Here is a 57,671-nt window from a genome sequence, read left to right as displayed (position 1 = left end):
GGCATCGACGTCGGTTCGCCCTTCGACTACGGCAAGCAGGGCATCCTGTACGTCGCGAAGCACCTCGCGCGCCCCGCGCGTGACAGTGACCGCGGGGACATGCTCGACGAGCTCACCGAGCTGATCCAGGCCGCCGGCGGCCGCACGCTCGGCCTGTTCTCCTCGATGCGGGCAGCCCAGCTCGCCGCGGAGGAACTGCGCTCCCGCATCCCGGAGTTCCCCATCCTGCTCCAGGGCGAGGAGACACTCGGCGAGCTGATCAAGAACTTCGCGGCGGACCCGAAGACCTGCCTCTTCGGCACGCTCTCGCTCTGGCAGGGCGTGGACGTCCCGGGCGCCAGCTGCCAGCTGGTCGTCATGGACAAGATCCCCTTCCCCCGCCCCGACGACCCGCTGATGAGCGCCCGCCAGAAGGCGGTCGAGGACGCCGGGGGCAACGGCTTCATGGCCGTCGCGGCCACCCACGCGGCCCTGCTGATGGCCCAGGGGGCCGGCCGTCTCGTACGGGCGACGGGGGACCGCGGTGTGGTCGCCGTGCTGGACCAGAGGCTCGCCACGGCTCGCTACGGCAGCTATCTGAAGGCGTCACTGCCCGACTTCTGGTTCACGACGGACCGTAACCAGGTGCGCAGGTCCCTGGCCGCCATCGACGAGGTGGCGAAGAAGGCGGAACAGAACGCAGAAGCGGAACAGGCGACCGAAGAGGCGAAGCCAGAAGAGGCGTAGACGTCAGTAGCCTGCTCCCGGCTGAGGCGCGGGAGCAGGCTACTGACGTGCGCACGTGGGGACAGCACAGGGCCCCGGAACCGGCGCAGGGGTCCCGGGGCCCGGTCAGGGGCGGAGTCAGATCCGCCGCAGCACCGCCACGACCTTGCCGAGGATGGTGGCCTCGTCGCCGGGGATCGGCTGGTACGCGGAGTTGTGCGGGAGCAGCCACACGTGGCCGTCCTCGCGCTTGAAGCGCTTGACCGTGGCCTCGCCGTCCAGCATGGCCGCCACGATGTCGCCGTTCTCCGCGACCGGCTGGCGGCGGACCGTCACCCAGTCCCCGTCACAGATCGCGGCCTCGATCATCGAGTCTCCGACGACCTTCAGGACGAACAGCTCGCCGTCACCCACCAGCTGCCGGGGCAGCGGGAACACGTCCTCGACCGACTCCTCGGCGAGGATCGGGCCACCGGCCGCGATCCGGCCGACCAGCGGGACGTACGACGCGGCCGGCTTGCCCGCCGTGTCGGTGGGCTGCGCGGTGGACTGGTCGGACCCACGGACCTCGTATGCTCGCGGTCGGTGCGGGTCGCGGCGCAGGAAGCCCTTGCGCTCCAGTGCCATCAGCTGGTGTGCGACCGAGGAGGTGCTGGAGAGGCCGACGGCCTGTCCGATCTCCCGCATCGACGGCGGGTATCCGCGCCGCTGCACGGAGTCCCTGATGACCTCGATCACCCGGCGCTGCCGGTCGGTGAGTCCGGAGCTGTCCGCCCGGATACCTGGAGGTCGGCCCGGCAGGGAGCGTGTGGGCTTGGGCCCCTCCTGGTTCACTTCATTCATGGCATGCACCGGCTCAAATCGGCCCTGGGAGCGGTCCTGGGCAGTGATGGTGGCACTGTCTGCGGTGGTGGTCACGTCGGCCCCTCTCGTTCGTCTCCCTGCTGGACAACGGTAGTTGCTTTCGAAAGGTTGCGCCAAACACACGTTCGAGTGAAAAAGTGTGGATGGCCTGACGCGATCACGTGTCTGGGTGTATGGCTAACGCTGCACCGGGCGGACAAAAGCGCTCATTGCTGTACTCTTCACCGCCGGGGCGATGGCCTTGTGGGCCGGAGCGGGGCGAGGGCCAGTCTGCCACCAGGTGTCCCGTCGGCCGGGAACCGGCCCCCTGCCCCTGTGGCGCCCACCGTATCCCCGTACGCCTCTCACGGGTATGGCCGTGCGGCACATGCCAATACGGGTGCGACACGCGCACCGGGTGCGAATTTACGAGCCAATCCCCACATCTAGTGGTTGGATTGCAATAGCAGCCCAGAAGTTGTGGTCCCCCGGTCTTCCGGACCCATGGTCATCGCCTATGCTGGGGGCTGCTTCGAGGGGCCCAAGGGCCCTGACGAGGCTATTGAGTCGTGCTTGTGTGAGGAGGGTTGGAGTTCGATGCACTGCCCCTTCTGCAGGCACCCCGACAGCCGCGTCGTCGACAGCCGTACGACGGACGACGGTACGTCGATCCGCAGGCGCCGCCAGTGTCCCGACTGCTCCCGTCGTTTCACGACCGTGGAGACGTGCTCGCTCATGGTGGTCAAGCGGTCCGGAGTCACCGAGCCCTTCAGTCGTACCAAGGTCATCAACGGCGTGCGCAAGGCGTGCCAGGGAAGGCCTGTCACGGAGGACGCACTCGCTCAGCTCGGCCAGCGGGTCGAGGAGGCGGTGCGGGCCACCGGAAGCGCCGAACTGACCACCCACGACGTGGGACTGGCCATACTCGGCCCCTTGCAGGAGCTCGACCTCGTCGCCTATCTGCGCTTCGCGTCCGTGTACCGGGCGTTCGACTCGCTGGAGGACTTCGAGGCCGCCATCACTGAACTCAGGGAAGAGACGCAGCACCCCGCCGCGGCCGACGAAGACGCGGGCCAGGAGTGCCAGGGAATCGACCGCGGGTCCGGAGGGACTGTCGAAGTCCCCGTGCCCGCCAGCGCCGCCGACTGACGAGAGGGGCCTGCCCGGCCCGGACGGCGGCGACCACAGACCTGTTGCGAGCGGACGCGTACGCGGAGCTCGTGGCATTCAGACACACACCGTGCCACGGGAAGAACGAGGCACTTCTGGGCGTTTTAGCCCGATACAGGGAGGCGGCATGACAGAGACGGCGAGCGGTCCGGCACGGAGTTCCCGAGCCAAGGGGACGAAGGCGAACAAGGGCCTGCGCATCGAGCGGATCCACACGACCCCGGGCGTGCACCCGTACGACGAGGTCGAGTGGGCGAGCCGGGACGTCGTCATGACCAATTGGCGCGACGGCTCGGTCAATTTCGAGCAGCGTGGCGTCGAGTTCCCCGCCGAGTGGGCGGTGAACGCGGTCAACATCGTCACCAGTAAGTACTTCCGCGGCGCTGTGGGCACCCCGCAGCGTGAGGTGAGCCTCAAGCAGCTCATCGACCGCATCGTGAAGACGTACCGGAAGGCCGGCGAGGACAACAAGTACTTCGCCTCGCCCGCCGACGCCGAGATCTTCGAGCACGAGCTGGCCTACGCCCTCCTGCACCAGATCTTCAGCTTCAACAGCCCGGTGTGGTTCAACGTCGGTACGCCCCAGCCCCAGCAGGTCTCCGCCTGCTTCATCCTGGCCGTCGACGACTCCATGGAGTCGATCCTCGACTGGTACAAGGAAGAGGGCATGATCTTCAAGGGCGGCTCGGGCGCCGGCCTGAACCTCTCCCGGATCCGTTCCTCCAAGGAACTCCTCTCCTCGGGCGGCAATGCCTCGGGTCCCGTCTCCTTCATGCGCGGTGCCGACGCCTCCGCAGGAACGATCAAGTCGGGCGGCGCCACCCGCCGCGCGGCCAAGATGGTCATCCTCGACGTCGACCACCCCGACATCGAGGGCTTCATCGAGACCAAGGTGAAGGAAGAGGAGAAGATCCGTGCCCTTCGGGACGCGGGCTTCGACATGGACCTGGGCGGCGACGACATCACGTCCGTCCAGTACCAGAACGCCAACAACTCGGTCCGCGTGAACGACGAGTTCATGAAGGCCGTGGAGAACGGCGACAAGTTCGGCCTGCGCGCCCGCATGACCGGCGAGGTCATCGAGGAGGTCGACGCCAAGGAGCTCTTCCGCAAGATGGCCGAGGCGGCCTGGGCCTGTGCCGACCCCGGCATCCAGTACGACGACACCATCAACGCCTGGCACACGTGCCCGGAGTCCGGCCGGATCAACGGCTCGAACCCGTGCAGCGAGTACATGCACCTGGACAACACGTCCTGCAACCTCGCCTCGCTGAACCTGATGAAGTTCCTGAAGGACGACGGCCTCGGCCACCAGTCCTTCGAGGTCGAGCGCTTCTCGCAGGTCGTCGAGCTGGTCATCACCGCGATGGACATCTCCATCTGCTTCGCGGACTTCCCGACGCAGAAGATCGGCGAGAACACCCGCGCCTTCCGCCAGTTGGGCATCGGCTACGCCAACCTCGGCGCCCTCCTGATGGCGACCGGCCACGCGTACGACTCCGACGGCGGCCGCTCCCTCGCCGGCGCCATCACCTCGCTGATGACCGGCACCTCGTACAAGCGCTCCGCCGAACTCGCCGCGGTCGTCGGCCCGTACGACGGCTACGCCCGCAACGCGCAGCCGCACCAGCGCGTCATGAAGCAGCACTCCGACGCCAACGCCGTGGCCGTGCGAGTGGACGACCTGGACTCGCCGGTCTGGGCCGCCGCCACGGAGGCCTGGCAGGACGTGCTGCGCCTCGGCGAGAAGAACGGCTTCCGCAACGCGCAGGCATCGGTCATCGCCCCGACCGGCACCATCGGTCTCGCGATGTCCTGCGACACCACCGGTCTTGAGCCCGACCTCGCGCTGGTCAAGTTCAAGAAGCTGGTCGGCGGCGGCTCGATGCAGATCGTCAACGGCACCGTCCCGCAGGCCCTGCGCCGCCTGGGCTACCAGGAGGAGCAGATCGAGGCGATCGTCGCCCACATCGCCGATCACGGCAATGTCGTCGACGCCCCGGGCCTCAAGCACGAGCACTACGAGGTCTTCGACTGCGCCATGGGCGAGCGCTCCATCTCCGCGATGGGCCACGTCCGCATGATGGCCGCGATCCAGCCGTGGATCTCCGGCGCGCTCTCCAAGACGGTCAACCTGCCGGAGACGGCGACCGTCGAGGACGTCGAAGAGGTCTACTTCGAGGCGTGGAAGATGGGCGTCAAGGCGCTCGCGATCTACCGCGACAACTGCAAGGTCGGCCAGCCCCTCTCCGCGAAGACCAAGGACAAGGAGAAGGCCGAGGTCACCGCCAAGGCCGAGGAGACCATCCGTACCGCGGTCGAGAAGGTCGTCGAGTACCGCCCGGTCCGCAAGCGTCTCCCCAAGGGACGTCCCGGCATCACCACCTCCTTCACGGTGGGCGGCGCCGAGGGCTACATGACCGCCAACTCCTACCCGGACGACGGTCTCGGCGAGGTCTTCCTGAAGATGTCCAAGCAGGGCTCCACCCTCGCGGGCATGATGGACGCCTTCTCGATCGCCGTCTCCGTGGGCCTGCAGTACGGCGTGCCGCTGGAGACGTACGTCTCGAAGTTCACCAACATGCGCTTCGAGCCGGCCGGTATGACGGACGACCCGGACGTGCGGATGGCGCAGTCGATCGTCGACTACATCTTCCGCCGCCTGGCGCTCGACTTCCTGCCCTTCGAGACGCGCTCCGCGCTCGGTATCCACTCCGCCGACGAGCGGCAGCGCCACCTGGAGACGGGCTCGTACGAGCCGACCGACGACGAGCTGGACGTCGAGGGTCTCGCCCAGTCCGCGCCCCGCGCGCAGGAGCTGAAGGCCGTCGCCACGCCGAAGGCCGCGGTCGAGGCGGCCAAGCCCGCCCCGCAGCAGGCCCACACCAGCGCCGAGCTGGTGGAGATGCAGCTGGGCATCCAGGCGGACGCCCCGCTGTGCTTCTCCTGCGGCACAAAGATGCAGCGGGCCGGCTCCTGCTACATCTGCGAGGGCTGCGGCTCGACCAGCGGCTGCAGCTGATCCGCACCAGCAGTTGATCCACAAACCGTGAGGGGCGGTACGGCCATCGGCCGTACCGCCCCTTCGGCGTGCGTGAGCGCGTCGGGTCAGGACTCCTGGGAGCTGCCCATGATCCTGGCGAAGGTCGCCGGGTCGGCGTCGAAGCCGCGGATGTCCGACCGGAAGGTCCACTCTCCGGAGTCGTCGCGTACGAAGTCCGCGACCGTGGTGGCCGTCGACCCCGGAACGCTGCCGAAATCGCCTTCGGCCAGGACGTTGTAGCCCTCGCGGATCCGAAGGCCCGGGTTGTGCACGCCGACGAAGGTCGACCGTCCGGAGCGCTGCTGGATGGCGACGCCGACGACCACGCGCGCGTACCGCTTGTCGAGGCGGGTGAGCTCCAGGGTCATCACCTCGTCCCAGCCGAAGCCTTTGCCGTCCTTGCTGTCCCGGTTGAGATAGATCGTGCCGTCCGGCGAGCGGCTGTCGAAGTGCACTACGTAGTCAGGGTTTTTGTGTGTGTCGGTCGCGAGGTAGGTGGCGGCGACGATGTCGAGATCGGTGGCCGGTTCGCCTGCGGGACTGGGATCCCATTTCACCGAGATCTCGACCTTGTTGATGCCCTTGTTGAGGCCGTTCACCGGTTCTCCCCTCGTGGTCACCCTGTGTCGGGCGCCTCAACTGCCTGGCAGGTGAGGCGTGTTGCCCATCGTGCCACGCACATGGGGGCGCTCGGGCGGCCACAGTCCACCCGAGCGTGACCGACGCCACGTTCCTGGGCCGTACGATGGCGCGGTGCTGGTCAAGTGGATTCGCTGCACCGTGGTGGACCGCCGCGGTTTTGAACGGGGGCAGCGGAAATGGGCGGGACTTCTGGGGGAGCCGGGTTTCCGGGGGCAGGGCGGGGGCTGGAGCCGGGGAAGGCCCGGAGTGGCCCACATCTTCGCCTTCTGGGAGAGCCGTGCCTTCTACGACTCCTTCATGGCGCGCTCCCATGACCGGCTGGCCGCTGCCCAGTCGGGCACCTTCAAGGACGCGCAGAGCAAACTCTTCGATCACCGTTTCGACGTGAAGACCGGCTTCGAGCCGCGCTTCACGGAGACCGATCTGGTCCGGGTGGCGCACTGTCGCGTCCACGAGGAGCGCGCCGAGCACTTCGCGCTGATGCAGGAGAAGGTGTGGAACCCGGCGATGGCCGGCTCGCCCGGCATGGTGAGGGGTTTGTTCGGCGAGGCGCCCGGCCACGAGTTCCTGGTCCTGTCCATGTGGCAGTCGGCCGCCGAGCACGGCAAGTACCGGGCCGAGCGTGTGGAGCGGCTCGCCCTGCGGGCCCAGCTGGAGGCGGACGTCGCGGCGCTCACGGGCGACATCGTCCAGTTGGAACCGTCCTGGACGGTCTGAGACGCACGCGATTTATGTGACCTGTGCCGTATAGAGCCCGTACGAGTGCTCGATCGGGCGTAACTCGATCTAGGGTTCCGGTATGGCACGTCCACGGCGCATCGTCCTTGTCCGGCACGGCGAGTCGGTGGGCAATGCCGATGACTCGGTGTACGAACGCGAACCCGACCACGCCCTGGCGCTCACCGAGAAGGGGTGGCGGCAGGCGGAGGAGACGGGTACGCGGATCCGAGAGGTCCTCGGCGACGAGCGCGTAAGCGTTTACGTCTCCCCGTACCGCCGCACGCACGAGACCTTCCGGGCCTTCCACCTCGACCCCGGGAAGGTACGCGTACGCGAGGAGCCCCGGCTGCGCGAACAGGACTGGGGAAACTGGCAGGACCGGGACGACGTACGGCTGCAGAAGGCGTACCGCGACGCGTACGGGCACTTCTTCTACCGCTTCGCGCAGGGCGAGTCCGGTGCCGATGTGTACGACCGGGTCGGCGGCTTCCTGGAGAGCCTCTTCCGGAGCTTCGAGGCCCCCGATCACCCGCCCAATGTGCTTCTCGTGACCCACGGCCTCGCCATGCGGCTGTTCTGCATGCGCTGGTTCCACTGGACGGTCGCGGAATTCGAGTCTCTGGCGAACCCGGGGAACGCGGAAGTGCGCATGCTCGTTCTCGGGGAGGACGGCAAGTACACGCTCGACCGTCCTTTCGAACGCTGGCGTGATCCGGAACCGTACGGAGTCACCGGATAGACGCCTCACGGGTCCAAGTCGTCAAGTAGGCGGCACCGATGCCTCTGTAGCTTTGCCTGTTGTTCGATAACGGGCGCGAGGGAGTCTCGGTGGACGTGGTGCGGGTCATGGAGTTGCTGGCTGAGCAGGGAGTCACTGTCCTGTTCAAAGCTGATGCTGAGCGCATGCGTGAGGGCACAAGGCCGTGGACGTTCGTCGCGACCGGAGTCCCATTTCATGAGGACCTCCTGGTGCGCACGGACGCCGTCTCTGTGGAGGCATGCTTGGAGGTCTGCCTGCCTCAGCTGCGCGAGTACGGCCTGGTCATCCCCGAATGAAGGGCGCAGCATCTGCGGTCATGCAGCGGTCGCCTCGACTTCTGCCGACGGCATCGGGAAGGCCAAGGCCTCGTCGTAGCGATGTCCGTGCTGCATGCAGTGGGAGCTGGCCCACCATGCGGTTGAACAAGTGACGTAGGGCCGAGGCGTGCCAGTCGCCGTGCTTGTCGCGTCGTCGCCGGTAGTGAACCTTGGCTCCGGGTGATGCGGTGATCGCAGCGAAGGCCCACAGGTAGCCGGCATGGTTGAGCCGGTCGTTCTTCACGCGGCGGCGGGTGATGCTGGACTTCTTGCCAGGAACGGGGATGGCTGCGCTGATCACCTCGGGTGAGAGAAAATGGGGTGGGTGCCCCGGTCACGCCGATGGCTCTGCGATGCCGGTGAGCTCGTTTGTCCAGGATGGCAATGGGGGTCGCGCTGGGGACCACGGTTTGTTGCCAAGGCAGTGATCCGCTGCCGGGAGCACGCGTGTCAGATTCCGCTTCTTTCCCTGATCCCTCCGGGGTTCCCGCCAGGTTTTCGCTACGGGTGTTCAGGAGCGGGCGATGAGTCGGCAGGACGTGAAGGACGAGGTCATCCATCTGCGGTCCGCGGGAGTGGACCTGGGCAAGCGGTTCCTGCTCGCCTGCGTGCGCACGCCCAGTACGACTCGGGCGGGAACATGGAGCCTGGAGACCGAACGGTTCGGCACCACCCGGTCCGAACTACGTCGGCTCCTGGCCTGGCTGGTGGAACGCCAGGTCGACGTGGTGGTCATGGAAGCAACGGCCGACTACTGGCGCGGGGTCTACTACCTGCTGCAGCCGCAGCTGAACCTGATGCTGGTCAACCCCTCTCACCTGAAGGGGATCAGGGGCCGCAAGAGCGATCCGAGCGACGCCGCGTTCCTGGCCCGGGCCGGCGCGTCGGGAATGGTGATGGCGTCCTTCGTCCCCGGCCGCATGGTGCGGGAACTGCGTGACCTGACCCGGCGCCGCACCGAACTCCTGCGTTCTGCAGGCCGGGAGGTCCAGCGGCTGGAGAAGGAGCTGGAGGACACCGGGATGAAGCTCACCTCCGTGCTGACCGATGTGGCCGGGAAGACCGGACGGACGATCCTGGCAGCCCTGGTCGCCGGTGAACGCGACCGTGAACGCCTTGCGGATCTTGCCGTCGGCAAGGCCCGTGCCAAGATCCCCGCCCTGATCGAGGCACTGGACGGCGACTTCACCGACCACCACGCCTTCATGGTCCAGCACTACCTGGACGAGGCGGACCGGTTCAAGGAGACGGTCGCTGTCTTCGACACCCGTATCGCCACCCTGCTGAGCGAGCACGAGCACGACCTGGACCTCCTGGACACTGTTCCCGGCATCGGGCGCATGGCGGGCAGAGATCCTCTTTGCCGAAACCGGCGGAGACATGGGCCAGTTCGCCACGGCCCATCACCTCGCCTCCTGGATCGGGGTCTGCCCGGGGCAGAACGAGTCGGCAGGGGTGAACAAGTCCGGCCGGACCCGGCACGGCAACACCCATCTCAAACGCGTGCTCGGAGTCGCCGCGCTGGCCGCCATCAGAAGCCGGGACACCTATCTCGCCGTGTTCTTCCGCCGGATCTCGGCACGGCGAGGTGGCAAACGGGCACTGGTCGCGGTCATGCACAAGATCGCCATTGCTGTCTGGCACGTGCTCCACGACCACGTCCCCTACCTCGAGCTGGGCGCGGACTATTTCACCCGCCGCGATCCAGCACGCGCCATGCGCCGCATGCTGAAGGAAGCCAACACTCTCGGCCTGACCATCCGCTTCGAACCCGTCGCCACAGCCTGACCACCGAACTCAACCGCAGGCTCTTTTCGTGTCAGAGGCCGGGTGATGGGCGAGGAGCCCGCGTATGCCTTCATCAGCCGGAGTGGCAGAAGATGTCACGGTCCCAGAACTCGAACAGAACCAGCGGAACCACCTGGTGGTGCCGTATCCGGTAGCAACGAATTAGAGTGGCAGGGCGATGACCGCTGACTCCTCACCCGACGGGCGCCTGGACCGCGCCCTGGCCAGCCTGCGTGGACTCGCGGTCGGGGACGCGCTGGGCTCGCAGTTCTTCGTGCCCGCGAACTATCCACTGCTCAAGCGCCGCGGGCTGCCGCCCGGCCCCTGGCAGTGGACCGACGACACGGAAATGGCCTCCTCCGTAGTGGCCACTCTGTCCGTCCACCGACGCATCGACCAGGACGCGCTGGCCCGCTCATTCGCCGAGCACCACGACTTCGACCGCGGCTACGGCCCTGCGGTCAACCGGCTGCTGCGGCAGGTCCGGGAGGGCGGCGACTGGCGCGAGCTGGCCTCGGCCCTCTTCAAGGGACAGGGCTCGTGGGGGAACGGCGCGGCGATGCGCATCGCCCCCCTGGGCGCCTGGTACGCGGACGATCCGGAGCAGGCCACGCACCAGGCCGAGATCTCGGCGTACCCCACGCACCAGCACCGCGAAGCCGTGGTCGGCGCCATGGCGGTGGCCGCGGCGGCCGCGCTGGCCGCCGCACCGGGCGGCCCGCCGACCCCCGGGGCGCTGCTCGACGGGGTCATCGCCCTGGTGCCGCGCAGTGCCGTGGAAGCCGGTCTGCGGCGCGCCCGGGACATGCTCGACTACGGAGACACGACGACCGTCGCCGCGGTCCTCGGCTGCGGACGGCGTACGACCGCGCACGACACCGTGCCGTTCGCCCTGTGGTCGGCGGCGCGGGCCCTCGGTGACTACGAAGAGGGCTTCTGGGCGACCGCCCAGGTCGGCGGCGACATGGACACGACCTGCGCCATCGTCGGAGGCGTCGTGGCCGCGGGGAAGGCCGGGACGCCGCCCGCGGAGTGGGTGGAGCGGACCGAGGCGCTTCCGGAGTGGCTGTCGGCGAGGGTTGCGGGCCAAGGCTGTGGATTAGGGCGGCGGGACCGGGCTGCGGGGCAGGGCTGACGTTCGGCTGTCGGCGAGGGTTCTCTCCATGCCCGTTTCCTCCTGCCCCAAGCGTCTGCCACTGTCACAGCCCTGCCACAGAGAGCCGGTGACCGGCTGCGCCCCGTGTCCCACGGTTAACCTTTCCGCCACGCCGCCCGTTGATGATCACGGGCGGGCGCCGACGAGACACCGGTCCCTGGGCTTCCGCGGCGGCCACGAGCTGCGCTGCCCGGACCGGTCGGGAGGGGGTCCCGTGTCCGACACGCCGTCCGAGGCCGAGCCGAGAGGGCCGGCCTCGAAGGATTCAGTGGTGAAGCCAGGTGCCGATGCCGAGGAGCTTGAGGCACCCGAGGTGCCTGACGTACCGGAGGCGCCGGCGGACGAGGTGCCTGCGGCCCGTACCGGTGGCGCGCTCTCGAAGGGTGACTCCGTGCGGGGTGACTCCAGGGGGACCGGTTCAGGGGGGTCCGGTTCGGCCAGGGCCGGTTCAGGCGGGACGGGTTCAGGCGGGACCGCTTCCGAGAAACGCAAGGTCGACACGCGGAACGTCGACACGCGGAACGTCGACACGCGGAACGTCGACACGCGGAACGTAGACACACGGGACCTCGACGAGGACGAAGAGTGGGACGGCCCCGTCGTCGACTCCTGGTTCGCCGACGTCCAGGCGAAGCCCCCGGCACCCATCCGCGACGCCACGCTCTGGGCCGCCCTGGCCACCGGCGTCCTCAGCATGCTCCTGCTCGGAGACGGCCTGGCCCTCAACCTCCTGCTGGTGGCGATACCGGCCGCGCTGGGCGCGTACTACGCGGCTCAGGCAGCGGGCCGGCAGCCGCACCGCTGGACGCTGGTCTGGGGCGTGGGAGGGCTTGCGCTGCTGAGCGTGCCGGCGCTCCGCGACGCCGACTGGCCGTCGTTCCTCGCCGTCCTGGCCGCGGTGGCGGCGGGCTCGCTCGCCCTGCACGGAGGTCGTACCTGGACAGGAGTGCTGTTCGGCCCGATCGGTCTCTACACCTCGCTGGTCACCGGTCCCCGCTGGGGCTGGAACGGCCTGCGGGAGCGGTCCGGCGGCGCCCGGGGCAACGTGGGCCCGACGCTGCGCGCGCTCGCCGTTGCCGCGGTCCTGCTGGTGGTCTTCGGCGCGCTCTTCGCCGGGGCGGACGCCGCCTTCGCGGACCTGCTCGGCGGTCTAGTGCCGGACGCGTCGGTCTCCGGAGGGCCCTGGCACGTCGTCCTGTTCGTGATCGGTGTGGTCGGGGCGCTCATGGTGGCGCACACGGCCGCCGCACCCGTTCAGTGGGACCGTGTCGAGGTCCCGGCGGGCCGCCCTCGCGGACGTGTCGAGTGGGCGCTGCCCCTGATCGTGCTCGCCGCGCTCTTCGCGGTCTTCAACGCGGTCCAGCTCGCCGTCCTGTTCGGCGGCTACGACGCCGTACTGGAGAAGACCGGCCAGACCTACGCCGAGTACGCGCGCCAGGGCTTCTGGCAGCTGCTGCTGGTCACGCTGCTCACGCTGCTCGTCATCGTCTTCGCCCTGCGCTGGGCTCCTCGCGACAGCTCCGGCGACTGGACGCTGGTGCGTGCCGTCCTCGGAACCTTGTGTGTCCTCGCGCTCGTCGTCGTGGCCTCGGCGGTGCGGCGTATGGACATGTACGTGGCGGCGTACGGGCTGACGCGACTGCGGATCTCCGTGGTGACCGTGGAGCTCTGGCTCGGCCTGGTCATCGTGCTCATCATGGCGGCCGGCGTCTGGGGCGCCCGCTGGCTGCCGCGTGCGGTCCTGGCGAGCGCCGCCGCGGGAGTGCTCGCCTTCGGGCTGATGTCGCCGGACGCTCTGATCGCCGAGCGCAACGTTCAGCGGTACGAGGCGAAGGGCTCGTTCGACCTCGACTACGCGCGCGGGCTCTCCGCCGACGCCGCACCGGCTCTCGACAAACTTGACGAGCCACTGCGTTCCTGTGCCCTGCAGTCCATCGCGCAGGACCTGGAGGGGGCGGACAAGTCCTGGTACGCCACCAGCTTGGGCGAGGCGCGCGCCCGGGACATCCTCGACGGACGGCCGCTGTCCCCCGAAGCCGACTGGAGCGTGTGCAACCGACTGGGCACCGAGCTGGCGTACCGCTGAGGCGGGGGGCGCACACGGACCGCGTACACGCCTGCGAGGAATCCTCGTCGAGGGACACGGTTGAGGGATGCGAACGAGCGACAGGGCTGGACCGCCGTACTGAATACGGCGGTCCAGCCCTGTCGCTCGTTCAGCCCGCGGCGGGTCCGGCCCCGGCCGTGCCCGCCAGGGCGTCGAGGTCGCTCTTGCGGACCCGGATCACCAATGCGGCGACGGCCAGGGCGAGCACCGCCATCGCGACGGCCGGGATGAAGGCCGTGGAGATCCCCTGGGACAGCACCTCGTGGCTCCAGGGAGCGGGCAGCTGCTGGGTCCTGGCGAACTCCGCCTTCTGTTCGGCCGAGGCGGTGGCCATGAAGTCCGCGACCTGCTTCTCCGCCTCGTCACGGCTGGCCGTGCCGAAGACCGTGGTCAGGATGGAGAGGCCGAGCGAACCGCCCACCTGCTGCGTGGCGTTGAGCAGGCCGGACGCCGCGCCCGCCTCGTGCACGGCGACCCCGGAGACCGCGGTCAGGGTCAGCGTCACGAAGTTCAGACCCATGCCGAAGGCGAACAGCAGCATCGGACCGAGGATCCCGCCGACGTACGTGCTCCCGGGGTCCATGAAGGTCAGCCAGCCGAGCCCGAGCGCGACGAGGGCCGAGCCGACCATCATGAACGGCTTCGGGCCGAGCACCGGCAGGAACTTCTGCGACAGACCCGCTCCGACGGCGATCGCGACCGTCACGGGGAGGAAGGCCAGGCCCGCCTCGATCGGCGTGTAGCTCAACACGTTCTGCACGAAGAGAACGATGAAGAAGAACATGCCGAACATCGCCGCGGCCAGGCTCAGCATGATCACGTACGTACCGGAGCGGTTGCGGTCGGCGAACATCCGCAGTGGTGTGATCGGTTCCTTCGCCCGGGACTCGACCAGCGCGAACGCGGCCAGCAGGACCACCGCCGCGCCGAAGGAGCCGATAGTGAGGCTGTCCCGCCAGCCCTCCTCCGCGGCCCGGATGAAGCCGTAGACGAGCGATGCCATGCCGGCCGTCGAGGTCAGCGCGCCCGCTATGTCGAAGCGCCCCGGATGCCGTTCGGACTCGCTGATGTAGAGCGGTGCGAGCACGGCGATCAGCACACCGATGGGTACGTTGACGAAGAGCACCCAGCGCCAGTCGAGCCACTCGGTGAGCATGCCGCCGGCCAGCAGGCCGATCGCGCCGCCGCCGGCCGAGACCGCGGCGAAGACTCCGAACGCCCTGTTGCGCTCGGGCCCTTCGGGGAACGTCGTGGTGATCAGTGCCAGTGAGGTCGGTGACGCGATCGCGCCACCGACGCCCTGGAGGGCGCGTGCGGCCAGCAACTGCCAGGGTTCCTGGGCGAATCCGCCGAGCAGCGAGGCGAGCGTGAAGAGCAGGATGCCGGTCATGAAGACCCGGCGACGGCCGAGGATGTCACCGGCCCGGCCGCCGAGCAGCAGCAGACCGCCGAAGGTGAGTGTGTACGCGCTGACGACCCAGGTGAGGTCGGTGGTGGAGAACTCGAGCGCGTTCTGAATGTGCGGGAGGGCGATGTTCACAATCGTCGCGTCGAGTACCACCATGAGTTGGCAGGCCGCGATGACGGTGAGTGCGATGCCGGGATGCCCCTCCCGGCGGGCCGCTCCTGGCTTTGGTTCCTTAATCAACGGAGAGGTTGTCACAATCAAGTCCCCCACGAGTGCCTTAGTGAACGCTCGCGTTCACTGCCGCGTCAAACGGTAGTGAGTCCCCGACAGTGAACGCAAGCGTTCACTGAAGTCGCTGCCGCTTTGCGTCACTTGACCGCTTGCGGACCCTCCCGGTCCGCACGGCACGTATGCACGCGCGTGCGTGCCGCTTGCCCGCTCAGACGGAGACACGCTCATGGTTACTTCGAGTTGGACGGCCGCCTCCGCTCAGGCGGCCTCCCCGCGCCGCCGTGGTGCCGTACTCGAACGTGCGATCCTCGAAGCCGCGCTGGATCAGCTCAGTACGGTCGGCTGGAACGGACTCACGATGGAGGGCGTCGCCGCCGGCGCCCAGACCGGCAAGGCCGCGGTCTACCGCCGCTGGCCGTCGAAGGAGGATCTGGTCGCGGACGCACTCCGGGCGGGGCTGCCGTCACTTGAGGACGTGCCCGACATGGGGAGTGTGCGGGACGACCTGCTGGAGCTGTGTCGTCGGGCGCGTGAGGCGATGTTCTCCCGCCCTGGATTCGCGATGCGCTCGGTGATTCACGAATGTGACGCGGCGCAGGCCCAGCGCTTCCAGGAGGTGATCTTCGGAGGTGTCGTGGAGCCGACCATCCGGCTGCTCGGTGAGGTCGTCGACCGTGGAATCCAGCGGGGAGAGGTGCGGTCCGACGCGGCGAACTCGTATGTCTTCGACGCCATTCCGGCGATGATGATGTACCGGTCCAAGGTGTGCGCGAGTGAATGGAGCGAGCGGGACATCGAGGAGATGATCGACCAACTCATGGTTCCGCTGCTGCGGCCGACGAGTGTGTGAGCGGTCTCTGCGGCGGTGAGGCCGGAGCGCCGAGGTTGCCTGGGGAAACCTGGGTGTCGCGTGGGGTTCCGAGCGGCGTAGGCTGAGGGGGCCATGCCGTACGAACCCCCAACCCACACTGTCGAGCGCTCCCTGCGCGCCACGACCGGAGCGAAGGTCATCGCCGGTGTCGACGAGGTGGGGCGCGGCGCTTGGGCCGGCCCGGTCACCGTCTGCGCGGCGGTCACGGGCCTGCGCCGCCCGCCCGAAGGCCTCACCGACTCCAAGCTCCTGACCGTCAAGAGGCGCACAGCGCTCGCCGAGATACTGGCGAAGTGGGTGACGTCGTACGCCCTCGGGCACGCCTCTCCGGAGGAGATCGACGACATGGGGATGACGGCCGCGCTGCGGCTGGCCGCCTGCCGTGCCCTCGAAGCCCTGCCGGTGCGTCCCGACGCGGTCATCCTCGACGGGAAGCACGACTACCTCGGGGACCCCTGGCGGGTCCGTACGGTGATCAAGGGCGACCAGTCCTGCGTCGCCGTCGCGGCGGCCTCGGTGATCGCCAAGGTGCAGCGCGACAAAATGATGGCCGAACTGGGTATCGACCATGCAGACTTCGGTTTTGCGGCCAACGCCGGGTATCCGTCACCGGTGCACAAGGCCGCGCTGGAGATGCGGGGCCCCACCCCGTACCACCGGATGACGTGGGCGTATCTTGATGCGCTGCCCCAGTGGCGGCACCTCAAGAAGGTCCGCAGTTGGGCGGATGGAAGCGTTCCGGAGATCGAAGGGCAGCTCGGCTTCGATTTCTGACGGTTCCGCTCGCACTCATGTGCCACCCGCCGACGCGACTCGCACCGGCGTTTGATAAAAATCAGCTCATGCCTCTCATTCCCGAGGAGCCTCAGATTCACGAGAGTGCCCAGGGTCCCCGCGCCACTACGGCCACCGGCCGTACCGCGCCGACCCCCCGTCCCGTACCCGGACCCCGTCCCGTGGCTCCGCCGCGTCCCGGCCGTCCGGGTCCTGTCCGGCCTGCGCCGCCGGTGCAACGCGCGCCGCACGACACGGCCGTGGCCAAGCCGGGGCCATCCGCCCCGGCGGCCCCCACCGCCCCCTCGACTCCGCAGATCCAGCTGATCCCGGCCTCGGCCGAGGGCGCGCTGGACGCGGCCGAGGAAGCGGTCGACCTGCTCCTTGACTCGGGTCGCGTCCCCGGTGAGGTTCTGGTGATCACCACCGGCGAACCGCACCCGTGGGCCGCGCACGAGCTCTCGTTCGGCGAGGCCGCCTACTGGGCCCAGCACGACGCGGGAGACGACGTCTTCTACGCCGACGCGTCCGCCCTCGGCCGTGCCGCGTCCCGGCCCGTGGTCGTCGTCGCCGTCAACGGAGGACCTGACGCGACTGCCGCCACCGCCCTGCCGCTGGCTCTCCGCCGAGCCGGCACCCTGCTGATCGTCTGCGGGGATCCGCAGCAGATCAACTCGGTGCTGGGCGCGGGGGTCTGAGGACCCCCGTTCTTCTGGGGGTACTTGGGGGGTGGAGTGCCACTGCGGCCCAGGCTGCGGTGGCATGAGCACGGTGGACGGGCCGACGTGTGCCGGTACGGGGGACGTGCCGGCGTTGCTGTCATGGTCCGCGAGGTCGCCATGGCTGTTCAGCGTGGTCGTCGCACGTGCCTGAGGGGCTGTGCGGGTTCGAGAACGCGCGTGCGTGTCTCGGTGCCGTCAGGTGGGTGAGCTCGTCTCCGGGCGTGTGTCCTCCTGGTACGTGCTGAGCTCTGGTACGTGCTGAGCCTTTGCCCACGCTGAGGTTTGTACCCGGGTGCCCTTGTGCGGGTACGGGTGCTCCGGTCTGCCCTTCCCCTCGCAGCCTTCGGCCGACCGGTGTCGCGCCCGTCTCGCCTCGGCGAGGCCGGTGGTCCTCTGTGGCTGCGCGGCGGCCGGCGGGACCACTGCCGAGGGGCGGTCGGCCGGACGGACGGCCGACCTGTGCCTCGTCTGGCGGTCGCGGGCTCCGCCTCAGCGCGCCGCCGCGCGGCGCAGCACCTCCGAGGCCGAGCCACCGGTACGTGGCTGAATGGTCTCGACCGCGGCGAGGGCGTCCAGGGACTCCGGCTTCGAGTCCGCGCTCGGCCGGCGTCCGCCCCGCCCTTCGCCGAGCACCTGCCAGCCCTCACGCGTCAGCGTGATGTACGCCCCGCAACGCAGCCCGTGCAGCGTGCAGGCGTCTCGCAACCCCCACATCCACGCCCCGTCCTCCTCCGTCCATCGCCCGTCGCCCTCACGGCAGTAGAGCAGGACGGCCGTACGCACCGGTGTGCGGCGCCGCAGGTCGTGCGGGATGACCCGGCGCAGCTGCGCGAGCAGCGCGTTGCGGAACATCCAGCCGTCCGCCGGGGCCGGCCGTCGGACGAAGGACGCGCTGGCCCTGAGCCGTTCGTCCGGATCGAGGACGGCGACGATCGCGGTGTCCGGCCGGGGCAGATGCCGGGAGTGCAGCCCGCTGACGACTTCCCGGGGATTGCGCAGCAGCGGTATCCCCGCTGCGGCCCATTCGGCGGGTTCGAGCATCCGGGCGAGTGAGTTGGCGGAAGTGGCGGACGTCGACATCGATGCCGCCGAGGACGGAGCGAATCCGAAGGTCACGGTCCTCCCTTCGGCTACGCGCCCATACAACGGGCGGGGGTCGGACTTGGGGGAGCGCACCGCGGCACAGCCCGAACGGGCGGCCCAGGAAGGACCACGCGGGGCGCGAGGCCAATTCTTCCTGGCGAACTTGGTTGCGGCAACGAGCAATTGGGGCCACCGACCGTTATCCGGTGATCCGCCTCATATATCCCTGCCCGTTACCTCGAATGTCACGCTTGGATCAGGCTTGCACAGCAAGGACCAGCGGCAACACCCCCTGTGCACCGGACCGCCGGAGCAAACGCGCGGCCACGGCCAGCGTCCAGCCGGTCTCGGTCGAGTCGTCCACGAGCAGGACGGGGCCCTGGGCCTGGGCCAGCGTGGTGGCGAGACCTGGCGGCACCACGAGCGCCCCGTCGAGGGCCTTCAACCGCTGCGCGCTGTTGCTCCTGGAGACCTGCGCCGCCTCGTGTCCGGGGGCGTACTCGATGGAACCCAGCAGGGGCAGGCGTCCGACCTCCGCGATCCGCGCGCCCAGGGACTGGATCAGGCGCGGTCGGCCGTGCGAGGCCATGGTGACGACACCGACCGGGCGCGGCTGCGCGTCGGGGCTCCCCGAGGCCCAGCCGCCCGGACCCTTCGCCCAGTCGGCCAGCACACCGACCACGGCCTTCGCCACATCGTCCGGAACGGGCTCGTCAGGGGCCTGGGGCGAGAGCATCGGCCGCAGCCGGTTGCCCCAGCCGATGTCCGAGAGTCGGCCCAACGCCCGCCCGGACGCTGCCTGTTCACCGGCCGGAATGCGCCCCTTCAGATCGACACCGACCGCAGGCAGGCCCGTCGGCCACATCTTCCGGGGCTCGACCTCGACACCCGCCCGGCCCAGCTCGCCACGCGCGGAGTCCAGGGACGACGAGGACACGGCGTCGGTGAACCGGGGCCCCGCGCACATGTCGCAGCGACCGCACGGAGCGGCTCCCTCGTCGTCCAGCTGGCGCCGCAGGAACTCCATTCGGCATCCGGTCGTCGTCACGTAGTCACGCATCGCCTGCTGCTCTGCCGCACGCTGCTTGGCGACCCAGGCATAGCGCTCGGTGTCGTACGTCCACGGGTCGCCCGTGGAGATCCAGCCGCCCTTGACGCGGTGCACCGCGCCGTCCACGTCCAGGACCTTGAGCATCGTCTCCAGACGTGACCTGCGCAGCTCCACCAGGGGTTCGAGCGCGGGCAGGGACAGCGGCCGACCGGCCTGGGCGAGAACGTCCAGGGTGCGCCGGACCTGCTCCTCCGGAGGAAAGGCGATCGACGCGAAGTACTGCCAGATCGCCTGGTCCTCCTTGCCCGGCAGGAGCAGCACCTCGGCATGCTCCACCCCGCGCCCCGCACGGCCGACCTGCTGGTAGTACGCGATGGGGGAGGACGGCGACCCCAGGTGCACCACGAACCCGAGGTCGGGCTTGTCGAAGCCCATGCCCAGCGCGGACGTGGCCACAAGGGCCTTGACCCGGTTGGCGAGCAGATCCTCCTCGGCCTGCTGACGGTCCGCGTTCTCCGTCTTCCCGGTGTACGAGGCCACTGTGTGCCCGCACTGCCGCAGGAACGCGGTGACCTCCTCGGCCGCGGCCACCGTGAGCGTGTAGATGATTCCGGAGCCGGGGAGCTCGCCCAGATGCTCGGCCAGCCAGCCCATCCGGTGTGCGGCATCGGGCAGCTGCAGCACACCGAGGCTCAGGCTCTCCCGGTCCAGCGGGCCGCGCAGGACGAGAGCGTCCGTGCTGCCGCCTGTGCCCAGCTGCTCGGCGACATCGGCCGTCACGCGCGCGTTGGCCGTGGCGGTGGTGGCGAGGACCGGGACGCCCGGCGGGAGATCCGCGAGCATTGTGCGCAACCGCCGGTAGTCCGGCCGGAAGTCGTGGCCCCAGTCGGAGATGCAGTGTGCTTCGTCGACCACGAGGAGGCCGGTCGCTGCGGCGAGCTTGGGCAGCACCTGGTCGCGGAAGTCAGGATTGTTGAGCCGCTCGGGGCTCACCAGGAGGACGTCCACCTCGCCCGCTGCCACCTCGTCCTGGATCGTGTCCCATTCCTCCGTGTTGGACGAGTTGATGGTCCGCGCCCGGATGCCGGCGCGCGCGGCTGCCTCGACCTGGTTGCGCATCAGGGCGAGGAGTGGGGAGACGATGACGGTGGGGCCCGCGCCCTGCTCCCGCAGCAGCGCCGTCGCCACGAAGTACACGGCGGACTTGCCCCAGCCGGTGCGCTGCACGACCAGGGCTCTGCGCTTGTCGGCGACCAGTGCCTCGATGGCGCGCCACTGGTCCTCGCGCAGCCGGGCGTCACCCGCCGGGGCGCCGACGAGGCGGGCGAGGACAGTGTCGGCCGCGGTGCGCAGCTCTGCGTTGCTCATGGCCCCATGCAACCCGATGGGTCGGACATCACGCGAATGAGGCGGTCAGCCTGTGGACAAGTTCTGACGTGATCATGGTCGTGGTTATCCACAGGTCAAAGCGGAACGTCGGGATCCGCGGGATGGTCACGGCATGACGAATCACAGCGAAGCGGCCGGGAATCCCGGTGACGGTGACGGTGACATGGGTGGGTGCGGCGAGCGCGACGGGCTCGGCGGGCTTGAAAGGGCCGACGGGTTTGGAGGGTCCGACGCGCTCGGAGGATTTGGAGGGCTTGGAAGGAGCGGTGGCGTGGGTGGTGAGCATGGCCAAGTCGGTGGGGGCGATCGCGAAGCGCGTGGCAGGCAGGGCGAAGCCTGTCGCGGACGTGGGTCAGGGCTTGGCGGGCACGGTTCAGGGCGTGGCGGACAGGGCTCGGAGCACGGTGGAGATGGTCCAGGTCGCGGTGGGCGCGGCTCAGAGAGCGGGGGGCATGGCTCGGGGAGCGGAGGACACGGCTCGGGACCGGGCCTGGGCGCACGGGGTGGGGGCCGTGGACGTGAAAGCCGGGTTGGCCCCGCACACGGCGCGTCCGGCGTCCCGTTCGCCGAGCATCAGGTCACGCTCCGTACTCCCGCCGAGCTGGCAGACGCGCTGCCGTACCTGCTCGGATACCGGCCCGAGGACAGCATCGTGCTCGCCGCCCTGCACGACAGGGACGGGCGTGGCAGGTTCGGCGGACGGGCCCGGCTCGGCATCCCGGGCAACGCGGACGACTGGGCGTCCGTCGCCCGGCAGCTGACTGAAGGACTCGTGAAGGGCAGCGAACGCAGGGGCGCGCTGCCCGAGAGCATCGTCGCCTTCCTCTGTCAGGACCCCAAGGACGGAGAGTCGGCCCGGGACGTCATGGAACGACTGCGGCCACTCGCGCAGTTGCTGCGCACGGCCTGCGGTGCCCTGGACGTTCCCGTGATCGAGGCCCTGTGCATCTCGGACGGCCGCTTCTGGTCCTACTGCTGCCCCAGCGCGCAGTGCTGCCCGTCCGACGGGACACCCATGGGGTTGCCCGGCACGTCCGTGCTGGCCGCCGCGGCCACCTACGCGGGTCTCCAGATTCGGGGATCCCTGCGGGAGTTCAGGGCGAGGCTCATTCCGTGGGAGACCGCAGCCGCACTGGAGCAGGAGTCCGCGCTCAACGCGGTGAGCATGGCGCTGATTCCGCGAATCCTGGACGACGAGAGCCGCACAGTCGTAGCGACGGAGACCTTGGACCTGGCTCATCGGGTCATGCGCCGGTTCGCCGATTCCACGTCTGCGGCCGGTGTGACGGGTGGTTCCGGTGTACTTGCTGTGTCCGGTGCGGCAGGTATGTCCGGTGCCCTGTCGGCGGATCTCCGGGACGACGAACTCCTGCGTCACGACGAGGCAGCCACCTTGATCCTCGGCCTCCAGGACCGAACGACGCGCGACCGGGCGGCGGAGTGGATGGAGGGCGACGAGGCCGGCCCGGCCCTCCGCCTCTGGCGGGCTCTGGCCCGCCGCTGTGTCGGGCCGTACGGCGAGCATGCCGCGGCGCCGCTCACACTCGCGGGGTGGGTCGCGTGGTCCTCGGGTGACGAGCTGGAGGCCCGCGAAGCCCTGGCGATGGCGCTCGGCGCGGATCCGGGATACCTGTTCGCTCGCCTTCTCCACCAGGCGTGCAACGAGGGCCTGGATCCGGAGTCGATTCGCCGCTGTCTCCGCAAGGAGCGGGTGGGTCGTGCTGACGCGGAGGCGATCGGGTCCTCGGTGCCCTCGGTGCCCTCGGTGCCCTCGGTGCCCTCGGCGTCTGCGGCGTTCTCGGTCGACGCCGACGGATCGCCCGGGCCCGCCTCTACATCGTCGACACGGGTGGCTTCCCGTCGCCGACGCAAGCCGCGGTCCACGGGGAGCGCGGGGAGTGCGGGGAGCCGACCGGGTTCCCGGTCCTCCGGAACCGTGGGCACACGCCGTCCCCGGTCCACCGCCGACGGCTCCCCGACGCCGGAAGCAGCCACCCGGGCCGGTGACGGTACTGGCGGCGGCACCCGGTCCCGCCGAGGCGCCGGCCGACATGGGACGAAGCAAGGCGACACATGAGGGCGGGGGAGCGGTGCCGCGCGAGTTGGGCGACTCGGCTCGGATGGTCGGCATGGCTGCTTCGGGTGGTGGCTTGGGGGTTGGCGGGGCTCGGGTTGGTGCGGGCGTCTGCCGGACTTGGGGCGATGTGGCGTGGGGTGAGTGCTCGGGTCCCGGGAGTGGTTGTGCCCGGGAAGGGCGGGACTTCTGAGGAGACTCCGGGGCGGGCTGGACGGAGTCTGCCTCTGCCCCGAGGTCGGCTGGCCGAAGAAGCATCAGGCCCGGGGCGCCAGCCGGAAGAAGCATCAGGCCGGGGCCGGGCGTTGGGAGGCATACCCGGCCTGGGCAGATTGCAGGGAGGCGCGGCTGGCCCGAGCCGACCGTCGGGAGGTGCATCCGACGGGAGCCGCCGGTTGGAAGGCGTGTCCAACCCGAGCCGTCGGTTGGAAGGCGCGGCCGACCCGAGCCGTCGGCCGGACGACACCTGCGGTCCGAGCGGCCTGCCGGAGGCGAGCGGCGTAGCGCTCCGCGAGGCGGATGACCTTGCCCGGTTCCGGACCGCCGGATGCGGTGACCAGCGACGAAGCGGTTGTTGCGCCACTCGCCCTCGTCGGCCTCCGCATGGGCCCTTCCCGGCCGGAACTCCGGACTGGGACGACCGCCCGCATGCGACAGCCGATCTGCATGTGTGCCACCCCCAGGCCGGCGTCCTCCGTGTATGCCACGCCCACACCGGCGTCTCCCCGGTTCTCGACCGAACGTGCCCAAGTGCGCCGTCAAGTCAGCCCCCGCACGTCCCCCCGCTCCGGGAAGCACCCGCGACCGCACTCCGGAGCCCCCCGCTCACCGCCAATCGGTCGGCTTCCGTGAACCGGGGCGTGACCCGGGACAGGCCCGTTCCGTTCACCTGAGTGGCGCAGCCCGCGGCCGGGCCGTGCCATCGCATCGAACCCGCCCTTCCGGAGCCCCCCACACGCAGCTGAGTGCGCACTCAGCGCACGGAGCACAGAAGAAGCCGCCCCATGCCCCTGCCCACCCAGTCCTCCACTCAGCACGACAATCACCCTCTGCTCCGCAGGCCCGCACAGCTCCCCATAACCCCCGGAGGTGCCACAACTCCGAGGGCACCCCTGTCCCTGCCGCACGCGACGGCGAATCTGCCTCCCGCGCACAACACGCTGATCTGCGTCGCGTTGCCCGGGCTCGCGATCTCCACGGAGCACGGCCAGCTGACCGGACAGGGGCTGGAGGGCTTCTACCGCGGTGGCCGACGCATGCTCTCCCGATGCCGACTGCGCGTCGCGGGGCGGGAGCCCCTCGCGATCCAGGCCCGGATGATCGCGGCCGACCAGGCCCGTTTCGTGGCGACGCTGAGCCTGTCCGCCGACGGCGGCCCCGACCCGGATGTCATTGTCGAACGGACGCGATACGCGGACGGCACGGAGCGGATCACCCTGCGCAGCGCGGCCCACCGCCATCTGCGCCTGCCCGTCGAGGTGTCGCTCGGCACGGACCTGGCGGAACTGGGCGCGGTCGCCTCCGGGCGGGCCGGTCCCGACCTGCCTGCCAGCGTTCACGACTCGGGCATGCGGTGGTCCTGTGCCACCGGGCACTCCGTCGTCACGGCCAATCCGCCGCCCTCGGACGCGCTGGCCTCCGCGGGGCTTCTCCGATGGGAACTCGAACTGCCGCCCGGGGACACCCGAAGCGTGGAGCTGAGGGTACGGCCGACCGGTGCGGGTCCCATCCGGGCCGTCGCGCGCGCGGCCACGAGCCTGTTTGCCCAGGCACGGGCCGTGAGCGACGACCCGAGGGTCGAGGCACTCCTGCGCACGAGCATCGAGGACCTCCAGGCCCTGCTGCTGCGTGACCCGGTGCATCCGTCCGACAGCCACCTCGCGGCCGGCGCGCCCTGGCGCTGCGGCATGGCACCGGCCGACGCGCTGGCGGCGGCGCGTATGACCCTGCCGTTGGGCACCCGGCTCGCCGAGGGCACCCTGCGCACCCTCGCACGCACCCAACTGGTGGGCGCGGGGCCGCGATCCGGACTGCTCCCCGGGCCACGTCGGCACGCCGGTACGCATCTGCCACCGAGCTGCACGGGCGAAGAGGCGACCCTGCTGTTCCCCGTCGTTCTCGCGGAGGCCAGGCGCTGGGGGCTCCCCGAACAGGAGACCGAGGAACTGCTCCCTGTGGCCGAGCGCTGCCTGCAGTGGCTGCGGACGGCGGTCGGCAACGGTACGTATCTGTCCGCCCCGCACCCCGGTGGACCGTGGCGCTGCGAGACCCAGGCGCACGCCCACCGGGCCGCGCTGCTGGGCGCCGATCTCCTCGACGCGTACGGCAGGGGAGGCGGCCCCGAGCTGCGCGGGTGGGCTCGCGGGATGCGGGCCGCGTTCCAGGAGGACTTCTGGATCGAGGACAGGGGAGGCGGCAGGCCGGCCGCGGCCCGCCTGCCGGACGGGCGGATCGTGCCGCACCTCGGCGCGGCCGGCGTGCACCTCCTGGACACCGGGCTGCTCGGCGTGGGCGCCCCGGCCCAGGGGCTGCTCGACAAGGTGCAGACGGAACAGCTGGCGCGGCTGCTCGGCGGGCCCGCCATGGACTCGGGCTGGGGACTGCGCAGCCTCGGCGCGAAGGAGGCGGCGTACAACCCGTTCGGGCATCGAGGCGGGGCCGTGCGGGTCCACGAGACGGCTGTCGCCGTCGCGGGACTGGCCGCCGCGGGCTACGAAAAGGAGGCGAGCTCACTGCTGCGGGGCGTCCTGTCGGCGGCAGAGGCCTTCGGGCACCGGTTGCCGGAGATGTACGCGGGGGAGCAGCGCACGCAAGGCGGCGCCCCGCTCCCACATCCGGCAGCCTGTCGGCCTGCGGCCACGGCCGCGGCCGCCGGGATCCTTCTGCTCACCACCCTCGCCGGAATCCGTCCGGACGCCCCTGCCGGAACCGTGACGCTGCGGCCGATCCGTGGCGCGCCCCTGGGCGAGATCGGGCTGACCGGCCTGCGTGTCGCGGGCGCCCCCTTCTCCGTACGGGTCAGCAGGCTCGGCCTGGCCATGGTCGAGGAGGCTGCCGACGGGCTCCAGCTCGGAGTGTGAGCGGGCGGAAGCCGACGCGGGATTGGGCGGCGGTGTCCCCGGCGCCCGTACCGGAGAGCAGTGGATGAGCCACTGAAGCGACCGACGAAGGGAGTGTTTATCGTCAGGCAGACGACTATGATCTCGGCATGCCCTACGACCCGTCAGCCTTCCCGCCGTTTGCCGTCACCGTTGACCTGGTCGTGCTGACCGTGCGTCGCCATGCCCTGTGCGCGCTGGCGGTACGGAGGGGCGAGCCGCCCTTTCAGGGGCGGTGGGCGCTGCCCGGCGGCTTCGTACGGCCGGACGAGGACCTGGCGCAGGCGGCGGCGCGGGAACTGGGCGAGGAGACCGGGCTGTGCGCCCATGACCCGGCCGCCCCCGCCCAGGCCAACGGCGCGCACCTGGAGCAGCTCGCGACCTACGGCGACCCGAAGCGCGACCCGCGGATGAGGGTCGTCAGCGTCGCCCATCTCGCGCTCGCCCCCGATCTGCCCGCGCCCAGGGCGGGCGGAGACGCCAACAGCGCCCGCTGGGCCCCCGTCGAGGAACTGCTTCAGCGGGGTGGCTACGGCCGCGACGGCGAACAGGCCGCACCGCTGGCCTTCGACCACGCGCAGATCGTGTCGGATGGCGTGGAGCGTGCCCGCTCGAAGATTGAGTACTCGTCGCTGGCGACTGCCTTCTGCCCGACGGAGTTCACGGTCGGTGAACTGCGCCGGGTGTACGAGGCGGTGTGGGGCGTGGCGCTCGACCCCCGCAACTTCCACCGCAAGGTGACCGGCACGCCGGGATTCCTCGTCCCCACGGGCGGTACGACGACCCGCCAGGGCGGCCGCCCTGCACAGCTGTTCCGCGCGGGCGGCGCCACGCTGCTCAACCCGCCGATGCTCCGTCCCGAGGTCTGACGCCCTCCTGGAGCGGTGCCAGACGGAACCGTGCCGGACGGGGTGCGGCCTCGGCATCCGGGCCGACGGGGTGCGGCCTCGGCATCCGGGCCGAGACGAGGCCCGCCCCGAGACCTGTGCGGGGATCTGTGCCGAGACTTGAGGCAGCCACCCCGGGATTCGCCGTCAGGCCAAGTGGTCGGACAGGCACGGGGCATGCCGTTCAGCGCGCCCAGGATGCCCGGAAAACCGTATATATCGCGCTATCTTGCTTCGGGTGATCCAGGCCATCGGACTGACCAGCAACGCCCGCAAGGAGCTTCCCCCTGCCGTCGACGACGTCTCCTTCGAGGTGCCCGCGGGCCGCGTCACAGCGCTCCTCGGAGCCCCGGGCGCGGGCAAGACGACGGCGCTCAGGCTCATGCTCGAACTGCAACAGGGCCGCGGAATCACCTACTTCAGAGGCCGCCCGCTGCATCGCATCGCCCATCCGTCGCGCGAGGTCGGCGTGCTCCTCGGAGAGGTCCCCGGCCACCCGGCGCGCACGGTCCGCGGCCAACTCCGCATGCTGTGCGCCGCGACAGGCGTGCCGGCCCGGCGCGCCGACGACGTCCTCGAAGTGGTGGGCCTGGTCAGCCTGCGCGACCAGCGTCTGAGCACGCTCTCGCGCGGCATGGACCGTCGCCTGGGTCTGGCCTGCGCGCTGCTGTCCGACCCGCACACGCTCGTGCTCGACGACGCCGCCGACGGGCTCTCCGCCCGCGAGGGCCGCTGGCTGCACGGGATTCTGCGAGCCCACGCCGCCGGGGGCGGCACTGTGCTGTTCGCCACGGGCGACCCGAAGGAGGCCGCACGGACCGCCGACCGTGTCGTCACGCTGGAGGAGGGCAGGCTCGTCGCCGATCAGGACGTCATCGACTTCGCCCGCACCCGCCTCAGGCCCCGTGTAGCCGTCCGCAGCCCGCACGCCGCCCGGCTCGGCGCCCTGCTCACCAAGGAGGCCCGCACCGCCCGACGCTCCGTGGAGGTCGTACGGGAGGACGGCAACCGCCTCTCCGTGTACGGCAGCACGTGCGCCGACATCGGCGAAACCGCTTACCGCCACAGCATCCTCGTACACCAACTCGCGGACGAAGTCGGCGACATGGGGCCCGTCCCCGCGCGGCACCCGGCGAGTGACTCCCCGGAGGCGGAGCGGCCCGCGCGTACCGCGGACGCGGAGGGTGCGAACGAACTGTCGCCCCTGCCGCCCCCCATCACCGCCAGGCCGGGAACCAGCCCCTTGCGGCCGCTGCGCTACGAGCTGCGCCGGGCGGCAGGGGTCGCCACCGGCTACCTCACCGCGGTCGCCGTGCTCGTCGCCTCCGCCCTGATCTCCGTGCTCCTGGCCAGAGCGGGCCACACCCCGCAGGCGCGTCTCCTCGCCGCGTGGCCGAGGGAGTTTCCTCTTCCGCCCGCAGCGCTCGGCGCGGGGCTGCTCGGTGCCATCGCCTTCGGCGACGAGTTCCGTCATCCCGCCCTGGCCGCCGATCGCGGGAACGTCCCCCGCCGCCTGGGACTGCTCGCCGCCAAACTCCTCGTCGCCGCCGCCACCGCGCTGCTGCTGGCCCTCCTCGCGGTGGGCGTGGACGCCGAACTGCTCTACCTCGTCTACGGACGGGAGCTCACCGGAGTTCCCGAGGACTGGCTTTCGCTGAGCGTGAGTTGGATCGGTCTCGTGGTGGGCTGCGCCTGGGCGGGCGTCCTGGCAGCTGGGATCTTCCGGTCGACGACCGCCGGACTCGCGGCGGTACTGGCCGTACCGGTCCTCGTCGTGCCGCTCGTACAGAAGGTCTTGGAGGGACCGTCCGTACGGACCGCCGCCGGCTTCTCGACCCGGCTGCGCGAGCTCGTGCTGGTGCAGTGGCCGTTCGGAGGCGAGCGCTATGTGGCTGCTGTGGCGCGAGTGATCGCCCAACCCGTCGGCGGCGCACTGATGTTGTCGATCAGCGCCCTGCTCTGCGCATACCTACTCACCACTCTACGGAGCAGGGTCCGATGACGACGGCCCGTGCACATGCGTTCCCTTCGTGTGCGCAACTCCGCGCAGAACGCCCATTTCTTTCCGATAAGGCGTCAATTGCGACGGGGTGAGCGATCACCCTTTCGTGTGCTTTTCACCAAAGACCTCAAGGGAGTTGGAGACGGAGCCGACAAAGGATCCGTGAGTACCCTTGCGCACACCATGATGACCGCCGCCCGTTCCGCAGACTCCGGCCTCGCCGGCCCGGGCGAACTCGACCGCTACCCCTACGGGGAGGTCCCCGGTGCAGACCGCGTCAGCGCCTCCGTGTGGGACAGCACGGACCCAGAGCTGGGCCGCATGGGCCGACGTGCCGCCGGCAGCCGCGGCCGCGGCCTGCATGGCCAACTGGTCCAGCAGCTGGGGCAGATGATCGTCTCGGGCGACCTGGGCGCGGACCGCCCGCTGGTGCCCGAGGAGATCGGCCAGCGATTCGAGGTCTCCCGTACCGTCGTCCGTGAGTCGCTCCGTGTTCTCGAGGCGAAGGGCCTGGTCAGCGCCCGCCCCAATGTCGGCACGCGCGTACGCCCGGTCAGTGACTGGAACCTCCTTGACCCGGACATCATCGAGTGGCGGGCCTTCGGGCCGCAGCGCGACGACCAGCGCCGCGAGCTGAGCGAGCTGCGCTGGACGATCGAACCGCTCGCCGCCCGCCTCGCCGCCGGACACGGCCGGGAGGAGGTGCAGCAGCGGCTCGCCGACATGGTCGAGATCATGGGCCATTCCATGGCGCAGGGTGACGCGCTCACCTTCTCGCGCGCCGACGCGGAGTTCCACTCCCTGCTCATCCAGGTCTCCGGCAACCGCATGCTGGAGCATCTCTCCGGGATCGTGTCCGCCGCGCTCCAGGTGTCCGGCAACCCGGTCACGGGCTGCGACCGGCCGACCGAGGCGTCCCTCGGACACCACGCCCGCATCGTCGACGCCCTCGCCGCCGGCGACGGATCGGGCGCCGAGACGGCCATGCGCCAACTGCTCACCGTCCACCCCGAGGTGGAGCGCGTCGTGCCCGCGCCGCGCGAGCACTGACCGCGCACCGAGGGCGGCGCGGTCGGTGGCGGGTGCCCCGTGCGGCATCGCTTGGCCGGCGAACCATCTGCCGCCGGACCCCCTGGATGCTTCTGGAATCCGGCGGGGTCCGGCGGTGTGATGGGGTACTGAGGTCACCGGCTGATCACCTATGACCGCATCTGGGAGCTTTTGAGCGCTTACGGGGTGTGACTCGGGCCACGCAGATTGGGCGTAACGCTCCACGGGGCAGCGCGATGACCTAAGAGGTGACAGCCGAGTAGGGAATACAGACGCCGTTCAAGGCGCTGTGACTCTTCCCGGCCCTCGCCCGCGCCGTCGGCCCATCCCCAAGTCGGCGGTCGTCGGCTCCTGTCCGTACCGGACGGGGCCGGAAGCCGTTTTCCAACGTTCCGAGAGGTTGTTCGTGTCGGCCAGCACATCCCGTACGCTCCCGCCGGAGATCGCCGAGTCCGTCTCTGTCATGGCGCTCATCGAGCGGGGAAAGGCTGAGGGGCAGATCGCCGGCGATGACGTGCGTCGGGCCTTCGAAGCTGACCAGATTCCGGCCACTCAGTGGAAGAACGTACTGCGCAGCCTCAACCAGATCCTCGAGGAAGAGGGTGTGACGCTGATGGTCAGTGCCGCGGAGCCCAAGCGCACCCGAAAGAGCGTCGCAGCGAAGAGTCCGGCCAAGCGCACCGCCACCAAGACCGTCGCGGCGAAGACGGCGACGGCCAAGAAGGCCACCGCCACCGCCGCCCCGGCGATGCCTGCCGCAGACGCTCCCGCCGAGGACGCAGCCGAGAAGAAGGTCGCTGCCAAGAAGGCGACGGCCAAGAAGGCCGTAGCGAAGAAGACCGTCGCGAAGAAGGCGACGGCGAAGAAGACCACCGCCAAGAAGGACGACGCCGAGGTCGTCGACGACGAGGCGGCCGAGGAGACCCCGGGCGCGGCCAAGTCCGGCGACGAGCCCGCCGAGGACGGCGCCCAGGGCTTCGTCCTGTCCGACGAGGACGAGGACGACGCGCCCGCGCAGCAGGTCGCCGCGGCCGGTGCCACGGCCGACCCCGTCAAGGACTACCTCAAGCAGATCGGCAAGGTTCCGCTGCTCAATGCCGAGCAGGAGGTCGAGCTCGCCAAGCGCATCGAGGCCGGTCTGTTCGCCGAGGACAAGCTGGCCAACGCTGACAAGCTCGCCCCGAAGCTCAAGCGCGAGCTGGAGATCATCGCCGAGGACGGCCGCCGCGCCAAGAACCACCTCCTGGAGGCCAACCTCCGTCTGGTGGTCTCCCTGGCCAAGCGTTACACCGGCCGCGGCATGCTCTTCCTGGACCTCATCCAGGAGGGCAACCTCGGTCTGATCCGCGCGGTGGAAAAGTTTGACTACACCAAGGGCTACAAGTTCTCGACGTATGCCACGTGGTGGATCCGTCAGGCGATCACCCGCGCCATGGCCGACCAGGCCCGCACCATCCGTATCCCGGTGCACATGGTCGAGGTCATCAACAAGCTCGCGCGTGTGCAGCGCCAGATGCTCCAGGACCTGGGCCGCGAGCCCACCCCGGAGGAGCTGGCCAAGGAACTCGACATGACCCCGGAGAAGGTCATCGAGGTCCAGAAGTACGGCCGCGAGCCGATCTCCCTCCACACCCCCCTGGGTGAGGACGGTGACAGCGAGTTCGGTGACCTCATCGAGGACTCCGAGGCTGTCGTCCCGGCCGACGCGGTCAGCTTCACTCTCCTCCAGGAGCAGCTGCACTCGGTCCTGGACACCCTGTCCGAGCGTGAGGCGGGCGTCGTCTCGATGCGCTTCGGTCTCACCGACGGTCAGCCGAAGACCCTCGACGAGATCGGCAAGGTGTACGGCGTGACGCGCGAGCGCATCCGCCAGATCGAGTCCAAGACGATGTCGAAGCTGCGTCACCCGTCGCGCTCGCAGGTGCTGCGCGACTACCTCGACTAGGTCTCGGCCGTACGTCGTCGAGGGCCCGGTTTCCCGCTCAGGGAGCCGGGCCCTCGGTCTGTGCGGAGTGCGGAGTGCCGCCATCTGGATCACGCTGGGTGTCTCATGACAACCCCAGAGTGAGGAGCGCGCATGCCTCGTCCCTTTGCCCGAGCGCTGGCCGTCGCGGCCACGGCGGCCGTCATACCGTTGGCCTGTCCGGCCCCCGCGACGGCCGATGTCATCATCGGCGGCTACCCGGTCGAGATCTCCGAGAGCCCCTGGACGGTCGCCGTGTCCAGCCGTGACCGGTTCGGGGGTACGCGTGCCGGACAGTTCTGCGGGGGTGTGGTGATAGGCCGCTCGACAGTGCTGACCGCGGCCCACTGTCTGAGCAAGGAGGTGCTGGGCGCACCTTCACGGCAGGTTCGCGATCTGAAGGTGATCGCGGGCCGCGGGGATCTGCTGTCGGCCGAGGGCAGGGAGATCGCTGTACGCGACACCTGGATCAACCCGCGCTACGACAGCTACACGAACGCCGGAGACTTCGCCGTACTCACTCTCGCGGAGCCCCTCGCCGAGAGCGCGGTCATCCCCATGGCGGGCGCCGGTGACGCCGCGTACAAGCCCGGCCCCGGGGCCGTGGTCTACGGCTGGGGCGACACCACGGGGAGCGGCGACTACGCGACCGCTCTGCGGGCCGCGCGCGTGCAGGTGCTGCCCGACGCGCTCTGCGAGAAGGCGTATCCGGGGAGCGCGGACGGAACGTACGTGGCCGCTTCCATGCTGTGTGCGGGGGAAAGGGAGGGCGGCAGGGACGCCTGTCAGGGGGACAGCGGCGGGCCGCTGGTCGCCCAGGGGCGGCTGATCGGCCTCGTGTCGTGGGGGAGCGGCTGCGGGCGGGCCGGCAGCCCCGGTGTCTACACACGGGTCTCGGAGGTCGTCAGGACCCTCGGAGAGGGCCGCTGAAGGCCCTTCTGCGGCCCTGGGAGGCGTGAGCCGTCCACGGCCTCAGGGAGCACGAGCGCGGGCGGCCACCCCTGGGTAGGGGCGACCGCCCGGTCACCGGCCTGTGCCGGAGATGGCTCGTCGTCTGCGCGAAGTGTCAGTGCTCTTCGTCGTTGGCGCTTGCCGGGGCGGCAGTCAACCGCTCCGTCTCGTCCTGTATCTCAGCGGCGATCTTCTTGAGTTCCGGCTCGAACTTGCGCCCATGGTGGGCACAGAAGAGCAGCTCACCACCGCTGAGGAGGACGACGCGCAGATATGCCTGGGCGCCGCAACGGTCGCAGCGGTCAGCGGCCGTCAGCGGGCTCGCGGGGGTCAGAACAGTAGTCACGTCGCCTCTTCTCTAGCTCGACGAGCTGTCGTACCAGGGTCAACATCCAACCAGGCCGAAAACGTTCCCGCTCGTGGCTCTTCCTCGAAAAAAATCTTTCCGAGTCGGCTGTCTGCTGCCGGTTGGCGGCGAATGAGCCGTATTGCGTGTCTTCGTGTCTTACGGGTTCGCGCTCTGTCAGGTTCAGTCCTCCCGGCTGGCTTGCCGGTTGTTCTTGAGGACGTGCCCGGAGCCTAAATGGTTCATGCCTGGAAGGGAACGTGATATGTACTTCACTCCAACGAGGGATCGAACAAGTATGCGATGCTGGTCTAGTCTGAGTTTCGGACGAGGGTGGCGTTACAACGGCTCTACCAGGCCTCGGTACCCTCGGAGCGGCGACCGAAGCCGGGCCCTTACCCAAAAGGGCCACACCTGAAATTCAGCGAGGAGCGAACCGCGTGACCGCCGAGACGTCCGTGCCGTCCACAGCGCTGCTGACCGGAGCAGACCGGGACGGTTCCAACTACACCGCGCGGCACCTGCTCGTCCTCGAGGGACTCGAGGCCGTGCGGAAGCGCCCGGGCATGTACATCGGGTCGACCGACAGCCGCGGTCTGATGCACTGCCTGTGGGAGATCATCGACAACTCCGTGGACGAGGCCCTCGGAGGCTACTGCGACCACATCGACGTGACCCTTCACGACGACGGCTCGGTCGAGGTGCGCGACAACGGCCGGGGCATCCCGGTCGACGTCGAGCCCAAGACCGGCATGTCCGGCGTCGAGGTCGTGATGACCAAGCTGCACGCCGGAGGCAAGTTCGGCGGCGGCTCGTACGCGGCCTCCGGCGGCCTGCACGGCGTGGGCGCCTCCGTGGTGAACGCGCTCTCGGCCCGCCTGGACGTCCAGGTGGACCGCGGAGGCCACACCCACGAGGTGAGCTTCCGCCGCGGCACCCCTGGAGCGTTCAAGGGGGACGGGGCCGACGCCGCCTTCAACGCGTCGGCCGGGCTGCGCAAGCTCAAGAGGATCCCCAAGACCCGCACCGGCACGCGCGTGCGCTACTGGGCCGACCGGCAGATCTTCCTCAAGGACGCGAAGCTCTCCCTGGAGCACCTGCACCAGCGCGCCCGGCAGACCGCTTTCCTGGTGCCCGGCCTGACCATCGTCGTCCGCGACGAGTTCGGGCTCGGCGAGGGCGGCAGCAAGGGTGAGGAGTCCTTCCGCTTCGATGGGGGCATCAGCGAGTTCTGCGAGTACCTGGCCAGCGACAAGCCCGTCTGCGACGTCCTCCGCTTCTCCGGGCAGGGCACCTTCAAGGAGACGGTCCCGGTCCTGGACGACCACGGGCAGATGACGCCCACCGAGGTCACCCGTGAACTGGGTGTCGACGTGGCGATGCGCTGGGGCACGGGCTACGACACGACCCTGAAGTCGTTCGTGAACATCATCGCCACGCCCAAGGGCGGCACCCACGTCGCGGGCTTCGAGCAGGCCGTCGCGAAGACGATGAACGAGGTGCTGCGCACCAAGAAGCTGCTGCGCGTCGCCGAGGACGACATCGTCAAGGACGACGCCCTGGAAGGCCTCACGGCCGTCGTCACGGTCCGCCTCGCGGAACCGCAGTTCGAGGGCCAGACGAAGGAGGTCCTCGGCACGTCGGCGGCCCGCCGGATCGTGACGAACGTGGTCTCCAAGGAGCTCAAGGACTTCCTGACCTCCACGAAGCGGGATGCCGCCGCGCAGGCCCGGGTCGTCATGGAGAAAGCCGTCTCCGCCGCCCGTACGCGCATCGCGGCCCGTCAGCACAAGGACGCGCAGCGCAGGAAGACGGCCCTGGAGTCCTCCTCGCTGCCGGCCAAGCTCGCCGACTGCCGCAGCGACGACGTGGACCGCAGCGAGCTGTTCATCGTCGAGGGAGACTCCGCGCTCGGCACCGCCAAGCTCGCCCGGAACTCCGAGTTCCAGGCGCTGCTGCCGATCCGCGGAAAGATCCTCAACGTCCAGAAGGCGTCCGTCACGGACATGCTGAAGAACGCCGAATGCGGCGCGATCATCCAGGTCATAGGAGCCGGGTCGGGCCGGACCTTCGACATCGACGCCGCGCGCTACGGGAAGATCATTCTTCTCGTCGACGCCGATGTCGACGGCGCGCACATCCGCATCCTGCTGCTGACGCTCTTCCAGCGCTACATGCGGCCGATGGTGGAGGCGGGACGGGTCTTCGCGGCGGTGCCGCCGCTGCACCGCATCGAGCTCAGCCAGCCCAAGAAGGGCCAGGACAAGTACATCTACACGTACTCGGACCGGGAGCTGCGAGAGACCGTGCTGGAGCTCCAGCGCAAGAACGTGCGGTACAAGGACTCGATCCAGCGCTACAAGGGCCTCGGCGAGATGGACGCCGACCAGCTGGCCGAGACGACCATGGACCCGCGCTTCCGTACGCTGCGCCGGATCAACATCTCCGACCTGGAGGCCTCTGAGCAGGTGTTCGACCTGCTGATGGGTAACGACGTCGCCCCGCGCAAGGAGTTCATCTCCAGCTCCGCGGCGACGCTGGACCGCTCGCGCATCGACGCCTAGACGGTCGAGTGAGCCCGTCGGGACCGAGAGAGGTCCCGTCGGGCGTCGGGCGGTGAGACGGGCGGGAGACCTCCGTGAGGGCGTCTCCACCCGCGGGTGGAGACGGGGTGCCTGCAGGATCCACCCATGATCCACCCTGGCTCCGATCTGCCGACCTGCCCGTTTCCGTAGCGTCGAAGGCGTCGACAGCCCCCGCTGTCGGCACCCGCCCTTCCCCGCACACGGAGGCCGCGATGTCTGGACTTGTCGATGCCTTGGTGATCCTCGCCGTTGTCGTCCTGGTGATCGCCCGCCAGTTCCGCACCCGTCGGGTAGCGACGGACAGGAGCTGGTGGGTCGTGCCCGCGGTCCTGGTCTTCCTGGCCCTGCGCGAACCGGGTCTGCTCGACTCCGACCACCGGACGCTGTCGGCCCTCCTGCTCGGCACCGAACTCCTCATAGGCCTGGCCACCGGCGTCGGCTGGGCGTGGACCACGCGGATGTGGAGGACACCGGACGGCGCGGTGTGGAGCAGGAGCAGCAAGGCCAGTGGCCTCGTCTGGACCATTGGGATAGCTCTGCGGGCGGGCCTGTTCGGTCTCGGAGCCGTCCTCGGCCTGCGCCAGGACAGCTCCGCCCTGCTCCTCGCCCTCGCGGTGACCCTGCTGGTGCGCTCCGGGATCATGGTCCGGCGAGCGCAGACACTGCCCCCGGCGAGCGGGCAGAGCGCGGCGTACGGTGACGGCATGCCCCAGCCCTCGCGGAAGGAGCGTGTATGACGGAGAACGTCTGGATGCTCTGGCCCTCCCGCGAGGCGCTCTCCCGAATGGGAGTGCACAGGGCCCGGCGTGCTCTCGCCGGGGCCGGGCGCACCTTCGCCATCGGCATCCTCCTGGCGACGACCTTCATGGACAGCGACCTGCACGGCTGGGGTGTCGCAGGTGCTGTTCTGGGAGTCCTGGTTGGCGGACTCGGGTTCTGGGGCTTCTGGAGGGTCACGCTCGAGCATCGCCTGCTTCCCTCCTTGGGATTGCTCGTGCTGCTCTTCGCCATCGCGACGGTGGCAGAGGGCGCGGGGCTGCGGGTTCCCGCCCTCGTCGTGTGGTGCGCCTGCGCCGTCAGCGCCATGGAACGGCTGCCGCTCGTGGCGGCACTGCCCGCAAGCGCCGTGGCTCTCGGCACGTACGCGGCACTGAACAACGACGCCTGGCTGACCACCCTGGCCACGACCGCGGGGCTTGCTCTGGCCGGATACGTGCTGCGGCTGGACGCGGAGGCCCGGGGCAGCGCCCAGCGGCTTCTCGTCCAGGAGCGGGCAGCACGGGCGGCCGAGGCGGAGTCGGCGGCGCTCGCGGAGCGGGCCCGGATCGCACGGGAGATCCACGACGTGCTGGCGCACAGCCTCTCGGCGCAACTCGTGCACCTGGAGGCGGCACGGCTGTTGATCGAGAGGGGAGCGGAGCGGGACCAGATCCTCGATCGGGTCGTGGCGGCACGGGGAATGGCCCGTGAAGGCCTCGCCGAGACCCGGCAGGCACTCTCCGCGCTGCGCGGCGAGATGTCGCCGCTGGAGGAGTTCCTGAGCGAACTGGTCGCCGACACCGCCGGCGCCGATGTCACCGTCACGGGTGAACGGCGGCTGTTGCCGGCCGAGGCGTCGCAGGCGGTGCGCAGGGTCACCCAGGAAGCACTGACGAACGTCCGGAAGCACGCGCCAGGGGCCAAGATCCGCATACGCCTGGCCTACGGCGAGCACGAAGTGATGTTGAACGTAAGGGATTCGGGAGCGCCGCCGGGTGAATTCACACACTCGGGCGCCGGATACGGTCTGCTCGGAATGCGGGAGCGGGCCGAGCTGCTGGGCGGCTCGCTGGAGGCCGGGCCGTACGAGGAGGGGTTCATGGTGACGCTGAAGGTGCCCGTATGACGGAGGAGGAAGGCAGGGCACCGGCCCGTGTCGTTGTGGCGGACGATCAGACCGTGGTGCGCGAGGGCATCGTGATGCTGCTCGGGCTGCTGTCGGGGATCGAGGTCGTCGGGGCCGCCGCCGACGGGCACGAGGCTGTGCGGCTGGTGGCCGAGCTCGACCCGGACGTCGTGCTGATGGACCTGCGCATGCCCCGCTGTGACGGAGTGGAGGCGACCAGACGCATCCGGGCAGAACACCCCAGGACGCAGGTCGTCGTGCTCACCACGTACGCGGACGACGCCTCGCTGTTTCCCGCGCTCAGGGCCGGGGCCCGGGGCTATCTCACCAAGGACGCGGGCGGCGACGAGATCGTACGGGCCGTGCGGAGCGTGCTGTCGGGGGACGCCGGGCTCTCGCCGAGCATTCAACGGCGTCTGCTGGAGCGGCTGTCCGAGCCGGAGCCTGCCGGTCCCGCGGAGGGCGCCGAGACGCCGGACGGGCGGCTCACCGCGCGGGAGACGGAGGTGCTCGTGCTAATCGCCGACGGTCTGACCAACCAGGAGATCGCCCGCAAGCTCCATGTCTCGACGGCCACCGTGAAGACCCACATCAACAACCTGTTCGCCAAGACGGGGCTCAAGGACCGTGCGCAGGCGGTCCGTTACGCCTTCGGGAAGGGACTTGTGCGGCCACCAGGGGGGTGAGTCACCTGATGGGGTGAAGAGCGTGGAGAGAAGAGTGTGGGATCTTCCCGATCTGTCCATCCTTGGGCACGCGGCCGAAACGGGCAGCGGACAAGGAGAGTTCGGTGGAGAAGTACGACGGTCCCGACTCCGGAAAGGTCCGGTTCGACGACCCCTGGTACGACGCGCTCGCCTCAGGCTGGGGCGAGTTGGACAGTACGGGTGCGCCCGCTCCCGCCGTGCCGCCCGCGCGCGGGGAGCAGGAGGACCGGACCGCCCGTGCGGCCGACGTCTATCTGGAGGTGCAGCGCAGCGCGGCCTTCCAGGAGGTGCGCAGCCGGTACCGGAGGTTCGTGGTCCCGGCCGTCGCCGTCTTCTTCACCTGGTACGTCGGCTATGTGGTGACGGCGACGACGGCTCCGGAATTCATGGCGCAGCCCGTCGCCGGCGCGGTGAATGTGGCGATGGTCGCCGGGCTGGGGCAGTTCCTCACGACGTTCCTGTTCACCTGGGCGTACGCACGGCACGCCCGGCTGCGCAGAGACCGGGCCGCACTCGATCTGCGCTGGGACACACAGGAGCTGACGCGAAGCGTCGCGGGTGGTGACCGGTGACCGGGAACCATCAGACGCTGGCGCTGCTGCTGTTCAGCGTGTTCGTCGCGGTCACCCTGGGGATCACGACCTGGGTGAGCCGCCACCGGCATGGTTCGGCGGAGGAGTTCTACGCGGGCGGACGGCTCTTCTCGCCCATGGAGAATGGTTTTGCCATCGCGGGCGACTACATGTCCGCCGCGTCCTTCCTCGGCATCTCAGGGCTGATCGCGCTCTTCGGCTATGACGGGCTGCTGTACTCGGTGGGCTTTCTCGTCGCCTGGCTCGTCGTGCTGTTCCTCGTCGCCGAACTGGTGCGCAACTGCGGGCGGTTCACGCTCGCGGACGTCGTCGCGGCGCGTATGAGCGAGCGACCGGTGCGGATCGCGGCGGGTACCTCTTCGGTGACCGTGTCCGTTCTGTACCTGGTGGCGCAGATGGTGGGTGCGGGCAGTCTGGTCGCGCTGCTGCTGGGTGGTACGAGCGAGGCGGCGCAGGCCTGGACGGTCATCGGCGTCGGGGCGCTGATGGTCATCTATGTGTCGATGGGAGGGATGCGGGCCACCACGTGGATCCAGATCGTCAAGGCGGTCCTGCTGATGGGCGGGGCGATCGCGCTGACCGTGCTCGTCCTGGTGCGGTTCCACGGGGACTTCGACCAGTTGCTGCGTACGGCGGCGGATCGGAGTGGGCACGGGAAGTCGTTCCTCGCGCCGGGGCTGAGGTACGGCGGGGACTGGACCGCGCGCCTGGACTTCATCAGCCTGGGACTCGCGCTCGTGCTGGGCACGGCCGGGCTGCCGCACATCCTGTCGCGCTTCTACACCGTGCCGACCGCGCGAGCCGCGCGGCGCTCGGTCGTCTGGGCGATCGGTCTGATCGGCGGGTTCTACCTGATGACGATCGTGCTGGGGTTCGGGGCGGCGGCGATCGTCGGCCCCGATGCCGTACGCGGGTCGAACGCGGCCGGGAACACGGCGGTTCCGCTGCTGGCGCTCGATCTGGGCGGCGGCGCCGGTTCCACCGGAGGAACGGTTCTGTTCGCGATCGTCGCCGCGATCGCCTTCGCCACGATCCTCGCGGTGGTCGCCGGAATCACGCTCGCCTCCTCGGCGTCCGTGGCCCACGACCTGTACGCGTCGTTGCGACGACGGCGTGCGAAGCCGCGCAGTGAGGTGGCTGTGGCGCGGACCGCCGCGGTCGGTATCGGCGTCGTCGCCATCGCGCTGGGCCTGCTCGCGCGCGACCTCAATGTGGCTTTCCTCGTGGGGCTTGCCTTCGCCGTCGCCGCGTCGGCGAACCTGCCGGTGCTGCTGTACTCCCTGTTCTGGCGGAACTTCACGACGCGCGGCGCCGTGTGGTCCGTATACGGCGGCCTGGTGCCCGCCCTGGTGCTCGTCGTGCTGTCTCCAGTGGTGACGGGCAGCCCCGCGTCGCTGTTCCCGGGAGTCGACCTCCAGTATTTCCCGCTGGAGAACCCCGGCCTGGTGTCGATCCCGCTCGGCTTCCTGGCGGGCTGGCTCGGCACGGTCACCTCGGCGGAGCCTCCGGACGAGGCCAAGCACGCCGAAACCGAGGTACGGGCGCTCACGGGGGCAGGAGCGGTCTGACCGGCAGATGGGAGGCGGTCCCGGTGGACACCCTCCCTGTGAGGCCCGTACGGCGGTCCGGCAGGGCTCACCGGCTCAAGGCGCGACCCACGCATAGCGGTGTTCCGGACGCCCTGTGTCCCCGTACTTGAGTGAGAGCCGGAGGCGGCCCGCCTGTTCCAGGTGGCGGAGGTAGCGCTGGGCGGTGGAGCGGCTGAGGCCCGTTTCGGCGGCGACCTCGTGGGCCGAGAGGGGGTGGTCGGCCTGGTGGAGGACGGCACAGATCAGGTCCGTGGTCGGCTCCGAGTGACCGGTGGGCAGGCCCGGTGAGGAGGGGGCGGGCGTCGTACGCAGGGCGCCGAACATACGGTCGACCTGTTCCTGTCCTGCCATGCCCTGGTCACTGACTCTGTCGACGGTGCGGCGCATTGCGGCGTACGACTCGAGCCGCGTTCGCAGCGCTGCGAACGTGAACGGCTTGACCAGGTAGTGCAGGGCGCCCAGACGCATCGCGGCCCGTACGGTCTCCACGTCGCCGGCCGCGGTGATCATGATGACGTCGGCACCCATGCCCAGTTCCCGCATCTGCTGGACCAGTTCGAGACCGGTCCGGTCGGGCAGATAGTGGTCGAGCAGGATCAGGTCGACGGGCTCCCGGCCCGCCGCGTCCAGGGCCTGGGCGGCGCTGTGCGCACGGGCGGCCACTCGGAAGCCGGGGACCTTCCCCACGAACTTGGCGTTGATTTCGGCGACACGGAAGTCGTCGTCCACGACCAGGACGTCAATCATCGGGCCTCTCTCCCCGAGCCGGGCGAGCGGTGAGCCCGTGCTGTCGGCCCCAGTGTTGTGGAGTGAGCAGAAAGAGCACAACACCCTTCTGTAATCAGAAGAACGCCTTGCGCACACAAGACTGATGCCGTGGTGCGGGCCACCACTACGGTCGCGGGGCATGAGCGCAGACATCGGCCCCGCCGTCGCACTGCGAGGCGTGCGCAAGGTCTTCACAGCCCCGCCGGGGGAACTGCACACGGCCGTCATCGGACTCGATCCGACCGTGGGAGGCTGCGGGTTCACGGCCGTCATGGCCCCCACAGGCCGGGGCAGGTCGACCACATCGACCCTCGTCAGCGGTCTCGAAGAACTTATGGAGTGCGAAGCCGTGGTGCCGGACGAACCGCTCGACCTGTCGGAGGGTACGCGCGACTCGGTCCTCTTCGGCGCCCGCGCCCTCAAGGAGTCCATCGCCTGCGTGGACGAAGGCGGCGTGTTGACGGCGGGTCCCGCCACCGTGAAAACCGAGGGCACCAAGACGGCCCGTACGGTCTCCCGCGCGCGAGCCGTCCGCGGAAGCAGGGCCGTTGTCGCCGTCCCCCGCCTGCTGCCCCCGGCGGCCGACGCGCGGTCTCTGGGAACGAGCGGCCGCCGGGTGACGCTCCAGGAGGAGCCGCCCACATTCGCCGAGCGCCGTATCTCCCCGTGGACGCCGTTGTAGACCGAGAGCCCAACTCCCTTCTCAGGGCACGCACAGGCCCAAATGTCCCTCCTTGGACTCCGTTCTGTTGAGCGCCTCCCCAGGAGGCCCCTTTCGCAGACAGCCCTCTACAGGACACCGGTTTTCCTTCGGCACCGGTCTCTCGGCGGGGCGGCCGGTTCGCCCGTCACCGGCCACTCCAAGGCACCTGTTTTCCCGCACCGCCTTCTTCACAAGGACGTGAACGAACATGCCCAAGACCCTCAGACACGGGTCGCTGGCAGCCGCCGGCCTGCTTGTCCTCGCCTCGCTCACCGCCTGCGCCAATGACGTGGCCGGATCGGCGGCAGCCGACGAGGCGGGCGGCAAGGGGGAGAAAGTCAAGATCATGGTGGGTGGCCTGGACAAGGTCATCTACCTGCCCGCGATGCTCACCCAGCGGCTCGGCTACTTCGATGACGAGGGCCTCGAGGTGGAGCTGCTGGGCGAGCACGCCGGTGTGGAGGCCGAGACCGCGCTCGTCTCCGGAAAGGTGCAAGGAGCCGTCGGCTTCTACGACCACACCCTCGATCTGCAGGTCAAGGGCGAGGAAGTCCAGTCGGTGGTGCAGTTCTCGCACGCGCCCGGTGAGGTCCAGATCGTCTCCGACAAGGCGGCGACCGAGATCAGTTCGCCGGAGGACTTCAAGGGCAAGAGGCTGGGCGTCACCGGCATCGGCTCCTCGACCGACTTCCTGACCAAGTACCTCGCCGTCAAGAACGGTGTGGCCGTCAGCGAGTTCAAGACCGTCGCGGTCGGCGCGGGAGAGAGCTTCATCTCCGCGCTCGAGAAGGGTTCCATCGACGGCGGGATGACGACCGACCCGACCGTCGCCACGATCCTGGCGGAGAACAGCGGCAAGGTGCTCCTCGACATGCGCACCCCGCAGGGTTCCGACGAGGCGCTCGGCGGCGCGTACCCGTCGTCCAGCCTCTACATGCAGACGGACTGGGTGAACGACAACAAGGAGACGGTCCAGAAGCTGGCCAACGCCTTCGTGAAGACCCTCAAGTGGATGGCCGGGCACAGCGCCAGCGAGATCGCCGACGAGATGCCGGACGACTACTCGAAGGGCAACGGGACGCTCTACGCCAGCGCCATCCAGAGCACCATGCCGATGTTCACCCAGGACGGTGTGATGCCCGAGGACGGTCCCAAGACCGTCGAGAAGGTCCTCAAGGCGTTCAACCCCGACATCAAGTACGCCGACGTGGACCTCAGCAAGACGTACACCACGGAGTTCGTGGACAAGGTCGTGGACTGAACCCCCAGCCCGCGGTCTCCCTCGACCGCGGGCCGAGCTCCTGTGCACGGCTGAACTCCCCTGACAGCCATACACAGGCGGGTACGGTCGCTTCCCCCGTACCGCGGCCGTGTCCTCAGGCGCGGGTCGCCCAGACGTAACGGTGCTCCGGGCGGCCCGCGTCTCCGTACTTCAGGGTCAGCGTGGCCCGTCCCGTGCGCTCCAGGAGCTTCAGATACCGCTGGGCGGTCTGGCGGCTGAGCCCGGTCCGGTCGGCGATCTCCTGGGCCGACAGAGGGCCTTCCGCGGTCACCAGGGCCCGGCGTACGGCCTCCGCGGTGGTGGGGGAGTGCCCTTTGGGCAGACCGGGCTCCGAGCCGGCGGACAGGGCGCCGAAGATCCGGTCGACCTCGGCCTGTTCGGCCTCGCCGCCGCCGTCGAGAGTGCGGCGCAGGTCCGCGTACGCCTCCAGCTTGGCGCGCAGTCCGGCGAAGGCGAACGGTTTCACCAGGTACTGGAGCGCGCCCTGTCGCATCGCCGCCTGGACCGTGGAGACGTCACGGGCCGCGGTCACCATGATCACGTCGGCCTGATGGCCGCGTCTGCGCATCTCCTGGACGACCGCGAGACCCGTCTCGTCCGGCAGATAGTGGTCGAGAAGTACGAGGTCCAGCCGGGGCAGAGCCTCCAACTGCCGCAGCGCCTCCGCCGCGGAGTGCGCCTCGCCCGCGACATGGAAGCCTGCGACCTTCTCCACGTAGGCGGCGTTGACCCGGGCGACCCGGATGTCGTCGTCCACGACCAGTACCTCGATCATCGCGACTCCTCGTTGACGGTCGTGGCGGCGCTCTCCAGCATGAGGCCGGGCGCGGGGTCCGGTGCGAGTCCAGGCTCCGCCAGTGCCTCCGGCAGCACGATGGTGAACTCGGCGCCTCCGCCGTCCGCCTCCGAGACCCGGGCGCTGCCACCTTGCCGCTCGGCGAGCCTGCGCACCAGGGAGAGGCCGATTCCGCGCTTTCGGTGGGCCGGGGGCTTCTTGGTCGACCACCCGTCCGTGAAGATCAACTCACGCTGTTCGGCAGGAATTCCAGGCCCTGTGTCTCGCACCCTGAGGACGGCTGTACGCCCTTCCGCGCGCAATTCGACCTCCACGCGCGCGTGGAGGGTGCCCGCGGCGGCGTCGAGTGCGTTGTCGACGAGGTTCCCGACGATCGTGACCAGCCCCCTCGGGTCGATCAGCCGGTCCGGGAACAGCGTCGTGTCCGAGATCCACAGGGCCACTCCGCGCTCGGCCGCGACGGTGGCCTTGCCCACCAGGAGGGCAGCGAGCAACGGGTCATGGATCTTCTCCGTGACCTGTTCCGCGGTCGCCCTGTGGTCACCGACCACCTCGCCGACGAACTCCACGGCGTCGTCGTACATCTCCAGTTCCAGCAGCCCGAGCAGCGTGTGCATGCGGTTGGCGTGCTCGTGGTCCTGGGCGCGCAGGGCGTCGATCAGGCCGCGGGTCGAGTCGAGTTCGCGGCCCAGTTGCTCCAGTTCGGTGCGGTCGCGCAGGGTGGCCACGGCACCGCCGTCGTCGGTGGGCATGCGGTTGGCGACCAGGACACGCTGGCCGCGGACGGTGAGCAGATCGGTTCCGGTGACGGTCCCGGCCAGCACATCGGCCGTACGGCCTTCTCCGAGCGCTGCGTCGAGGGGCTGCCCGACGGCCTCGTCGCCGATTCCCAGCAGGCGCCGGGCCTCGTCGTTGAGGAGGCGGATCCTGCCCTCGCGGTCCAGCGCGACGACGCCCTCCCTGATGCCGTGCAGCATCGCCTCGCGCTCCGCCAGGAGCCCGGCGATGTCCGAGAAGGCCAGGTCACGGGTCTGCCGTTGCACCCGTCGTGAGATCAGATAGGCGGCCAGCGCACCGACGGCCAGGGCTCCTCCGGCGTACGCGAAGAGCCCGGGGATGGCGTGGATGAGGCGGGCGCGCACGCTGTCGTACTCGATACCGACCGACACCGCGCCGACGATGCGGCCGTCGGTGTCGCGCAACGGCACCTTGCCGCGCGCCGAGCGGCCCAGGGTGCCGCTGTCGATCTCCATGACCTCCCGGCCGGACAGTGCGGACCTGGGATCGGTCGAGACGTGCCCGCCGATCTCGGCGGGGTTGGTGTGCGACCAGCGGGTGCCGTGGACGTCCATCACGACGACGTACTCGGCCCCGCTGGCCTTGCGGATCCGCTCCGCCTCGGTCTGCACGGGCCCGTCGGCCGAGGCCGGAGTGGACTTCAGCTCCTCGGCGAGCCTCGGCTGCGCCGCCGTGGTCTGCGCGATCGCGAGAGCGCGGCGCATCGCCTGGTCGTCCAGCTGTTCGCTCAGCGGAGCGAGGAACAGCCCGGTCGCGAGGACGGCGACTCCGGCGGCGATCGCCACCTGCATCAGCAGCACCTGCGAGAACATCCGCTTCGGCATGCCCAGGCGGAGTCGTCGAGGGGGAGTGGGGCTCATGCCTACGACGGTACGGGGAGGGGCACGCGGTGCCGTAGGGGGTGTGGCGTGGATCTCGTTTGGAAGGGGCGCTCAGTGGGCTCCGGGGTGCGCGACAGCCGTAGGGGACAGCTCGCGCACCGCCATCACGTCCATCCGGGCCGGGGAGCCGAGAGCCGAGCCGCAGCTCTCGGGGCGGGGCGGCAGGGCCGAGCCCTGGGCGACCGTGACGAGCCAGTGGCGGCCGTCGGTGTGGGCGACCGTCACCTCCCAGCGCGGCGCCGAACCCTCCGTACGGACGATGCTCAGCGCGCCCGCGGCGTCCTCGTGGGCTGCCGTGCGCACGGCCAGTTCGGCGGCCTGCCCGGGGCGCTCCCAGGTAGAGCTCCCGCGGCACCCTTCGGTGACCACACGGCCGTCCCGTACGCCCTGGAGGATCTCCTTGACGGCATGGGCCTCGGCTCGCCCGTACGCGTATCCGAACGGCAGTACGAGGAGGGTGGGGGAGAAGCGGTGGCCGCCCAGGTGTGTGACCTCCCATATGCCGTCCACCCCGGAGGCGGCGAGTTCGGCGGCGAGGGGGCGGCCCAGAAGGGCGCAGCAGCGGTCACGCTTGCCGTTCGTGCACACGAGCGCGAGCGGGTCGCCGGTGTGCGGGGCGCCGCCGAGAGCCGTGTCGAAGGTCCGGGGCAGGCCTTCGCCGAGCTCGGCGAAGTCAAGTTCGAGTAGTCGCTCTGGGTCCGAGGTGATGGCTTTGTGCAGCCATACGTTTCCCGGGGTGGTGTGGGCCGCGTACACCTGCCGCTCGGCGACCGTGTGGCAGTCGGCGTGGCGGCCCGGGCGCCGGATCAGCGCGATGCGTACGCCGGTGCCCTCGGCGGCCTGCTCCAGCGCTCGGCCGAGTGCGGGGTCCAGGTGGCTCGATGTCAGCGCTTTGGCGCCCCAGGGGCCGGGCTGTTCGACGAGCAGCCACGTCCTCGCGGTGGCGGCGGTCCCCGCGAGGGGCTCCTCCAGGTCCCGTGAGACCTTCGCGCACGTACTCACAGAGGTGAGCCTAACCTGACTTGGCTGGAGGCGACTCCCGGGGCGGGTGGTGTCACTGCTCCGGAAGTGGCTGAGGGGGCCGTGGGCCTACGTAGTGTCCGCTCGGGCGCATGCGCAGCGGGGCCTCGTCGTACTCCTCCAGCACATGGGCGATCCAGCCGGCAGTGCGGGCCACGGCGAAGATCGTCTCGCCCGCCGAGGCGTGCATGCCGGACGAGGCAGTGAGGACGGCGAGGGCCAGGTCGACGTTGGCGTGCAGGGGCACGTGGCGGGCCGTGGTGTCCACGACGTCGCGGGCCGCGGCCAAGGCGGGGGCGGCGCGGGGAACGTCCTCCAGGAGGCCGAACAGCACGCGCGCACGTGGGTCCTCGCCGGGGTAGATGCGGTGACCCAGCCCGGGGACACGGCGCCCGGCCCGGAGCTCGTCCGCGACCACCGGGGCCGCCGTGCCCCGGTCCAGGACGTCGAGCAGCATCCGGTGCGCCAGGCCGCTGGCCGCTCCGTGCAACGGGCCTTCGAGGACGCCGAGGCCCGCCGAGACAGCGGCGTACGCGTGGGCGCGGGCCGAGGCGGCGACCCGGACGGCCAGCGTCGAGGCGGCCAGGTCGTGGTCGACGAGCAGCGCGAGTGCGGTGTCCAGGGCGCGCAGAGACGCCTCATCGGGTTCGCGGCCGCTGAGCCTGGCCCACAGGCGGTGCGCGAGCGAGCCGGCGTCCCGATGGTCGTGACTCTTGGGGGGCAGGGCGGCGACGAGCGTGGGGATCAGCGTGCGGGCCGTGCCGAGCACGGTCTGTTCGGAGAGGTCGAAGCGCAGCGGGTCGGCGGTCGCCGCGGCGATGGCCGCGACGCGGAGCCGGTCGGTCGGGCCGGTGTGCTCGGGCAGTGCGTCGATGGCGCGGCGGGCGACGGCGACGGACGCCTCCGGTGCCGTGAATGTGGCGCCCGGGCGCAGGACGCCCGTCCACAGCCACTCGGCGACCTCTTCGTAGGAGTGGCGCGCGGCCAGTTCGGTCGCGTCTACCCCTCGGAAGTAGTACCGGTCCTTGTCGATCAAGGTGATCCGGGTGCGTACGGAGAGCGTGCCGGCGGCCGGTGAACCCTCGGCCGGTTCGCGCCTGCTGCGACGTGCGAGCGCCTCCACCTCCTTGGCGTCGAAGGTGCTGCCCCGACCGCCCGTGCTGCGGCGGCTGCTGAGCTGGCCGCGGCTCACATACGCGTAGACCGTCTCGGGCTTCACTCCGAGCAGTTCGGCGGCTTCCTTGGTGCTGATCCGCCGCGCTTCGTGCGCGAGAGCCAGTTCTTGATCCGTCATGAGTATCACCGTATCTGTGCAGTCTGAATATTGATTCAATCAATATTGACAGGAATTGAGTCAAGCATGGACAGTCAAATCAAGTCCAGGGAGGAAACATGCCGATCAACCGGGCCGCGACCGCCTCTGTCGACATACCGCGAGGACTCGCGGGCGTCGTCGTCACCGACACCGTGCTGGGTGACGTCAGGGGGGTCGAGGGGTTCTACCACTACCGCCAGTACTCGGCCGTCGAGCTCGCACGGACCCGTGGTTTCGAGGACGTGTGGCATCTGCTGGTACACGGTGAACTGCCGGACGCGGCACAGCGTTCCGCCTTTGCCGCGCGGACGGCGGAACTGCGGCGGCTGCCGGTGGAAGTGCGGGCCGTACTGCCCGCGATCGCGGCGGCCAGTGGGAGGTCGGGGGCGCTTGCCGGGATGCGGACCGCGTTGTCGCTGCTCGGCGCGGTGCGGGGGTTCCGGCCGGTGTACGACATTGACGCCGAGCAGCGACGAGCGGACGCGCTCGCCGCGTCCGCGGCCGTGCCGACGTTGCTGACGGCACTCCACCGGCTCGGGCAGGGCCTCGAACCGATCGAGCCGCGTGACGATCTGCCCTACGCCGCGAACTACCTCTACATGCTGACGGGTTCGGAACCGGATCCGGGGCGGGCGCGGGCGGTCGAGCAGTACCTGATCTCGACCATTGATCATGGATTCAATGCATCAACATTCACGGCTCGGGTGATCACGTCGACGGGGGCGGACGTGGTGGCCTGTCTCGTCGGCGCGGTGGGAGCCCTCTCCGGTCCGCTTCACGGGGGCGCCCCGAGCCGGGCCCTGGACACCCTCGACGCGATCGGGACTCCCGACCGCATCGACCCCTGGATCCGCGAACGAGTCCTCGCCGGCGACCGCATCATGGGCTTCGGCCACCCCGTCTACCGCACCGAGGACCCCCGCTCGCGCATGCTCCGCGGCATCGCCCAGCAATTCGGCGGCCCGTTGGCCGACTTCGCGGTCGAGGTCGAACGCCAGGTGGAAGCGATCCTCGCGGAGCTCAAGCCCGGCCGGGAACTCCACACGAACGTGGAGTTCTACGCCGGCGTCGTCATGGAACTCTGCGGCCTGCCACGCGAGATGTTCACGCCTACGTTCGCCGCGGCCCGCGTCGTCGGCTGGAGCGCCAACATCCTGGAGCAGGCGGAAGACCCGAAGATCATCCGGCCTGCGGCGCGGTATGTGGGGCCGGTTCCGCCGGTTGCGGTACCTGCGGTGGCCTGAGAGTCACGCATCCGACGTAGGGCACGGCATGCGACGCGTACGCGCGAGGTCCGGCACCGTTCGGATGCCGGACCTCGGGAAGTTTGGATCGAGCGGTCGGCGAGGTATGCGCCGACCTTCTCGGTAGGCCCCTGTCGTGACGGAGTGGTGCGCGGGGCGTGATGGGTGTGTGGGGCGGGCTGGAAGGGCACCGTCTCCCGGAGGCGAACCTCAACGGGGTGACCGGATGGGCCTCAACAGTTGACGGGATCGTCCTTACGGCAGCCCTGCGGTCGCGTTACGCGTCGGGGATGTCTGCCTTGGCGCGGACCAGCGTCTCTCTGCTGACGATGACGATGCGTTCATAGTCCGCGCGTGCTGCGTCAGGGGGGAGTTCTTGGTCGAGCGCCGCGGTGGCCTCTGTCCCGATGACTGCGAAGTTCCCGTCGCTGAGTTCAAAAATGTCCGGACATGAGTCACCGGACAAACTGCCTCGTTCGCGTGGGGACGCACCGATGCGGCGCACGATCTTCAAAGGGATCCCTGTCCTCTGGAGTGATAGTTGATTCGGGCGGGGATCGTACAACGAGGATTGAGTCGATCTTGGCGGAGGGGTCCGATTGGCATGTCTGGGTTGACGAGTGATCAACCCGGCACGCCTGCGTTGATGGCGCGTCAACTCTCCCTATTCCAGCGGTGGTTCGCCCACCACCCACCACTCCTCGGTATCCGCCTCGTCCAAATCGCGGATCAGGACGTCCACCATTCGGCCGACCCTGGCCTCCTCGGAGTTGTCCTCGAGGCTGGCCCGATGCGGTCGGTGCGCCTCCCAGTAGTCTCGAAAAATAGGGTTGAGGCAGATCATGCGAAGGTGACCGTGCAGCTCCTCCCAGTTGACGACACCGACGCGGTAGGCAAGCAGGGCATTGGTGTACAGCGCGTTGGCGAAGAGGTACTGGCGTCGCTGCGTGGGTGAGTCCACCTGGACGTTGCTGTAGACGGCGGCAAGATCGGGATCCTCCATCGCCCGGCTCAGCAGATAGAACTGCAGACGCTGCTGCTCGGTCAGCATGGCCTGCCTGTCACTCCGCTCGACTTCCGCGACCCGCAGGCGCAGTTCCTCGTACCGGCGTTCTTGGGCGGCCAGCGCTACGAGTGCCCCCGCTGCAAAGGCGAGCCCCGCTGTGACCGCGGAGCTCAGCTTTTGCTTCCCAGATTGTGTGACCATGTCAACCCCCGAATCAGGCGACCGTCCGCCGGTCGTCGGTGTGGGTCGCCAGGGGGCGGACCGGCGAGCGGTGGGCGGCGCGCTTGCCGTCTCCCAGGGTGCCGAGCGGCTCTGATCGGCAGGGAGGCGGAGAGGAGGCGCACGGAAGGAAGCGCGGGTCGCGCAACTCGGCGCCATGCCAGACGTGTGCCCCGCGAGCGCCGCTAACAATCGTTCACTTCGGGGGCTTTCCACCGGCTCGTATCCTGGTTCGGCATTCGTTTCCCGTCGTGAGAGCCGGTCCGTGAGCCGGTGCACGCATTGGTGAGAGAGGTCGCGCGTTGAGTCAGGCGAGCCCCCAGCAGATCCCGGTCATCGTCCTCGCCGGCTTCCTGGGAACCGGCAAGACCACCCTGCTCAACCATCTCCTGCACCGCAGCGGAGGCAGTCGTATCGGGGCGATCGTCAATGATTTCGGTGCCATCGAGATCGATGCGATGGCCGTGGCCGGGGCGCTCGGCGACTCCACCGTCTCCCTGGGCAACGGGTGTCTGTGCTGCGCCGTGGACGCCAGTGAGCTCGACGTCTTCCTGGACCGGCTCACTCGACCCTCCGCCCGTATCGACGTCATCGTCATCGAGGCGAGCGGGCTGGCCGAGCCCCAGGAGCTGGTCAAGATGCTCCTGGCCAGTGAGAATCCGCGCATCGTCTACGGCGGACTCGTGGAGGTCGTCGACGCCGCGGAGTTCGACGCGGCCCGCCAGAAGCATCCCGAGATCGACCGGCACCTCGCCATCGCCGACCTGGTCGTCGTCAACAAGGCGGACCGCGCGACGGATCCCGACCGTGTGATGAGCCTCGTCCGGTCCCTCACCGACCGCGCCGCCGCCGTCGTGTCCGCCTCGTACGGGCGGATCGACCCCGAGTTCCTCTTCGACCGCAGGCCCACGCAGGAGCGCATCGGGCAGCTCTCCTTCGACGACCTGCACCGGCACGAGGAGGTCGAGAGCGACGGCGAGGGCGAGGGCGAGCAGGATGGATCTCCTCAGTCCAACGGCCCCCACGGTCATCTCGACCCGCACGGCCGTCACGGCCATCTGCACTCCACCTACGAGTCCGTCTCCTTCACCTCCGAAGTGCCCCTCAGCCCCCCGCGGTTGATGGACTTCCTCGACAGCAGGCCCGAGGGGCTCTACCGCATCAAGGGGTACGTCGACTTCGGTGCCGCCGACCCCCGTAACCGGTACGCCGTGCACGCCGTCGGCCGTTTTCTGCGCTTCTACCCGGAGCCCTGGGCCCCGGGCGAGCGGCTCAGCCAGCTCGTCCTCATCGGCTCGGGCATCGACGCCCTCGCCCTCGGCAAGGAGCTGGAGGCGTGCAAAGAGGACGCCCCACACGCCGACGAGCACAGCATGTGGGGCGTCCTCCGCTACGTACAGGAGCGGGACGGGGAGCAGGAGGTGGAGCCGGAGGCGGCGCAGGACCCGGACGGTCGGGCCCAGGGCGGCGCCGACCTGCCGGCTGCCTACGACCTCTAGACCGGGCCCGCCACCACCGAGACCGTCTTCGCCAGTGAGACGCCCGAGCCGTCCCGTCGCGGGTCCATCTCGGGCAACTCCGCGGGCGTCCCGTCCTTCTGAGCGGCCCGGGCCGGCGCGGGACCTGCCCAGGCGAGGCTCAGGCAGTCCTCGCCCTTCAGGAACCGCTGGCAGCGCACGCCACCCGTGGCGCGGCCCTTGCGCGGGTACTGGTCGAAGGGCGTCAGCTTGGCCGTCGTCTGGACCGAGTCGTCCAGCGTGCCGCGCGAGCCCGCCACCGTGAACACCACCGCGTCCACGGCCGGGTCCACCGCCGTGAACGAGATCACCTTGGTGTTGTCCGTGAGCTTGATGCCCGTCATACCGCCCGCGGGCCGGCCCTGGGGGCGGACCTGGGAGGCCTGGTAGCGCAGCAACTGGGCGTCGTCGGTGATGAAGACCAGGTCCTCCTCGCCGGTGCGCAGCTCGGCCGCGCCGACGATCCGGTCACCGTCCTTGAGCGTGATGACCTCCAGCTCCTCCTTGTTGGAGGGATAGTCGGGCACCACACGCTTGACGACACCCTGCTGCGTGCCGAGGGCGAGCCCCGGCGACGACTCGTCGAGCGTCGTCAGACAGACGATGTCCTCGTCGCCCTCCAGGGTCAGGAACTCCGAGATCGGCGCGCCTCCCGAGAGGTTGGGCGCCGCCGTGGTGTCGGGCAGCTGCGGGAGGTCGATGACGTTGATCCGCAGCAGTCGGCCGGCGGACGTGACCGCGCCGATCTCGCCCTGTGCCGTCGCAGGGACGGCGGAGAGGATCAGGTCGTGCTTGGCGCGCTTGCCGTCGCTCTCCCCGAAGGGGTCACCGTTGGCCGTACGCGCGAGGAGCTTCGTCGACGACAGGAGCACCCGGCACGGGTCGTCGGCCACCTGGAGCGGCACGGTCGCGGCGGCGGAACCGGCGGACTCCAGCAGGACCGTACGCCGCTCGGTGCCGAACTTCTTGGCCACCGCGGCCAGTTCGGACGACACCAGCTTGCGCAGCTCGGAGTCCGACTCCAGGATGCCGGTCAGCTCGTCGATCTCGCCGTTGAGCCGGTCGCGCTCGGTCTCCAGCTCGATGCGGTCGAACTTGGTGAGCCGGCGCAGCGGCGTGTCCAGGATGTACTGCGTCTGGACGTCGCTCAGCGAGAAGTGCTCGATCAGGCGCTGCTTGGCCTGCGCGGAGTTCTCACTGGAGCGGATGAGGCGGATGACCTCGTCGATGTCGATCAGGGCCACCAGCAGGCCCTCGACCAGGTGCAGCCGGTCGCGCTTCTTGGTGCGGCGGAACTCGCTGCGGCGGCGCACGACCTCGAAGCGGTGGTCGAGGTACACCTCCAGGAGTTCCTTGAGGCCCAGCGTGAGCGGCTGGCCGTCCACCAGCGCCACGTTGTTGATGCCGAAGGACTCCTCCATCGGAGTCAGCTTGTAGAGCTGCTCCAGGACGGCCTCCGGCACGAAGCCGTTCTTGACCTCGATGACCAGGCGCAGGCCGTGCGCACGGTCGGTGAGGTCCTTGACGTCCGCGATGCCCTGCAGCTTCTTCGAGCCGACCAGGTCCTTGATCTTGGCGATCACCTTCTCCGGGCCGACCGTGAACGGCAGCTCGGTGACGACGATGCCCTTGCGGCGCGCCGTCACGTTCTCCACGGACACCGTCGCGCGGATCTTGAAGGTGCCGCGGCCCGTCTCGTACGCGTCCCTGATGCCGGTGAGGCCCACGATGCGGCCGCCCGTGGGCAGGTCGGGCCCCGGGACGTGCTTCATGAGCGTCTCGAGATCGGCGCCGGGGTGGCGGATCAGGTGCCGGGCGGCGGCGATGACCTCGCCGAGGTTGTGCGGCGCCATGTTCGTCGCCATGCCGACCGCGATGCCCGACGAGCCGTTGACCAGGAGGTTCGGGTAGGCGGCCGGGAGGACCGACGGCTCCTGCTCCTGGCCGTCGTAGTTCGGGGAGAAGTCGACCGTGTTCTCGTCGATCGACTCCGTCATCAGGGACGTCGCGTCGGCCATCCGCGCCTCGGTGTACCGCATGGCGGCCGGCGGGTCGTCGTTGCCCAGCGAACCGAAGTTGCCGTGGCCGTCGACCAGGGGCAGGCGCATGGAGAAGGGCTGGGCCAGGCGGACCAGGGCGTCGTAGATCGACGCGTCGCCGTGGGGGTGGAGCTTACCCATGACCTCGCCGACGACGCGGGCGCACTTCACATAGCCGCGGTCGGGACGCAGGCCCATCTCGTTCATCTGGTAGACGATGCGGCGATGCACCGGCTTGAGGCCGTCGCGGGCGTCCGGCAGGGCTCGGGAGTAGATGACCGAGTACGCGTACTCGAGGAAGGAGCCCTGCATCTCGTCGACGACGTCGATGTCGAGGATGCGCTCCTCGAAGTCGTCTGGCGGCGGGGTCTTCGTGCTGCGGCGGGCCATCGCTGCTGCGACTCCTTCACAGTCTCTGCCGGGGCATGAACGGGTTCTGACGGGCTCCATTGTGGACCGGCCCACTGACAACGTGGACCACGACCCGTCCGTACTGGCCTCCTGAGCCGTGTCTCCGGCTGCCCCAACAGGCGTGGCGGGCCGCCTTCTCGGCCTTTTCCACAGGCCTCGGAAGCAGTGAACCCGCCTGCCCGCACAGGGCTTCGGAGGCCGTGCGGCCGCACGAGCGTACGGGCTCCCGGTGCCGCCCGCGTGCTCGCTCTCGGCGTACGCGCCGCGGGAACTTCGCCAGCTGTCCGCGCGCTTGCATACAGTGGCACGACTAGCAGGAATTCAGCAGTTTTCCGCGATCGAAGGGACGTACATGCCCATGGGTCACACGGCCACAGCTGAGGCCGGTTCCGGCGGCCTGACAGCGACCGAGCACCGCCTGGCCAACGGCCTGCGTGTGGTGCTCTCCGAGGACCACCTGACCCCGGTCGCGGCGGTGTGCCTCTGGTACGACGTCGGTTCGCGCCACGAGGTCAAGGGCCGCACCGGACTTGCCCACCTCTTCGAGCACCTGATGTTCCAGGGCTCGGGCCAGGTGAAGGGCAACGGCCACTTCGAACTGGTGCAGGGCGCGGGCGGTTCGCTCAACGGCACGACCAGTTTCGAGCGTACGAACTATTTCGAGACCATGCCCACCCACCAGCTGGAGCTCGCCCTCTGGCTGGAGGCCGACCGCATGGGCTCGCTGCTCGCCGCGCTCGACGACGAGTCCATGGAGAACCAGCGGGACGTCGTCAAGAACGAGCGCAGGCAGCGTTACGACAACGTCCCTTATGGCACCGCTTTCGAGAAGCTCACCGCCCTCGCCTACCCGGAGGGCCACCCTTACCACCACACCCCGATCGGGTCGATGGCCGACCTGGACGCGGCCACCCTGGAGGACGCTCGCGCGTTCTTCCGCACCTACTACGCGCCCAACAACGCCGTTCTGTCGATCGTCGGAGACATCGACCCGGAGCAGACGCTCGCCTGGGTCGAGAAGTACTTCGGCTCGATCGCGGGCCACGACGGCAAGCCCGCCCCGCGCGACGGCGCGCTTCCCGAGACCATCGGCGAGCAGCTGCGCGAGGTCGTCGAGGAGGAGGTCCCGGCCCGCGCGCTGATGGCCGCCTACCGGCTGCCGGAGGACGGCACGCGCGCGTGCGACGCGGCGGACCTGGCCCTGACCGTGCTCGGCGGCGGCGAGTCGTCCCGGCTCTACAACCGGCTCGTACGCCGCGACCGCACCGCCGTCGCGGCCGGGTTCGGCCTGCTGCGTCTCGCGGGAGCGCCCTCCCTGGGGTGGCTCGACGTGAAGACGTCCGGCGACGTCGAGGTGCCGGTGATCGAGACCGCTGTCGACGAGGAGCTCGCCCGGTTCGCCGAGGAGGGCCCCACCGCCGAGGAAATGGAGCGCGCCCAGGCCCAGTTGGAGCGCGAGTGGCTGGACCGTCTCGGCACGGTCGCGGGCCGCGCCGACGAACTGTGCCGGTACGCGGTGCTGTTCGGCGACCCGCAGCTCGCCCTGACGGCCGTCCAGCGCGTCCTCGACGTCACCGCCGAGGAGGTCCAGGAGGTCGCCAAGGCCCGCCTGCGCCCCGACAACCGCGCGGTGCTGGTCTACGAGCCGACCGTCGCCGAAGAGGCCCAAGAGACCGACGCCGCTGACGACACCGACGAGGAGGCGGCCAAGTGACCGAGCTCGCCACGATGGAATTCCACCCGCAGCCCCAGGCCGGCGAGGCCAGGCCCTGGGCCTTCCCGGCCCCCGAGCGCGGCGCGCTCGACAACGGCCTGACGCTGCTGCGCTGCCACCGCCCCGGCCAGCAGGTCGTCGCCGTCGAGATCCTCCTGGCGGCCCCGCTGGAGGCCGAGCCGCAGGGCCTGGACGGCGTCGCCACGATCATGGCGCGTGCCTTCACCGAGGGAACCGACAAGCACTCCGCCGAGGAGTTCGCCGCCGAGCTGGAGCGCTGCGGCGCCACCCTCGACGCGCACGCCGACCACCCCGGCGTCCGGATCAGCCTCGAAGTCCCCGTCTCCCGGCTCCCCAAGGCGCTCGGCCTGCTCGCCGACGCCCTCAGGGCACCCGCCTTCGAGGACAGCGAGATCGAGCGGCTGGTGCGCAACCGGCTCGACGAGATCCCGCACGAGACCGCCAACCCGGCCCGCCGCGCCGCCAAGGAGCTCTCCCGGCAGCTCTTCCCGGCGACCTCGCGCATGTCGCGCCCGCGCCAGGGCACCGAGGAGACGGTCACCACGATCGACTCGGCGGCCGTCCGCGCCTTCTACGAGAAGCACGTACGCCCCGCCACCGCGACGGCGGTCGTGGTCGGCGACCTCACCGGCGTCGACCTCGACGCGCTGCTCGGGGACACGCTCGGCGCCTGGACCGGATCGCAGGCCCAGGCCCGTCCCATCCCGCCGGTGACCGCCGACGACACGGGCCGCGTGATCATCGTCGACCGTCCCGGAGCCGTCCAGACGCAGCTCCTCATCGGCCGCGTCGGCGCCGACCGGCACGACCGCGTGTGGCCCGCCCAGGTGCTCGGCACGTACTGCCTCGGCGGCACCCTCACCTCGCGCCTGGACCGCGTCCTGCGCGAGGAAAAGGGATACACCTACGGTGTGCGGGCGTTCGGCCAGGTGCTGCGCTCCGCGCCGGACGGGACGGGCGCCGCGATGCTCGCCATCAGCGGCTCCGTGGACACCCCGAACACCGGCCCGGCGCTCGACGACCTCTGGAAGGTGCTGCGCACCCTCGCGGCCGAGGGACTCACCGACGCCGAGCGCGACATCGCCGTGCAGAACCTCGTGGGCGTGGCGCCGCTGAAGTACGAGACGGCCGCCGCCGTCGCGGGCACCCTCGCCGACCAGGTCGAGCAGTACCTGCCGGACGACTTCCAGGCGACGCTGTACCAACAGCTCGCCGCGACGGGCACCGTGGAGGCCACCGCGGCCGCCGTGAGCGCCTTCCCGGTGGACCGTCTGGTGACCGTCCTCGTCGGTGACGCCGCGCAGATCGAGGAGCCGGTCCGGGCCCTCGGAATCGGCGAAGTCAGCGTCGTGACAGCGGAGTAGAACGCGGAGCGGAACAGGGTCGTTCCACGGAGAACCCAGGTGACCGAAGAGTCGCCTGGGTTC

General features: G+C 69.8%; 46 protein-coding genes and 2 pseudogenes (1 of these 48 only partly in view). 32 read left to right on the top strand and 16 right to left on the bottom strand.

Features of this window, described 5'->3' with window-relative positions:
• A protein-coding gene (locus QF035_RS15820) for an ATP-dependent DNA helicase (protein WP_307520980.1) crosses the window boundary here: on the top strand, positions 1-726 show its final stretch. It extends 1,296 nt beyond the left edge of the window; 726 of the gene's 2,022 nt are visible here — the last part of the coding sequence; its start codon lies off the left edge, out of view; its stop codon occupies positions 724-726.
• Positions 727-843: 117 nt separating this feature from the next.
• Here the strand turns inward: QF035_RS15820 and lexA are convergent, their stop codons facing one another.
• Complete coding sequence (lexA, locus tag QF035_RS15815; protein ID WP_055617269.1) at positions 844-1,623, bottom strand: transcriptional repressor LexA; 780 nt, start codon at positions 1,621-1,623, stop codon at positions 844-846.
• A 522-nt stretch (positions 1,624-2,145) separates the two neighbouring features.
• Between lexA and nrdR the strand changes: the two genes are divergently transcribed.
• Together nrdR and QF035_RS15805 are read left to right on the top strand one after the other, a co-directional pair.
• On the top strand, positions 2,146-2,697 hold the full coding sequence (gene nrdR, locus QF035_RS15810; RefSeq protein WP_307520978.1) for a transcriptional regulator NrdR: 552 nt from the start codon (positions 2,146-2,148) through the stop codon (positions 2,695-2,697).
• Positions 2,698-2,845: 148 nt separating this feature from the next.
• Positions 2,846-5,740 carry a vitamin B12-dependent ribonucleotide reductase gene (locus QF035_RS15805; protein ID WP_307520977.1) on the top strand — a complete coding sequence of 965 codons (2,895 nt, stop codon included), beginning with the start codon at positions 2,846-2,848 and terminating at the stop codon, positions 5,738-5,740.
• A gap of 86 nt (positions 5,741-5,826) precedes the next feature.
• On the opposite strand, the gene QF035_RS15800 is transcribed toward QF035_RS15805, so the two are convergent.
• Positions 5,827-6,360, bottom strand: coding sequence for a TerD family protein (locus tag QF035_RS15800; protein WP_307520976.1), 534 nt, complete (start codon positions 6,358-6,360; stop codon positions 5,827-5,829).
• A gap of 154 nt (positions 6,361-6,514) precedes the next feature.
• On the opposite strand from QF035_RS15800, the gene QF035_RS15795 reads away from it, so the two are divergent.
• The 3 genes from QF035_RS15795 (at position 6,515) to QF035_RS15785 (ending at position 8,179) form a co-directional block, all read left to right on the top strand.
• Positions 6,515-7,120 (top strand): YdbC family protein, encoded by a 606-nt coding sequence (locus QF035_RS15795; protein WP_055617265.1) that lies wholly within the window; start codon positions 6,515-6,517, stop codon positions 7,118-7,120.
• Between the two features lie 82 nt (positions 7,121-7,202).
• Positions 7,203-7,862: a histidine phosphatase family protein gene (locus QF035_RS15790; protein WP_307520975.1), complete on the top strand. Its 660-nt coding sequence runs from the start codon at positions 7,203-7,205 to the stop codon at positions 7,860-7,862.
• 59 nt (positions 7,863-7,921) lie between these two features.
• Positions 7,922-8,179 (top strand): hypothetical protein, encoded by a 258-nt coding sequence (locus tag QF035_RS15785; RefSeq protein ID WP_307520974.1) that lies wholly within the window; start codon positions 7,922-7,924, stop codon positions 8,177-8,179.
• A gap of 18 nt (positions 8,180-8,197) precedes the next feature.
• Here QF035_RS15785 and QF035_RS15780 read toward each other — a convergent pair.
• Positions 8,198-8,474 (bottom strand): annotated as a pseudogene (locus tag QF035_RS15780) (IS110 family transposase); the annotation flags it as partial.
• Between the two features lie 250 nt (positions 8,475-8,724).
• On the opposite strand from QF035_RS15780, the pseudogene QF035_RS55775 reads away from it, so the two are divergent.
• The 4 genes and pseudogenes from QF035_RS55775 to QF035_RS15760 all read left to right on the top strand — a co-directional run.
• Positions 8,725-9,483, top strand: a pseudogene (locus tag QF035_RS55775) (IS110 family transposase); the annotation flags it as partial.
• 37 nt (positions 9,484-9,520) lie between these two features.
• Positions 9,521-9,988: a transposase gene (locus QF035_RS15770; RefSeq protein ID WP_444968450.1), complete on the top strand. Its 468-nt coding sequence runs from the start codon at positions 9,521-9,523 to the stop codon at positions 9,986-9,988.
• A gap of 178 nt (positions 9,989-10,166) precedes the next feature.
• The gene (locus QF035_RS15765; RefSeq protein WP_307520969.1) at positions 10,167-11,123 is read left to right on the top strand and encodes an ADP-ribosylglycohydrolase family protein; all 957 of its coding nucleotides are present in this window, start codon (positions 10,167-10,169) and stop codon (positions 11,121-11,123) included.
• Positions 11,124-11,415: 292 nt separating this feature from the next.
• Entirely contained in the window at positions 11,416-13,230 is a 1,815-nt protein-coding gene (locus tag QF035_RS15760; protein WP_373466661.1) for a DUF4153 domain-containing protein, read from the top strand.
• 130 nt (positions 13,231-13,360) lie between these two features.
• Here QF035_RS15760 and QF035_RS15755 read toward each other — a convergent pair whose 3' ends face one another.
• Positions 13,361-14,914: an MFS transporter gene (locus QF035_RS15755; protein ID WP_307520968.1), complete on the bottom strand. Its 1,554-nt coding sequence runs from the start codon at positions 14,912-14,914 to the stop codon at positions 13,361-13,363.
• Between the two features lie 202 nt (positions 14,915-15,116).
• On the opposite strand from QF035_RS15755, the gene QF035_RS15750 reads away from it, so the two are divergent.
• The 3 genes from QF035_RS15750 (at position 15,117) to QF035_RS15740 (ending at position 17,233) form a co-directional block, all read left to right on the top strand.
• Positions 15,117-15,740 (top strand): TetR/AcrR family transcriptional regulator, encoded by a 624-nt coding sequence (locus QF035_RS15750; RefSeq protein WP_189841090.1) that lies wholly within the window; start codon positions 15,117-15,119, stop codon positions 15,738-15,740.
• A 93-nt stretch (positions 15,741-15,833) separates the two neighbouring features.
• Positions 15,834-16,535 carry a ribonuclease HII gene (locus tag QF035_RS15745; RefSeq protein WP_189841091.1) on the top strand — a complete coding sequence of 234 codons (702 nt, stop codon included), beginning with the start codon at positions 15,834-15,836 and terminating at the stop codon, positions 16,533-16,535.
• A gap of 68 nt (positions 16,536-16,603) precedes the next feature.
• A complete protein-coding gene (locus QF035_RS15740; RefSeq protein WP_307520965.1) occupies positions 16,604-17,233 on the top strand; it encodes a hypothetical protein in 630 nt (209 codons plus the stop codon).
• A 513-nt stretch (positions 17,234-17,746) separates the two neighbouring features.
• Here QF035_RS15740 and QF035_RS15735 read toward each other — a convergent pair.
• From QF035_RS15735 to QF035_RS15725, 3 genes are all read right to left on the bottom strand, one after another.
• A complete protein-coding gene (locus QF035_RS15735; RefSeq protein ID WP_055617258.1) occupies positions 17,747-18,373 on the bottom strand; it encodes a hypothetical protein in 627 nt (208 codons plus the stop codon).
• A 223-nt stretch (positions 18,374-18,596) separates the two neighbouring features.
• Positions 18,597-20,759: a RecQ family ATP-dependent DNA helicase gene (locus tag QF035_RS15730; RefSeq protein WP_307520964.1), complete on the bottom strand. Its 2,163-nt coding sequence runs from the start codon at positions 20,757-20,759 to the stop codon at positions 18,597-18,599.
• A gap of 28 nt (positions 20,760-20,787) precedes the next feature.
• Positions 20,788-21,066: a hypothetical protein gene (locus tag QF035_RS15725; RefSeq protein ID WP_307520962.1), complete on the bottom strand. Its 279-nt coding sequence runs from the start codon at positions 21,064-21,066 to the stop codon at positions 20,788-20,790.
• Positions 21,067-21,270: 204 nt separating this feature from the next.
• On the opposite strand from QF035_RS15725, the gene QF035_RS15720 reads away from it, so the two are divergent.
• The 7 genes from QF035_RS15720 (at position 21,271) to QF035_RS15690 (ending at position 32,784) form a co-directional block, all read left to right on the top strand.
• Positions 21,271-22,857, top strand: a complete 1,587-nt coding sequence (locus QF035_RS15720) for a DUF4192 domain-containing protein (RefSeq protein ID WP_307531147.1) — start codon at positions 21,271-21,273, stop codon at positions 22,855-22,857.
• A gap of 1,001 nt (positions 22,858-23,858) precedes the next feature.
• Positions 23,859-25,934: a glycogen debranching N-terminal domain-containing protein gene (locus QF035_RS15715; RefSeq protein ID WP_307520961.1), complete on the top strand. Its 2,076-nt coding sequence runs from the start codon at positions 23,859-23,861 to the stop codon at positions 25,932-25,934.
• Positions 25,935-26,062: 128 nt separating this feature from the next.
• On the top strand, positions 26,063-26,821 hold the full coding sequence (locus QF035_RS15710) for an NUDIX hydrolase (protein ID WP_055617936.1): 759 nt from the start codon (positions 26,063-26,065) through the stop codon (positions 26,819-26,821).
• 256 nt (positions 26,822-27,077) lie between these two features.
• On the top strand, positions 27,078-28,841 hold the full coding sequence (locus QF035_RS15705; RefSeq protein WP_307520960.1) for an ABC transporter ATP-binding protein: 1,764 nt from the start codon (positions 27,078-27,080) through the stop codon (positions 28,839-28,841).
• 162 nt (positions 28,842-29,003) lie between these two features.
• The gene (locus QF035_RS15700) at positions 29,004-29,891 is read left to right on the top strand and encodes a FadR/GntR family transcriptional regulator (RefSeq protein ID WP_206190929.1); all 888 of its coding nucleotides are present in this window, start codon (positions 29,004-29,006) and stop codon (positions 29,889-29,891) included.
• A 406-nt stretch (positions 29,892-30,297) separates the two neighbouring features.
• A complete protein-coding gene (locus QF035_RS15695) occupies positions 30,298-31,836 on the top strand; it encodes an RNA polymerase sigma factor (protein WP_307520958.1) in 1,539 nt (512 codons plus the stop codon).
• A gap of 132 nt (positions 31,837-31,968) precedes the next feature.
• Positions 31,969-32,784, top strand: a complete 816-nt coding sequence (locus QF035_RS15690) for a S1 family serine peptidase (protein WP_307520956.1) — start codon at positions 31,969-31,971, stop codon at positions 32,782-32,784.
• Positions 32,785-32,920: 136 nt separating this feature from the next.
• On the opposite strand, the gene QF035_RS15685 is transcribed toward QF035_RS15690, so the two are convergent.
• Positions 32,921-33,151: a DUF7455 domain-containing protein gene (locus QF035_RS15685; RefSeq protein ID WP_055513118.1), complete on the bottom strand. Its 231-nt coding sequence runs from the start codon at positions 33,149-33,151 to the stop codon at positions 32,921-32,923.
• A gap of 440 nt (positions 33,152-33,591) precedes the next feature.
• Here QF035_RS15685 and QF035_RS15680 point away from each other — a divergent pair, with 440 nt between their 5' ends.
• From QF035_RS15680 to QF035_RS15655, 6 genes are all read left to right on the top strand, one after another.
• Positions 33,592-35,715 carry a DNA gyrase/topoisomerase IV subunit B gene (locus tag QF035_RS15680; RefSeq protein ID WP_307520954.1) on the top strand — a complete coding sequence of 708 codons (2,124 nt, stop codon included), beginning with the start codon at positions 33,592-33,594 and terminating at the stop codon, positions 35,713-35,715.
• Positions 35,716-35,948: 233 nt separating this feature from the next.
• Positions 35,949-36,473: a DUF1453 domain-containing protein gene (locus QF035_RS15675; protein WP_307520953.1), complete on the top strand. Its 525-nt coding sequence runs from the start codon at positions 35,949-35,951 to the stop codon at positions 36,471-36,473.
• Positions 36,470-37,621, top strand: a complete 1,152-nt coding sequence (locus tag QF035_RS15670; RefSeq protein ID WP_307520951.1) for a sensor histidine kinase — start codon at positions 36,470-36,472, stop codon at positions 37,619-37,621. The genes QF035_RS15675 and QF035_RS15670 overlap by 4 nt, the downstream gene beginning before the upstream one ends.
• Complete coding sequence (locus QF035_RS15665) at positions 37,618-38,307, top strand: response regulator transcription factor (protein WP_307520950.1); 690 nt, start codon at positions 37,618-37,620, stop codon at positions 38,305-38,307. The genes QF035_RS15670 and QF035_RS15665 overlap by 4 nt, the downstream gene beginning before the upstream one ends.
• A 104-nt stretch (positions 38,308-38,411) precedes the next feature.
• Positions 38,412-38,900: a DUF485 domain-containing protein gene (locus QF035_RS15660; RefSeq protein ID WP_307520948.1), complete on the top strand. Its 489-nt coding sequence runs from the start codon at positions 38,412-38,414 to the stop codon at positions 38,898-38,900.
• Positions 38,897-40,489 (top strand): solute symporter family protein, encoded by a 1,593-nt coding sequence (locus tag QF035_RS15655; protein ID WP_307520947.1) that lies wholly within the window; start codon positions 38,897-38,899, stop codon positions 40,487-40,489. Before QF035_RS15660 ends, QF035_RS15655 begins: the two co-directional genes overlap by 4 nt.
• A gap of 75 nt (positions 40,490-40,564) precedes the next feature.
• Here the strand turns inward: QF035_RS15655 and QF035_RS15650 are convergent, their stop codons facing one another.
• Entirely contained in the window at positions 40,565-41,257 is a 693-nt protein-coding gene (locus QF035_RS15650) for a response regulator (protein ID WP_307520946.1), read from the bottom strand.
• A 160-nt stretch (positions 41,258-41,417) separates the two neighbouring features.
• On the opposite strand from QF035_RS15650, the gene QF035_RS15645 reads away from it, so the two are divergent.
• Entirely contained in the window at positions 41,418-41,960 is a 543-nt protein-coding gene (locus tag QF035_RS15645) for a hypothetical protein (protein ID WP_307520945.1), read from the top strand.
• Between the two features lie 229 nt (positions 41,961-42,189).
• Positions 42,190-43,242 (top strand): ABC transporter substrate-binding protein, encoded by a 1,053-nt coding sequence (locus QF035_RS15640; RefSeq protein WP_307520943.1) that lies wholly within the window; start codon positions 42,190-42,192, stop codon positions 43,240-43,242.
• A 115-nt stretch (positions 43,243-43,357) separates the two neighbouring features.
• Here the strand turns inward: QF035_RS15640 and QF035_RS15635 are convergent, their stop codons facing one another.
• From QF035_RS15635 to QF035_RS15620, 4 genes are all read right to left on the bottom strand, one after another.
• A complete protein-coding gene (locus QF035_RS15635) occupies positions 43,358-44,038 on the bottom strand; it encodes a response regulator (protein ID WP_200395468.1) in 681 nt (226 codons plus the stop codon).
• Positions 44,035-45,717: an ATP-binding protein gene (locus tag QF035_RS15630; RefSeq protein WP_307520942.1), complete on the bottom strand. Its 1,683-nt coding sequence runs from the start codon at positions 45,715-45,717 to the stop codon at positions 44,035-44,037. Before QF035_RS15630 ends, QF035_RS15635 begins: the two co-directional genes overlap by 4 nt.
• A gap of 72 nt (positions 45,718-45,789) precedes the next feature.
• Positions 45,790-46,740, bottom strand: a complete 951-nt coding sequence (locus QF035_RS15625) for a sucrase ferredoxin (RefSeq protein WP_307520940.1) — start codon at positions 46,738-46,740, stop codon at positions 45,790-45,792.
• A gap of 52 nt (positions 46,741-46,792) precedes the next feature.
• Positions 46,793-48,052 carry a citrate synthase gene (locus tag QF035_RS15620; protein ID WP_307520938.1) on the bottom strand — a complete coding sequence of 420 codons (1,260 nt, stop codon included), beginning with the start codon at positions 48,050-48,052 and terminating at the stop codon, positions 46,793-46,795.
• A gap of 98 nt (positions 48,053-48,150) precedes the next feature.
• On the opposite strand from QF035_RS15620, the gene QF035_RS15615 reads away from it, so the two are divergent.
• The gene (locus QF035_RS15615; RefSeq protein ID WP_307520937.1) at positions 48,151-49,317 is read left to right on the top strand and encodes a citrate synthase/methylcitrate synthase; all 1,167 of its coding nucleotides are present in this window, start codon (positions 48,151-48,153) and stop codon (positions 49,315-49,317) included.
• Between the two features lie 277 nt (positions 49,318-49,594).
• On the opposite strand, the gene QF035_RS15610 is transcribed toward QF035_RS15615, so the two are convergent.
• Both QF035_RS15610 and QF035_RS15605 read right to left on the bottom strand, forming a co-directional pair.
• Positions 49,595-49,831, bottom strand: a complete 237-nt coding sequence (locus tag QF035_RS15610) for a hypothetical protein (RefSeq protein ID WP_143638156.1) — start codon at positions 49,829-49,831, stop codon at positions 49,595-49,597.
• A gap of 150 nt (positions 49,832-49,981) precedes the next feature.
• On the bottom strand, positions 49,982-50,524 hold the full coding sequence (locus tag QF035_RS15605; protein ID WP_307520936.1) for a DUF6082 family protein: 543 nt from the start codon (positions 50,522-50,524) through the stop codon (positions 49,982-49,984).
• A 320-nt stretch (positions 50,525-50,844) separates the two neighbouring features.
• Here QF035_RS15605 and QF035_RS15600 point away from each other — a divergent pair, with 320 nt between their 5' ends.
• Positions 50,845-52,041 (top strand): CobW family GTP-binding protein, encoded by a 1,197-nt coding sequence (locus tag QF035_RS15600; protein ID WP_307520934.1) that lies wholly within the window; start codon positions 50,845-50,847, stop codon positions 52,039-52,041.
• Here the strand turns inward: QF035_RS15600 and QF035_RS15595 are convergent.
• The gene (locus tag QF035_RS15595; RefSeq protein ID WP_307520933.1) at positions 52,038-54,488 is read right to left on the bottom strand and encodes a DNA gyrase/topoisomerase IV subunit A; all 2,451 of its coding nucleotides are present in this window, start codon (positions 54,486-54,488) and stop codon (positions 52,038-52,040) included. The genes QF035_RS15600 and QF035_RS15595 overlap by 4 nt on opposite strands.
• A 373-nt stretch (positions 54,489-54,861) precedes the next feature.
• Here QF035_RS15595 and QF035_RS15590 point away from each other — a divergent pair, with 373 nt between their 5' ends.
• Together QF035_RS15590 and QF035_RS15585 are read left to right on the top strand one after the other, a co-directional pair.
• Entirely contained in the window at positions 54,862-56,223 is a 1,362-nt protein-coding gene (locus QF035_RS15590; RefSeq protein WP_200395460.1) for a M16 family metallopeptidase, read from the top strand.
• Positions 56,220-57,608, top strand: coding sequence for a M16 family metallopeptidase (locus QF035_RS15585; protein WP_307520932.1), 1,389 nt, complete (start codon positions 56,220-56,222; stop codon positions 57,606-57,608). The genes QF035_RS15590 and QF035_RS15585 overlap by 4 nt, the downstream gene beginning before the upstream one ends.
• The last annotated feature ends 63 nt before the right edge of the window (positions 57,609-57,671 follow it).

Source organism: Streptomyces umbrinus, assembly GCF_030817415.1.
Classification (GTDB): Bacteria; Actinomycetota; Actinomycetes; order Streptomycetales; family Streptomycetaceae; genus Streptomyces; species Streptomyces umbrinus_A.
This window is presented reverse-complemented; position numbering and strand designations above follow the sequence as displayed.

Bases quoted from the DNA above. Each gene is read 5' to 3' on its own strand.
- nrdR (WP_307520978.1), top strand. From the start codon at position 2,146: ATGCACTGCCCCTTCTGCAGGCACCCCGACAGCCGCGTCGTCGACAGC.
- QF035_RS15805 (WP_307520977.1), top strand. From the start codon at position 2,846: ATGACAGAGACGGCGAGCGGTCCGGCACGGAGTTCCCGAGCCAAGGGG.
- QF035_RS15790 (WP_307520975.1), top strand. From the start codon at position 7,203: ATGGCACGTCCACGGCGCATCGTCCTTGTCCGGCACGGCGAGTCGGTG.
- QF035_RS15765 (WP_307520969.1), top strand. From the start codon at position 10,167: ATGACCGCTGACTCCTCACCCGACGGGCGCCTGGACCGCGCCCTGGCC.
- QF035_RS15750 (WP_189841090.1), top strand. From the start codon at position 15,117: ATGGTTACTTCGAGTTGGACGGCCGCCTCCGCTCAGGCGGCCTCCCCG.
- QF035_RS15745 (WP_189841091.1), top strand. From the start codon at position 15,834: ATGCCGTACGAACCCCCAACCCACACTGTCGAGCGCTCCCTGCGCGCC.
- QF035_RS15740 (WP_307520965.1), top strand. From the start codon at position 16,604: ATGCCTCTCATTCCCGAGGAGCCTCAGATTCACGAGAGTGCCCAGGGT.
- QF035_RS15730 (WP_307520964.1), bottom strand. From the start codon at position 20,759: ATGAGCAACGCAGAGCTGCGCACCGCGGCCGACACTGTCCTCGCCCGC.
- QF035_RS15725 (WP_307520962.1), bottom strand. From the start codon at position 21,066: ATGCTCACCACCCACGCCACCGCTCCTTCCAAGCCCTCCAAATCCTCC.
- QF035_RS15715 (WP_307520961.1), top strand. From the start codon at position 23,859: ATGCCCCTGCCCACCCAGTCCTCCACTCAGCACGACAATCACCCTCTG.
- QF035_RS15710 (WP_055617936.1), top strand. From the start codon at position 26,063: ATGCCCTACGACCCGTCAGCCTTCCCGCCGTTTGCCGTCACCGTTGAC.
- QF035_RS15690 (WP_307520956.1), top strand. From the start codon at position 31,969: ATGCCTCGTCCCTTTGCCCGAGCGCTGGCCGTCGCGGCCACGGCGGCC.
- QF035_RS15675 (WP_307520953.1), top strand. From the start codon at position 35,949: ATGTCTGGACTTGTCGATGCCTTGGTGATCCTCGCCGTTGTCGTCCTG.
- QF035_RS15670 (WP_307520951.1), top strand. From the start codon at position 36,470: ATGACGGAGAACGTCTGGATGCTCTGGCCCTCCCGCGAGGCGCTCTCC.
- QF035_RS15665 (WP_307520950.1), top strand. From the start codon at position 37,618: ATGACGGAGGAGGAAGGCAGGGCACCGGCCCGTGTCGTTGTGGCGGAC.
- QF035_RS15650 (WP_307520946.1), bottom strand. From the start codon at position 41,257: ATGATTGACGTCCTGGTCGTGGACGACGACTTCCGTGTCGCCGAAATC.
- QF035_RS15645 (WP_307520945.1), top strand. From the start codon at position 41,418: ATGAGCGCAGACATCGGCCCCGCCGTCGCACTGCGAGGCGTGCGCAAG.
- QF035_RS15640 (WP_307520943.1), top strand. From the start codon at position 42,190: ATGCCCAAGACCCTCAGACACGGGTCGCTGGCAGCCGCCGGCCTGCTT.
- QF035_RS15635 (WP_200395468.1), bottom strand. From the start codon at position 44,038: ATGATCGAGGTACTGGTCGTGGACGACGACATCCGGGTCGCCCGGGTC.
- QF035_RS15630 (WP_307520942.1), bottom strand. From the start codon at position 45,717: ATGAGCCCCACTCCCCCTCGACGACTCCGCCTGGGCATGCCGAAGCGG.
- QF035_RS15620 (WP_307520938.1), bottom strand. From the start codon at position 48,052: ATGACGGATCAAGAACTGGCTCTCGCGCACGAAGCGCGGCGGATCAGC.
- QF035_RS15615 (WP_307520937.1), top strand. From the start codon at position 48,151: ATGCCGATCAACCGGGCCGCGACCGCCTCTGTCGACATACCGCGAGGA.
- QF035_RS15605 (WP_307520936.1), bottom strand. From the start codon at position 50,524: ATGGTCACACAATCTGGGAAGCAAAAGCTGAGCTCCGCGGTCACAGCG.
- QF035_RS15595 (WP_307520933.1), bottom strand. From the start codon at position 54,488: ATGGCCCGCCGCAGCACGAAGACCCCGCCGCCAGACGACTTCGAGGAG.
- QF035_RS15590 (WP_200395460.1), top strand. From the start codon at position 54,862: ATGCCCATGGGTCACACGGCCACAGCTGAGGCCGGTTCCGGCGGCCTG.